The sequence below is a fragment of the Pedobacter gandavensis genome, from assembly GCF_032677645.1.
GTDB classification, from domain to species: Bacteria; Bacteroidota; Bacteroidia; order Sphingobacteriales; family Sphingobacteriaceae; genus Pedobacter; species Pedobacter gandavensis_A.
The window spans coordinates 1-57,671 of sequence record NZ_JAVTSB010000010.1; the positions used below are offsets into that span (position 1 = coordinate 1).

Genomic DNA, 57,671 nt, shown 5'->3' on the forward strand with positions numbered 1-57,671 from the left:
GGATCATTTCCGCTTTTCTTTTTATAGTTATTTCTTGTCTTTTACTTTTAGATCAGAAAAATCGAAAAGCTCCATCGGATTAATTTCGAGAAACTTCGCATAAGTGGCAGCATGGCTAACACTAGTATTCACTTGCCCTGGTTTGGTGGTGCCCCAACCAGGTGCCCTAAGAACAAAAAAGATATAAGAGTGCTTATAGTCAGTTTAGGATGGGGCATTTTATAAAAAAAAGGCACCATTGACAGACAAATGGCACCTTTTTCTATTACTGATGTTACTCTGATAATTACTTTAGCTGATTGAACATATAACGCGCTATTTTCCAAACACCATTATCTTTTCTCATCAAGAAAAACTCTCTGTTTAACTCTTCTGTTTTTTGACTATTAGCGTGAATGAATTGTGTTCCGCTTGATTGGGTGCGAACAAATGCTACGTTATCATCCAATGACACAATTTACTCAACCTTAAAGGTTACATTAAGCTGAATTGCCTTAAATACATTCTCATAAGCCATTGTAAGTTCCGCCATTCCCCTGGCTGTAGGGAAACCTGTAGGCATAAAAACACCATCTCCGGTATATTGACCAACGGCCTGTTGCACATTCGATTTATTGAGTGCATCAAAATAAATGCTTAGTGATTTCTCTATTGCTGTTTGTGTTATTTGATTTTCCATTGCTTTAGATTTTTTTGAATTAGAAACATTAAAATTGTCTTCTTGATTTTTGGTTCCGTTTTGACAGGCAGTTAAGGACAATAACAGTACTACCGATATCATAACTATTCTCATAATGCCTTGTTTTTTTTGTTAGTTTAATACGTTTTTTGCTTCTTCAAGCGTTACGGTCTTACCCAATGCCCCAAACTCATGTAGGTCACCAAACACTTCAATGCGGATAGACTGACTCATCCCGCCTATATGAAAAGGCTTAAAGCCGCTATCGGTAATCAATTCCTCTATTTGTTTATTGCTGTTCGTACTGTCCGATGCGTAGAAAAGCACCTTTCTTTCAGGCTCTGCAAATGCATCTCCTGACAAGGAGCCTGCACCTAATGTTCCGAATGCCTTTACAAGGCTTGCATCTTTTGGTATCAATGGTAAAAGGGTTTGACCGGCAGAGACATCTTTATCAATAATTTTTTTGAAACCTCCATTGCCATCCGGTGCAATAGGATTGGACACATCCACAATTATTTTGCCCTTCAGCTCGGTGGCATATTTCCCTAAAAATTCCTTGATTTTATCAAAATAGATGGCTGGAATAATGATATCAGCATCGTTGATAGCCTGACCTATTTCTTCGGCCGTAGCAAGAGTGCCTATCTCCGCAGAAAGGCTTTTTGCCTTTTCAATTTCTCTGGAAGAAAGAATAACCGGATGGTTACCTTTTACAAGATTGGCAACAATGGCTTTACCGATGTTTCCCAAGCCGATAACGGCTACTTTAGTTTTTTTATTTGTTGTGTTCATCGCCTTATATTAAAAATTTGTATGTCGATATTGACAATACAAAGTTGCAATGAACAATCAATCTGAACTTATAAGGTATAATAAGAAATACCCTTAATGTAGTTTAAGAGCTAAGCTATTTTTTAAATCGCTCATTCTTTATTTTACTTAGAAATTCGGGGGTAACACCCAAATAGGAAGCGATTTGAGTACTGGGTAGCCTATTGCTTAATTGGGGATATTGGTTAATAAAACTTTCATACCTGTTCAATGCAGTGGCACTAACCGTTTGCAATAACCTGTCTTGAAGTTCGATATACTTGTCTTCAATAATTACACGGAAGTTTCTGTCAAACTTAGGATAATTGATATACAAATACCACAAGTCTCCTTTAGACAGTTGTAATACTACAGATGGCTCAATGGCTTCTATGAACAGTTTGGAAGGTTGTTCCTTATGCAAACTGCCAATATCCGAAATCCAGTCGTCTTCAACAGCAAAGGCGAGATTGTGCTCAACGCCTTTATCATCTACACCATACATTTTGAAGCAGCCACTTTGTACATAGGTAAAGGACTTGCATACATCTCCCTCCTGTAAAAGGAACTGTCTTCGTTTGATCTTCCTTTCCGTCAGGCGACTTGTCAAAGCCAGTTTCTCCTCTTCATCCAGAGGGAGATATTTATTGAAATGGTTGATTATGTTTTCCAAAATGATAGTCGCTTTATTAATCTCCAATATAACCGCTTTCTGATCAATATCCAAAGTCTTAGACTCCCCAAATTAATGATAAAAGATGCCCTTGATTAAGTGGTACCTTTCCTTTTTTATGCCTTAAATTTTATGGCAGAAAGGTTTCATGTAAATCCAGCCATTGTAAATGGCCTTCTTCATTATAAACAAATAAAGCAGTCGAAATCCGCTTATTATCTGCCCCTCCCCCAATTTGGGTTTCTATATACTCCATCAATATTGCGCCTTCCTGTTCAAAACGCAGCTTGATATCCTTGACTTCCAATACAATTCCCGGTTTCGCACCATATACAGAGGGCAACCAACCCGCCAGATCAGCGCGGCTCTTACATGCTCCTGTCGGACTGATCATTCTAAAGTTTACATGAAAGCTCTTCAATGCCAACATTTCTTCTTTTTCGCCTGCGGTCATCTCTCCCCTAAACCATTTTCCAATCTGTTCATGGAAATGAACAATTTCATGTCTGGCCAATTCGTTTAAATTCATAATTATTAATACTTATTATTTTTCAATTTTATCCCATAATATAACGCAACTAATTCCAGGGATCCCAGTACCAGAAGCGCAATCATAAAGGCCTTGGTATAACTAGCGGCTAGCGGCAACACACTAAAGAATAAAGTTCCGATTACTGCAACCCCCAGAGCACTCCCTAGCTGGATCGCGGTGCTTACGATCCCCGCTGCCAAACCTGCCGTCGCAACAGGGGTATCCGCTAACACCAGGCGTACCACAACCGGCATCACAATACCATGCCCTACACCTGCACACAATAAAGCTCCATATAAAAGCGGGCCCGGCATGGGTTGATACCACAATATTCCAGCAGATAATATAAATCCCATACTCAATAAAGTTAATCCAATCGTCAGGATATGATCTTTATATTTTCTCGCCAGCACTGCAGTCAACAGTGGACCTATAAAAAATCCAGCAGCATAAGGCAATACGGCCAAACCTGCCGACAATACTGTCCAATGAAAGCCACTTTGCAAATAAACCGGATAAATCATAAAAAATGAAGCCGTATTGTTAAAAAGAAAAATAACGGCCAGGCCTGTGACAAATTTCTTATCCTTAAACAGCTTTAAATAAATCAGAGGATCTCTTCCTTCGGCCGTTACACGTTTTTCTGTGCATATAAACCAAAGCCCAAAAGGCAAGGACATGGCCATACAAACGAATACCCAGACTGGCCAACCGGCCTCTCTCCCTTTGATCAGCGGATAGATGAATAGGAATAAGGTAATCGAAATGAGGATCACACCGCATATATCTAACTTAGGTCTTTTTTCAGGTCGGTTTTCAGGGATAAAGAGGAACGAAAGAATAATTGCAAGGATCCCGACAGGAACATTAATCAGGAATACCGTTTCCCAGGTTAGTCCAAAGGGTCGCCATTCCAGTAACATTCCTCCACAAAGCTGCCCGGCAATAGAAGCCAGTCCGAAGGTAGCGCCAAACAAGCCCATCGCCTTTGGTTGTTCCAGATCCGGAAAAATTACCCTGATCGAAGAGATCACCTGTGGTGCCATCATGGCTGCTCCCAATCCCTGTAAAATTCGGGCCACAATCAATATCTCCGCATTTGGGGCCATTGCACAAGCCATGGAGGTCAGTGTAAACAGGCACATTCCGGTTATAAAGATCCGCTTTCTGCCATAAATATCACCTAAGCGACCTCCGGTTACGACAAATACCGCATAAGTGGCACCATAAGAGGTAACGATGAACTGAAGCTCAGTACTATTGGCGTGTAATCCCTGTTGCATCGCTGGCAATGCAACATTGACAATAAAGAAATCCAGAGGGGATAAAAAAGCTCCCATTAACAATACGCCTAATGCCTGCCACCTGGTGGGATAAGGTATTGAAGTGTTACTTTCTGACATACAAATTATTTTAGGCCACAAAGGAAGCGCTGATAGCCGGGAGAAAAATTGGACTTTAAAAGGATTATCCTGTACATTTGCCCAATGTATACCAAGGAAAAAAAGCAGCCCTTTGACCTGTTTCTATTAGAAACAGATACCTGGAGCCGCCTTGCTTTGCAACATGTGTTTGAGTTGGTATACTTGGTTTCCGGAACTGGAAAGGCATTAATCAATGGCAATATCCATGATTATTCTGAAGGTAAAATCTTCCTGTTCAGCCCGGAAGACAAATACTCATTTGACCTGAAATCCAGAACTCAATTTCTTTTTATCCGCTTCAATGACCTATCATTCTCTCAATTCAAAAATGAAATAGAAGAACTGGAATTTTGCGACTGGACAAAAAAAGCACAATACCTTTTTAATAACCTCCATGCTAAGGCGGGATGTGTCTATCGCAATGCTGATGATGAGCAATTCGGAAAAGTGCTGCTCTCAGCAGTCATCAGGGAATATCAGCAGAAAGAAGCTGGTTATCTGCTGGTCATTCGCCAGTCTGTTTCTACTTTGGTAAATATTCTTGCCCGTAATATCTCCTTAACCGAACCGTCAAAACTTCGAAAGAAAACCCCTAAAAACGACATTATTCAGATTGTTGCTTATTTACAGCAATACATTACTGAGCCCAAACGCCTTCGGATAAAAGCAATTGCAGATCATTTTCATTTTTCTCCAAACTACCTTGGTGAGCTCTTCCGTGAACGTACCGGAGAAAGCATTCAGGATTATGTGATCAACTACAGGTTAAAACTCGTAGAAACCAGGCTTGCCCATAGCAATATGCGCATTACTGAAATCGCAGAAGAACTCAACTTTACAGATGAGAGCTATTTATCCAGGTTATTTAAAAAACATCGGGGCATTACTCCGGGAGCTTACAGGAAACAGTTACTCGCTGACCTGGAAATTAAAACGGTTCATTCATTCCATTCCACTTAAAGAGCTACATTTCTTATCCTTATTAACTTACCATTCAGTTCATCCGTAAGAATGTATAATTTACCCATAGGACTTTGCGTCACTTTTCGTATTCTTACTTTATCATCTGTAAAAAGCTCTTCAGCGCTTTTTATATTCTCCCCCTCTATTACCATACGCCATAAGCTACCTTTTGATAATCCTGCAACAAGTAAGTTTCGTTTCCATGCTACAAACTCATTTCCCGAATAAAAATGTAATCCGGTAGGTGCTACAGTTTGTAACCAGGACCATACAGGGTCTGTATATTTATTATCAGGGATAAGTTTTGGTGCAAATTCTGCAAAACGATACTTTCCCGTGGTTTTCATAGGCCAACCATAATTCGCTTTTGCTTTCAGCACATTAATTTCGTCCCCTTGATGTGTACCATGTTCTGTAAACCAGATTTTATTGGTAGTTGTATCAAGCGTTATACCCTGTGCTGCCCTGATTCCTATAGCATATAATCCCGGACTTGCTTTGCTTCCAAAATCTGGATTGTCTTTTGGAATGGTTCCATCAGAGTTAATTCGATAAATTTTTCCTCTTCTATCTTCAATATTCTGGGCAATGGGAATTGCAGGCTCATCCTGCTCAGAAAATAATCTTTCGCCGATAGTAAAATATAATTTACCATCTTTACCAAACACCATTCCACCTCCATAGTGATACCGCTCTCTTGTATAAGGTTCTGCTACAAAAAGCACTTTAATTTGCTGTAAAGTTTCGTTTTCTAATAATGCTCTTATAATTTTAGTAGTTCTATTATTAGCCTTTAGAGCAACGTAGGATAAGTAAACATATTTATTTGTTTTAAAATCAGGGTCTAACAGCACTTCAAATTTACCTGTGTTGTCTCCAAAGCCAGTAATGCTATCATCCAGGTCGGCTGGATAACCTTGTATCTTAGTCTTTTCTTTAGTCAGGAGGTTAACTTTCACAAGATCGCCTTCTTTCTCAGAGATGAGCGCTTCCTCTTCTGAAATAAAAGCGACGCTCCAAGGGCGTTTTAAACCTTCTACAAGGATTTCTTTTTTTGGCAGGATAGCATTAACATTAAAGATTTTATGTGGTGTTCTCGTCGAAACTTTATCAGCAATAAACCAGCCTTCATTGGTTTTCATCAAATTGAAATAATCAGTAAACAGGTCTCTTTCCGTACTAATTTCTACTTTTGCACTACCCATATTGTTGGTAATATCGATAGCAACTATACTGGTTTTTAAATTCTTAGTACGCTCATGAAGTTTGAATAAGCTGAGATACTGATTTCTGGTAAATGTGATAAATTTACCATTGTTATAATTCTTTAGATGACAAGAAGGATGCATAGCCCCGCCCAATTTAGTAGTGTCTCCAGTTGCCCAGCCATCGAAATAGCGTTGTATTGTATTTTCTATTAATTGCCTTTCAGTCGGCTGATTTTGGGGAAATGCTGAGAAAAAAAAGGCGACCAGTACAATGATAGTCAGAATTACATTTTTCATAAAAGTGTTTTGATAATTAGTGAAATTTTTACTTGTTGCTCAAATTTGCACTGTACTTTTATGATCAGGGTCTTGTAATTTAAATCTAGTAGTACGGTTTTATAAATCTGGAGTGTTTAACTGCTGATAAACACCGGGCGTTGCGCCCTTCATTTTTTTGAACGCTGCAAAGAAAGTAGATTTTGCATTAAATCCCACTTCATCGGCTACTGCTTCAATAGTAAGGTTTGTATTACTTAATAATAGTTTACAAGCTTCATTTATTCGGTACTCGTTAATAAACAGTGTAAAATTCTTATCAATACTTTCATTTAGAATTTGCGAAAGTTGATGACCAGAAATGTTAATCGCTTTGGCCAGGTCTGATACTTTCAAGTTTGGATTTTTAAAAAGCTCTTTCTCAGTCATTACTTTGGTTAGCCTGGAGATGATTTGCTTCACTTCTTCATCATCCAGCTTTTTGTCGGCATATTTCTGAACAGAGAAAGCAGACAGATCGTTTGTTTTCTTTCGGTAAAGCAATGTAAATACCACTAAATAAAGAATCAAAGAAAAGAATACAGCCGCACCTATATAGCTACCCTTGGTAATATTCAGGATTGCCCAAACATAGGATGTGAAAAGTATCAGGACCCCACCGTAAATGGTTAATATCCACTTTTCAAACGTCTTTAGTTCTTCTTTATGGAATAATCTTTTTACTATTGGCACCAACAAAAACGCTGAAAAAACAATATAAATACCCCATTGAAAGTAAATGAGAGGAATGATATAGTTCCACCATAAGGAAGCAAAATATTCATAAGGATAAATAGTGCCGATGACTACAATCAGGACCAACCAACCTACAAGTTGCCATAACCACAAACCAGGTAATCTTTTAATTTTTTTAGCTTCCGCTTTGATAAAAAAATACAAAAACGGTCCGATAAAAAGACACGCTGTTAGTCCAAGTTGAAGGTAAATGCGAGGTAAACTACTGTCGAAAAAATAGACAACAGATTTTCCGATCCTGATACTCAATACAACTAACAATGCTCCTAAAAGATAATTAGACAAATGTTTCTTAGCCGTAAAGAAGATAAAATAAACACCTAATACGAGTGCGTTAAATGCCCCCAAAAAACTAAAAAAGAATAATATTTTCTCGCCAAAACTCATATAATATTTTAAAATTATTTTACTTTCAAAACTTTATCTACTTCATTTACAATAGGTCCGATTTTGAAATAGGACTAAAGATATGCCCCCAGCTCTTGCACTTTCCAGGCAGTTTTTGGCACAATTGCTACCGTATCCCTTTGGGCTATAGTGGAGATTTTGGATGATTGTGCTAAGCAGGTAGGTAAGCAACAGTTACCATAATAATGTCATGTACATAAACCTACATAAAAAAGATGATTTTGTAATATCCAACAATCAAACATCCCCGAAATAGAAAACTTAAGCCCCCTTACTGAGATGCAAAAACCAACACATCTTGATTGAGTTAATGCAACGATTTAAATTTATTCAATAAATCAGCAAAAAAATGAAAATTGATTATTCCTTTTTAAACACAGCTCATCTTAATTTGGCTTATCTTTATATAAACTCTATAGTTTTGATTCAGTAACCAACCTAATCAGGGACCTATGAATACACTTCGACTAATCGCAACTTCAGCACTATTGTCCTGCCTGCTCTACTCTTGTTCGACCTCCAGGAATTCAACTGCTGAGGGAAAAAGAAAGCGTACAAAAATAACCACAGTTTACCCTGGAATAAAAAACCCCAGCAGGTCTGTCATTAATGCAACCGGCGACGGATTAACACCAGGGATCCATCCCACAAATGGTGCTGGTTCAATGGTAAATGCAACTAACGCTGCCAGCAATGCCATTGGAAGAGCAAATGAGCTGGCTAAAGGGAAACAGCTGAGCTTAGAGACACTTACAGATGCAGAGTTGATCAACAGGATTTCTACAGCGCAACAAATGGAAATCAGTACAAGCAACAGCATGCATCGTACAACGAAAAATGATAAGATCAGGGACTATACCAACATGGTTTCTACCGATCATATGGAGATTCAGAAAGAATTAAAAAAGCTGGCTTCAGAGAAAAACATTAAAATAGATAAGGAAGTCTTTTTGGCCGGCAGTCCTAAAACTGATCTTGATTTTATTAAAATGATGATTGAAAGCAACCGGAACCTCATCACCCTGTATACCATAGTTAGCAATTCTGATGAACCCGGGTTACGGGCATTTGCATTGAAACAATTACCAATATTAAAAAAACACATGGACACCGCTTTAAAAACAAGAGGCGAACTGGATAAAAAAGCTAACTAATAAAAAAAAGCCAATCCACACCATTAAGCATTTTGGAGAAGAGGCATCACTTTATTGCCAATCAGTTCAATTGAGCTCATTAATTGCGCATGGGTCAGCCCGGCATTATCCATTTGAAAGGTAAACCGATCGACCCCGCCTAAGGCTTCGCTGTGTCGCAAAAGCTTCTCGGCTACCTGTTCAGGTCCGCCAACAACAAGTACACCTTTTGGAGCAATCAAAGTATCGAACTGCGATCTGGTTACCGCTGGCCAGCCTCGCTCCCTGCCGAGTTTTGTCCAGAGTTCTGCGTAACCCGGATAATAATCAGCGACAGCCTGTTCATTGGTTAAAGCCACATATCCTGGCGAATGTAATCCGACCTTGAGCTGATCCGGGGTAAATCCGGCCTTATAGCCTGCCTCGCGATAAAGATCGATCAATGGCCGGAAACGGTGCGTTTCGCCACCGATAACCGCAGCCATTAAAGGTAATCCTAATGTACCCGCCCTTGCAAAGGATTCCGGAGTACCACCTACACCAAGCCAAACTGGTAGTTTTTCCTGTAATGACCTTGGGTAGACTGGTAGATTATCCAGGGCTGCTCTGAATTTACCCGACCAGCTAACAAATTCCTGATCACGTATTTTAAGTAACAGCTCAAGTTTTTCTCTAAATAATGCGTCATAGTCGTTCAGACTAAAGCCAAACAATGGGTAAGCTTCTACCGATGAGCCACGACCAACCACCAACTCGGCACGTCCTTTCGAGATCAGATCAAGCGTCGCAAAGCTCTGGTAAATTCTTACCGGATCAGCTGCGCTCAATACCGTAACTGCGCTGGTTAACCGTATGCGCTTAGTGCGCGTGGCCGCAGCACCCAGGATCACAGCAGTAGCAGAATCCAAATATTCCTTCTTATGGTGCTCGCCAATGCCAAAAACATCCAGCCCTGCCTCATCAGCTAACGCGATCCTATCTAATAACTGCTCCATCGCATCCACGCTGCTTAGGCTTTTGCTCCCGTACATTGCGGAAGCGAAACTGTCTATTCCAATTTCCATTTTATTTTACTTATAGTCTAACTCATCAGGAGTGTAACAACAAATTAATGATATTGTTTATCTCGTATATAAGACCGGAAATTTGGGCTCTAATTTATTTTACCCCTAATTTTCATTGTCCTCATTTGTTTTTGATGAAGTACAGTTTAGCAGGATCGTTTGTAAACAACTGATATCGAAGATTGGGGTTACTATAAAAGAAATAACGTGAAAATTCGCCCTTGAGTTGTGCTTGCTTGATTTCCCAGTCCTTCCCCATTATTAGCGCTTCCTTAATTTTCAAAGTATCTCTGCCATCAATGACATTGGTAAATAAGTAGCCATCCCAATTTTCTGAACCGGAATCACTGCGCTTCAATTTTATTCTTTGAAAATATTGATATTGAATGCTTTCAATATCATTTGGAACCAATTTATAATCTTCCCTTGAATAATACCGGAATAAATCATTCCTGACATTACCTAAACTTTCAACAGTCCGACCGACTTTTGTATCATTATAAAATGCTTTCCATTTATCGTTTTCCCTAAATACTGTTTTTGTATATTTTTTGGATGTCCGACCAGTTGTCCAACACTGTTTTGAAAATAAAAAAGTAGCCTTTCCTTCAAAACTTGCAATAAAATCAGCTTGTTTATTCGCGTCGAAACTAAAATCTGCGTTCTGCGTTTCAATTTTCCTTTTCGAAGTATCGCCATCTAAAGGCCAGGTTCTGTAGTAGTTTTCATCTACATTGATCAGATAACCTTCAAAAAGAATTTCATAAGGATTAGCTGGTTTGTATTTAGCCATGAAATTGCCGAGGCTATCAAATTTAGAATATTCCTTTTGTCGAATAGCTTCAGTACCTGGTTTTACATCTTTAACTTCAGCTACTATTAATTGATTTTTTGTGGTTAAGTAATGTTCCAGATCAGTATTCCCATCAATTACCAATTTCATTTCCTTGTTTTCAAAGGGCACTACAGGCTGCTTGAGGTCTTGATATTCATTGTATTCCTTAGGCAAACGACTACTGCTAACCAGGTTTACAAAAAAAACATCAAGGTCAGAATTGCCAATAGCTATAACAGCACCATAAACAGCAAGACTGCCAAAAAGCCAACGTAATTTCTGTATGGATTTAAAATAAACAAAAATGAAATAAAAAATGAAGCTTCCAATAAAAAGACCAATAGCAACGAAGAAATGAAAAAGTTCAGCATACATTCCTGTGATTAAAACAGGTGCGATCAGGAGATAAACCGCAGTTAAGCTAAAAGCAATGAAAAATGCTTTTATAAGATGTTGTTTCTTACTCATTTCAATTTTTATGGTGGTCAATTTCGGGCGAATCCCAGTTTGCTGCTCTAAATTACAAGATTCCCTTTCTTATTAAGCATGCAATGCAACATTTATATAATTCGGGTGTCTTTTCGTCATTATGCTTTAGCCTTACCTAATTATAGCAACCTAATTGATCATAAAACCAAAGCTAATTCCGCTCCGATGACAAAAAACCTAATCGCCAACACCAAAATTTACACCATCCTACTGTTTACCTTGCTAACCGCAGCGAATCGTTGTTTCGCTCAAAATCAATACAAAACAAACAACCTGAAACAGCAGATTGCCTTAATAGATACTGCTTTCCAAAAAAACAATATAGGAGATTTCAATAACCTGGTGCCCATTCCAGATGTTCAGGAATTCTATGCCTCACTGATCAATGAAAAACTAACCAAGCAAGCAGGAAACTCCAGAATCATTCGCACTGATAAAAATACTGCCTATGTTTTTCTGAGCGGACTTGCTTTATATGGTAATTCGGGCGATGAAACCAATTACTCCAGTAACTATACCGGGATTTACAAATTTGAACGGACATCAGGTTTCTGGAAACTAAAAAACAGGGTTAATATTGACCAGGCAAATCGAATAAAAACACACCACATTAAACTAGACATCCTCCCTGGAAAAAGTATAAAAATTAAAGACACCCTTACACTTGATGTGAATGATTTCTTTGGCTTTGCCACAAAACTAAACCACAGGGCTAAATTAGAAAACCTATCCCTGAACGGTTCTAAAGTAGATTTCACATTCAGCGGAGGCTTACTATGGGTAAATGCTAAAGTGAAGAAAAACCAAAAGCTCCTGATTGAGTATTCAATTAATGTCGAAAAAGACGAGAAAGATCAGAATTCAGCTTATTTTTCTGAGGCCTTTGGACATGTGCGAAATCAATATTTCTGGCATCCATTCTTCAGTTTTTCCAGTCCGAATGACCGGGCTGATTTCATCTTGCAGGTAACCATTCCAAAGGCTTATCACCTGAGTACAAGTTTGCCCCAAAAAGAATCAGTTGCAGGTGATTTAAGGATTATTAAAGCTAAATCTGAGCAAGCCACCTTCGGTTTATCTGTTTATTATGATAAGGACTGGGAAGTCACTACATTTAAAAAGGATCAGATTGATCTGGTGGTCTATGCAACAAAAGATTTTCTCCCCGGAAAAGAAGCACTGTATGCCGCATTCGCTAAAGATTATGATACCCTTCAAAAGCATTTCGGAAAACCATTAAGTAATTACATTGGCATCGTTCAAGATAGAACTGGTGGAAATGGCTGGCAAAACAGAAGTAATAGTATCATTGTTGCCGGAGAAAAAGGGAGCAATTTGATTACGGACAAGCCTAATCCCAGAGCAATTTTCGGACACGAGATTGCCCACGGCTGGACAAGTCCAACAGGGCCTGCTACCAATTTCTTAACAGAAGGCTGGGCAACTTATGCTGAATCTTTGCTTTTATCATCAGTTTATGGCGACTCCATTATCAATAAGTTCTTTAAATCTCAGAAGCGGATCTATATCAACAATAAATTTGATGCCAACGGGTCATTATGGGACGATTACAGCAATAGCGGCGTTTCTTATAGCAAAGGAGCCTGGTTGTTTTATATGCTCGAACATCAACTTGGCAAGAAAAATCTATCCATTGCCATGCGGAACTTCATCAGCTCAGGAGATCAGTCTATTCAATCGTTTATCCATCAACTTAGCCGCGTTGCCGGCAGTGATATGGAACCTATGCTCCATTCCTGGTTAAAGAGCAAAGAAATTCCGTTATTAAACATTCAGCAATCCGGAAATCAGCTTAAAATTCGCCAGGAAAGAGATGTCTTCCTGTTTCCCCTTGAAATTAAGCTCAAACTAAAAGATGGCAGCTACCTAAACAAAGTGATCAGTATCAACAGTCAGGAACAGTTTTTAAATATAGCCGGGGCTGAAATTGACAGCTACACCGTAGATCCTGAACACAAACTTTTATTGACTATAAAATAACCCCTACCGGCGGTCCAGCCCAAGCCCTCTTCCCTAAATCAGGGCAAAAGAGGGCTTGCTTAAAATAAATACTACAAAATCCATAGATTTTATTGCATTAATAAAAAAGAACGCTATCTTCGTAACATCAAACGAATACTTAACAACCTGGACCCCAATGAAAACAGACTTACATTTCCTAAAAATGAAAAGAAAAACAACTAAAGAAAGCATGTCCTTTCTATTGGGTTGTTGCTGTTGTTGATCCTATTCAGTAATCACTGAACAAGAATAACCCGCTACAAATCTTGTAAATAATTTCGAAACCTGGCTGGATGCTGAAAACATACCTATGGCTTTGCTTTGCAATTTATCTTTTACAATCCCCCGAAAATCAACGCGTAAAACCAACAAACCATTTAATATTAATAAGATGAAAAAACATTTATTTATTATCCTTTCATTTATACTTACGACAAATTATGTTTTTGCCCAAACGGCAATAACAGGTGTGATAAAAACCAGTAACGGCGCTCCGGTGCCACGTGCAACAGTATTGATCAGAGGCACTAAAATTTCTGCAACAGCAGATGATCAAGGTAAGTTCAGTATCGATTCTAAACAAGACCTGCCATTTTACCTTCGGGTGAGTTCAGTGGGCTACAAATCTCAGGATTTCCAGATTTTAAAGCTTCAGGAAGCAGCTTTCGAGTTAATCCTGATTGAAAGTGAACTACTGGATGAAATTGTGGTCACCTCAAGAAGACGTTCAGAGGTGTTGCAGGATGTGCCTATCGCAATCACCGTGATCGGTGGACAAGCAGCAGAAAATGCGGGCGCTTTTAACGTTAACCGCTTAAAAGAGCTGGTTCCTTCTGTACAGCTATATGCTTCAAACGCCAGAAACACCACCCTTAACATCAGAGGCTTAGGCTCAACATTTGGCCTAACCAACGACGGTATTGATCCTGGTGTAGGTTTTTATGTAGATGGCGTTTACCAGGCGCGTCCGGCGGCAACTTCTACAGACTTTATTGACATTGAACAAATAGAAATACTCCGTGGCCCACAAGGAACTTTGTTTGGTAAAAACACGACTGCCGGTGCATTTAACATCACCACTGCTAAACCATCTCAAACACCAGGTGGAAAAGTGGAATTGAGTTTTGGAAACTATAATTTTATGCAAGCAAAAACCTCGGTTACAGGAGGTATTGCAAAAGACCTTGCCGCAAGATTATCCATTTCCGGAACACAACGTGATGGTACAATTTACAATACCAAAGAAGAACGTAGGTACAACGGACAAAACAACCTTGGTTTTAAAGGTCAGCTCTATTATACCCCCTCAGAAAAACTGCAGGTATTGCTAAGTGGCGATGTAAGTATTCAGCATCCAGCCGGTTACTCCCTGATCATTGCAGGTGTTACGCCAACTGAAAGAAGCCCTTACCGCCAGTATGCCCAGATTATTTCTGATTTAGGCTACCAACAACCCTTAATCGACCCTTCTTCCAGAAAAATCAATACCAATACGCCATGGAGACACGACCAATCTATTGGTGGTTTATCTGTAAATCTGGATTACAAAATCGGTAATGGAACACTAACTTCAACTACTGCCTGGAGATTCTGGAACTGGGATCCTACCAACGACAGGGATTTCTCTGAACTCGCTGCACTGACCAAATCTCAGGGAAACTCCCGCCATGATCAATATTCACAAGAGCTGAGATACGCTGGTAATCTAGCGGAAAAAGTAACTGGTGTAATTGGTGTATTTGCCCTTGCCCAGAACTTGAAAGGACTGGATCAAACGGAAGAAGTAGGTAAAGATCAATGGAGATTTGTGCAGACCAGTAATACCGGTGCCCAGGCCTTATACTCCACCCCTGGTTTATTAGACGGCTATGGTATCAGAACCAATTCAACAATTAAATCATTAAGTACGGCGGTATTTGCACAAGCCGACTGGGAGTTTCTAAAAAACCTGCATATTTTACCAGGTTTAAGATACACCTATGACAAGAAAGATGTGGATTATGACAGGGTCACTTATGGAGGCTTACAAACGTCAAATCCAGCATTAATTGCGCTTAAAACCGCGGTGTATAACAACCAGCAATTCAGCACCAGTGTAGACAATAATAATTTATCCGGTAACCTGACCTTATCTTACAGACCTACACCTAAACTAAACGCTTACGGGACTTTCTCAACTGCTTATAAGCCCGTTGGGGTTAATGTTGGTGGTTTGCCAACCACTCCTAACGGAGAACCAGACTTGTCTGTGGCCATTGTAAAACCGGAATATGTGCAACATTACGAATTAGGCGTTAAAACAAAACCTTTTAAAGGTGCAATTGTAAACCTTAGCGCTTTTAATACGGATATTAAAGATTATCAAACCAATGTGCAATCCCCACAACTGGGTGTAAACAGAGGTTATCTTGCCAACGCAGAAAAAGTTAATGTAAAAGGGCTGGAAATTGATGGAATTTATCAGGTAGGAAGGTTCCTGACCGTAAATGCCGCCCTGGCTTATCTGGATGGCAAATATGTGAAATTCACCAATGCACCGCTGCCATTAGAAGAAACCGGACATACGGAAATCATCAATGGTGTAGCCACACAAGTTGCCTTTAAAGATGCTTCAGGAGGTCGTTTACCAGGCATATCTAAATGGAATGTTTCTGGTGGTTCCGAGTTCAGCAATCCAGGTAGTCTGGCCAGCGTAACAGGTAGGTATTTTATTGCAGCTGATGCCAGTTACCGCTCAGATTATTCTTCCAACCCAACCCCTTCCCGTGTATTAGTGGTGGAAGGTTATGCTTTACTAAATGCCAGATTAGGATTCAGATCCGATAAGTTCTCTTTGTTTGTTTGGGCCAGAAATATCGCGAATAAAACCTATTACGAACAATTACAGGCAGCAGCGGGTAATGCTGGTTTATATGCCGGCGTACTTGGAGACCCAAGAACTTATGGAATTACACTCCGCTATTCCCTATAATACGAACTAACTTTTATACCAGCCGCCTCATCCTAAAAAATGAGGCGGCTATTTTTTTATTACACTTTTTTATAAGTGCCTCGCCTGATATCTTCTCGTCATCAAACTAACTATAGCCAAAACCACATTTACACCCAATATCAGAAACATAAACAGGTTGCTGTTCTCCTGAGGCAAGCTGCCCAGATAATCCGTTACCGGTAACTTATTGAAAACACAATAGGTTAGAAAAAAGAACAATACCTCAAACAACTTCTTTCCGCCGGTTAAAATCCCTAAGGCTACCGCCAGCAAAACGATGAATATGGATCCATTTATAATATGGATAATGGCAGAAATATCAGCAGCTAAAGCATAGCGGATGATCACTGGTAAACCCAATCCAAGAGCCAGAATTATACCAGCCAAAACCTGAGCAGGCAGCATCCGCTGTAAAGGTTTATAAGCCGCATAAGCAAAATAATGGACGCGATTAGTCTTCTCTTTAGTGGCCAGCTCCGACCAACGGCTTACCTGCAAAAACAACAATATAGGCAGCAGATAGCTATGGGCCATATTCAATGGTACAAAAAATAACGCTACCCATAAACCTCCATTCAAAAACCATAACCATTTTTTCCCCTGCCGGATCAACAATAAAAACTCGATCTTCACAAAGGGATAAATTCCATAATTAAAACTAAGGGCTGGCAAAGCTGCTTTGCTCAGACCAATAGGATTCAGCAAAGGTTTGTCCACAGTTAAGCTTAACACTTCTTTCTTCTTCTTTTTAGTGCTAAGCGCTTGTCTAAAATCAAAACGGTGAAAAAACAAAGAAGAGATATAAACCAACGAAAAACCAAGACCCATCCACAGTAAGCGACTCGCTATAAATATGCCCGACCAATTCAGGCCTTCCCAGACAAAAGGTTTATAGATTCGCTGGCCATTAAAGATAAATCCAAAGGATACGCTTTTAATATCTTCCCCAAAATTAGTATTGATCTGATGGGTGATACTCCTGGTGATCAGGCTCAGTCCGAATGGGTCAAAAACTCCATTCGTTTCCGCGTCGCTTTTGCTATTGATCAGGCCCATAAAGATCCCACACAGTGTGAAAAAGGCTATAAATTGCAGAACACTATGCTTCGGTAAAAGCACTTCGCCCAGTACAGCCAGCGATGCAACCACAAACAATGCCGGTACAGCAAAAAACAAATAAGGCAATATAAAATTGCTTAAAATAAAGGGATAACCCGTTCCACGGATAAAAAACATCACGATGCTGATGCTAAAGGTAATCCCGGCAATGGTAAGCAATACCAGATAATTACTCAACTGTTTACTCAGCAGGTATTTAAAATTGCTGATGGGTGTAGTCGCAATGATGAGGCCTACTTCGGTATCAATATCTTTTTTGATCCCACTGTTGACCAGCAGAAAACCACAATAAGACAACATGATGGTGGTCATAATGCCGGATACATAACCTATCCAGGCCGAATTATAGACTCCCTTGTACCCTGCCGCACTTAAAGTCGTATAACTGGCATCAGGAGCGGGTATAAAAGACCAGGCCATAAATACCGTAATGGCCAGCGTAATTAAAAAGGAATAACTGCGGGTACGTTGCAGATAATCAGCTTTGATGATCGGATAAATATAGGACATACGCTTAACTGTTATGCTGTGTTAAAAACATATAGGCATCCTCTAAAGTAGCGGTAACCTGGACTGATAATGGAGCAACTACCCCAGCTTTACTGATGTAACGCACACTGATCTTATCCCCCTGGCGTGCGGTACCAATTACTTTATGTTGATTTTTGAAGGAATTCAGGTCAGCATTATCCAACAGTACTTCAAAAATTCGCCCCTCCGCTTGTTTGATGATTTCGTATTGCGGGGCATGTGTGATCAGTTTCCCTTCCTGCATAATAGCCACCTCATCAGCGATGGTTTCAATATCGGATACAATGTGCGAAGAAAGAATGATAATGCTATCCTGGGCCAGATCGGCTATCAACTGACGAAACCGCATCCGTTCTTCAGGATCCAGACCCACCGTAGGTTCATCAAAAATCAATACTTTGGGATCGTTAAGTAACGCTTGCGCGATGCCGATACGCTGTTTCATCCCTCCGGAGTAAGTGCCAATAGGCCTTTTGGCATCTGCGGTCAGGTTAACACCTTCTAAAAGCAGGTCGATTCGCTGCCGGAGTCCTTTGCCTCCCAGGCCTTTCATAGCGGCTATATATTCCAGAAATTCGTAAGCGTTAAGGTTTGGATACACCCCAAAATCCTGTGGCAGGTAGCCCAGCACTTTGCGGATGTAATTGGGATTTTGTACAATGTCGATCCCATCCAAAAGAAGTGTTCCGCCAGAAGGTTTGCTAATGGTGGCAATAATCTTCATCAGGGTAGATTTGCCTGCACCATTTGGCCCCAACAAGCCCAACACTCCTTTATTAATCTGGATTGAAAAGTTGGAAACCGCGGTCTTTTGTACGTTGTATTGTTTGCTAAGGTTATTGATCAGGAGTGCCATACATAATTTATATAGTGGTATGACACGAGTTTAATAGTTTACGTTACAACAGGTAAAAAAAATAGTTTTAACAATAATTATTGACGCTCTCAACATATGTACATGTTTTAAAAAATGCGCGGCAATACCTTTGCCCACAACAATAAAACAAGCATTTCATGAAAATATTTTTAATCACCTTATCCATACTTTGTATCGGATTCCGGGGCTTTTCCCAACAAGTGGACACCTTAAATATCTACAGTTCTTCCATGAAAAAGGAAGTCAAAACCTTGGTGATTCGTCCTTCATCAAGCTCAGAAAAGAAACTGCCAACCGTTTACATTTTACATGGCTACAGCGGTTACCCTAAAAGAACATTAACACAAGACATCCCTTCTTTGTTAGCCCTAAGCGAAACACTGAAAATGATGTTTATTTTACCGGATGGAAATTACGACAGCTGGTATGTCGACAGTGAAAGTCAAAATTCAAAGTATGAAACATTTATTGCCAAAGAGTTGGTTGATTTTGTTCAAAATCAGTATAAATCTGATCCATCAAAAACAGCCATCATGGGCTGGAGTATGGGTGGCCACGGTGCTTTATATATTGGATCCAGACATCAGGATACGTTTAAAGCTATAGGAAGTTTATGTGGCGTGATGGACTTTAGTCCTTTCGGAAAAGAATATGGCGTACCAAAAACACTAGGCGACAACCCTAAAAACTGGTCTAAATACACAGTGATGTCCCAAATAGAAAAACTAAAGACATCCTCCCAAAAAATCTTTATCAGCTGTGGAACCGAAGATCCGTTAATTGCGCAAAACAGAAATTTACACCAGCAACTACTGTTGTTAAACATTCCACACATTTATGAAGAAAGACCGGGTGAGCATAATGCAGCCTACTGGTCTAAAGCAGCAATTACTCAACTAATGGAAATAAATCAATTCTTTAGTACTCCTGAATTATCCTTTACAACTCCCAATCTTATGAACAAGATCATCCATACCAATCCTGAAACACTTTTCGACCCTACACCATTTGCCTTTTCACATGCGACAAGCACTACAACTAAAGGAAATTACGTCTTTATCTCCGGTCAAAGTGGCGGACAGGATTTAAAGCATACGCTTTCCAAAGATTTTAGAACTCAGGTTAAATTCGCTTTGTCAAACTTAGAAACTGTGCTTAAAGCATATCACTTAAAACCTGAAAATGTCCTTAAAATTACCGTATTAATTGTAGATCATAATCCAGAAAAACTTGCCATCTGGACAGCAGAAATGCATAAAATATGGAAGCACAATAAATTTCCGGCCAGCACTTTAATTCCTGTTCCGAAATTAGCGCTGGATGATATGCTGGTAGAAGTGGATGCTATTGCTTTTGTACCGGAATAAGCAACAAATAAAAACAGGCATTCAACTGAGTACAAACTCAATTGAACGCCTGTTAATTTAAATACCAATCGTTTTAAATACTACTTCAACATCACATCTACCAACACTGGAAAATGGTCCGAAGGAAATTTCCCATGGTAAGTATCCGTTAAAATCCCCCACCTGCTGGCGGTAAAACCTTTCGTTACAAAAACATGGTCAATTACCCCAAAACCCTTCACATCAGCACCGAAAGAATTGAAAGAAGAATTATTTCTATAGGGATGTTCTACCTGACTAAAAGTATCCTTTAAGAAGTCTGATGACGCTAATATCTTGTAGCTATCACCATTATGATCTACATTTAAATCACCCGTAAATATTGCAGGAGTATTCCCTGCTATTTCCTTGATTTTAGCCAAAATCAACTTACTACTTTCGACTTTTGCCACCTTACCCTGATGATCAAAATGCGCATTAAAGTAATAGAATTTTTTGCCGGTTCTTAAATCCTGAAGATATAACCAGGTGCAAATCCTGTTGCAGCAAGTGGCATCCCAACCTTTCCCTGGCTGATCAGGATTCTCCGACAACCAGAAATCGCCCTTTTTCAGCAATTTAAACTTATCTTTTCTATAAAATATAGAAGAGTGTTCTCCCCCCTCTTTACCGTCATCACGACCTAAACCATAATGTTCATATTCTGGTAAAGCCTTAGACAGATCATCCAGTTGATTTTTTAACCCTTCCTGAATTCCGAAAACATCATATTGATGGAATCTCAATAAATTAGCGGCTACCGGTGCCCGTTGTTCCCATAAATTCCCAACATCGCCCTTGTTATCATATCGTAAATTAAAAGTCCCAACCACTAGTTTCTGAGCAAATAGCTGACTACAGGCAAGTAAAAGAAGTACTACAGTAATATTAATTTTTTTCATCGTGTTATATATTTTAAAAGATCATTTAATAATTTACCAACCTGGATTTTGTCCCAGTTTAGGGTTCACAATCCTATCGGATTCTGGAATAGGATATAGATAATTTTTAGCTTCAAAGGTTCTCATTACGGTGGTTAACCAGGTGAGTTCGCCGGAAGTATCATTACTTAAGCGCTGAGGATTTACCCCCCCGTTTATTGTTGGGGCTACATTGATATAATTTACACCGGCAACAGGATTAGCAGGCATCACTTTATAAAAACATACATCCAATTTACCATCACCATTTAAATCCATAGGTACATCTAATGCCGGAACATAAAAACCATTCCATACTTTGGTCATTAATTCACCATGTTTCCACCTCACGATATCATCAAACCTAAGGCCTTCCAATGCCAGCTCTATTCCTCTTTCCCTTCTGATTTCTAAGAGTGAAGCGTCAGTCACATCCGGAAAATAATTTTGCTTCATATAAGCATCTACAACGGTCGGTTTAGTGGTTAAACCGCCTTTAATTCCGGCACGCTGTCTTAAAACACCAATTGTTTTTGACCAGTCGGCATCCGTAAAAGTGCCCAATTCAGCTTTTGCCTCTGCATAATTCAGTAAAACTTCGGCATATCTTAAGATACTTATGGAGTTCACATTCAGAGAACCACCATCATATTTTGTATCATCCAGGGTCCATTTTATAGGTTGATAACCAGTATAGGTATAAGAAAAAATCGGCGGTGCAGCTTCTGGTGTACCGCCATTAATACGCTTGTAATCCCCCATTCTGATGGTCTGTTGCAAGCGTTTATCGCGACCTTTCACCTCTTCTACAAAAGGCATCGTCTGGTACCCCGGTTTACTGGTAAATGGCGTACCGTCAATATTCAGGTAAGTATTTACAAAAGTACGTGTAAAGCTTAACCTGCTGCCATAAGTAGCACTAGTCCAATACCAATTGGCGTCATTATAGATAGCCAGGTTGGCATCAGCAACAACAGAAAGCATGATTTCCGAACCTACAGGAGCCGTACTCGTAAACAGCTGGCGGTAAGAAGCATCTTCGCCAGCACTCGTATTCAGTGTAAAACCGGAAGTCTGCATGGTTGCCGCCGCCGCAGTAGCCGCTTCCGTTAGCCATTGATCAGCGGTAGCTGTCAAATTCTTTTCCGGATGATATTTTCTGAAAGTACCTTCGTACAAACAAACTCTTGATTTAAAAGCCAGAGCGACAGATTTTGTGATCAACGTCTTAGAATTATCGCTGGAGCGGCTGATATTGGCAATCGCAAAATCAAGATCTGCCAGCACTGAGTCCATCACTAAAGCTCTTGCAGCTCTGCCATTATACAATGCTGGATCATCTACTTTAAAAGTTTTGTTGATCCAGGGCACATCACCATATCTTTTCACCTTTTGAAAGTAAAAGAAAGCGCGGAAAAATCTGGCTAATCCCTGGTATTGCTTTCTCACCTCCGGACTCACCTTCGGATCCACATTATTCTCTATAAAAAAGTTAATGTTTCTCAGTTTCCTCCAGTCCCAGCCCTTTTCTCCCTGGGAAGTTCTGGAATTATAAGCACCGGCAACCAGAAAATCCGGCGACTGACTTCTTGCTCCATAATCAGACATTTCATCTCCGCGGTGCGTCTCATTTGCACTGGGTAATACGTCATAAAAGGAATTGGCATACAATTCAAGCCCCTTCTCATTGCTAAATACCGAGCTACGGATTGCACTATCTTCAGGTGTCTGATCCAGCTTTTTACATCCTGCCACAAACACAGCAGAAAAAGCGAACCATAAACAGAATCTTTTCATATTATTATCTTTATGTATTTACTAGTTTTTGATTAAAATGTGGCCGTAAAACCGATACTATAGCTCTTTAACTGCGGATAATTATTTCCATTTCCACCACCTTCTGAATTACCGATACTTTCTACATCAATATCTCTGGTGATTTTGTAAAGCGGTGAATAAGTCCACAGGTTTTCTCCGGAAAGCACCAGACGTGCAGCACTTAAACCTACTTTTTTCACCAGATTTACCGGAAGGTTATACCCAACCTGAAGATTTTTAAGACGGATATAAGCTACATTCTGAATATATTTGGATTGCGACTGTAATTCCCCTGAACCATTTTGTGCCACATATCCGCGGTATCTTGGGAAATAAGCATCAGGATTACTTTCCGACCATATTTTGTCCTGCATAGATTTAGGTATCTTATTGTAAGGACGGTTGTATTGTCCCCAGAAAAGACCATTTTCAGACCCGGGATACCAATCCATTTTAGCGACACCCTGGAAGAAACTGCTGAAGAAGAAACTTTTCCACTGCGCGCCTAATGAAATGCCATACGTATATCTTGGTGTCGTATTACCAATCACCTTTTTATCTCCCGGATTAGCTACCGTATTATCGCCGTCATTAATTACACCGTCACCATTTAAATCTTTGAACTTAATATCGCCAGGTAATAATTTACCACTGTTCGATGCTTTAGTTAAGATCTGTTTTGCTGAATTCGCAATGTCTTCCGCTGAAGTAAAGTATCGGTCAGTATCATAACCCCAGATCTCTCCGTAATCCTGTCCGGTATAATAATCTGTTAGTCTTTGCTGTGGATTATTGTACTTGGTGATTTTGGCTTTATAATCTGCCAGTGTTAAACGGATGTCGTAGGTTAAAGGACTTCCAGACACGGCGAACTGATCTCTCCAGGAAATCGTAGCTTCCCAACCTTTAGTTCTTAAATCCGCGTAGTTACCTTTTGGCACATCTGTTCCGAAAACTCCCGGCAACGTCATACCTACGGTAAACATATTTTTAGTATTTCTTACGTAGGCATCTCCACTGAAATTTAAGCGGTTGTTCAGGAATGCCAGGTCAAGGCCAATATTTGTGGTTTGAGAAGTTTCCCAGGTTAAACCATCAGGCAATACTCCCGGCTGACTGGTATACTGTGGTCTTACCCCGTTTAATATTCTACCGGATTGCTCAATTTTAAATTTCTCCTGAAAAGCATAAGAAGCTATACTTCCATTTCCTAAGGAGCCATAAGAAGCCCGGATTTTCACATCCGTGATGACATTCTTATTTACCTTCCAGAAAGGTTCCTGACTCAGTCTCCATCCTGCAGAAAAAGAAGGAAAAAAGTCATAACGCTGGTCGGAAGGGAATTTCGAAGAACCGTCATATCTACCATTTGCTTCAAATAAATAGCGGTCTTTATAGGCATAATTCAGGCGGTAAAACCCACCCAATACGGCCCATTGGTCATGACCACCCGCTGTAATAATAGATTGTCCGAGTGCAAGATTAATGTCTTGTGCATCATCAAAAATCAACCCGTTACGGGAAGCCAGCAAGCGCTTATAAGTGGATTGCTCATAGTTATATCCTGCCAGTACTTTCAGGAAATGGTCTTTGCCGACCTGAGGCTCATATTCCCCATAAATGTTAGTCGCCAGATATTGTGTAGTCCGGTCAATCTGCTGGAAATCGTTTGTATTACTACCCACATATTCTATTACACCTGGTTTTCTGCTGAAAGCCACAGGAACACGTACACGTGTGTCATCGTCTGTAGTTTGCTGAAAAGTTAAATCTCCTTTGATCCTGAACTTATCATTAAAAAATTTACTGCTAAAACCAGTTGTATTTCTGAAGACTTTTTTATTAGAAGTCGTGCCGTTTTTAGCCGTATAATAATCTCCAACAGTATAAGCTGCTGAATGGGTTAATGTACCATCAGGATTAAACATTGGTGCCACATTATGACCTTCATCAGAAAGGTTTCTGAAAATTCCGCCGCCCTCTCCAACGTTAAGTGGTGAATAATACTTAATCGCTGAGTAATCCATATTATTATAGACTTTCAACCAGGGGTATAGTTCGGTAGAACCCTTTGCTCTTACATTATACATCTGATAATCATCAGAATTGTACCTGAAAAGACCAGATTGTTTGAAGGACCTGCCTGAAATGTAGAAATCAGATTTACCGCTTCCGCCGGATATGGATACATTGTGCTCCATAGAGTTGTTATGGTCCTTAAATAACTCTTTATACCAATCTGTATTCCCGTAATAAACGTACTCGCCATTGGCATTAAGTTCTGTTTTCGGCAGGCTCGGATCAGCATCACGACGTTTCAATTCCGCGAGGTATTCAGGAGAGAATTTCACCGTTTTATTGATGTTCTGAGGCGTTTGAGAATAGTCATTCCAGGCAGACCATGCTTCATTAAAACCTTTCGCAAACTCATAACCGTTAGTCACTAAATCCGGGACCGTAGTCGGTGTTTTAACCGCACCTGAAAATGAATAACTAACAGAAGTTTTGTCTTTGTCCGGATTTTTGGTGGTGATTAAAACCACACCAAAAGCAGCCCTTGCACCATAGATCGCCGCGGATGAGGCATCTTTTAGTACGGTCACTGTAGCAACATCATTAGGATTGATCCTGGAAGGATCACCTTCCACACCATCAATTAAAACCAATGCACTACCACCTTGCCCGATAGAGGTTGTCCCTCTGAGGTTATAGGAAGGACTCTGGTTAGGCCGGCCATCACCAATGGATATATTTAAATTAGGAATCACGCCTTGTAAGCCCTGAGAGAGATTCGCTATCGGCCGGTTTTCGAATACTTTTGAAGTAACCTGATCTACAGCACCCGTCAGGTTTTCTCTTTTCTGGGTGCCATATCCTACAACTAACACCTCATTCAAGGTACCCGTTTCGGCTACCAGAGAGATATTGAGTTTAGTCATTTCCCCTGGTTTTACCACCACTTTACTATAGGTAGCACTGGTATAAGAGATAAAGCTGGCCACTAAGGTATAAGTGCCTGGTGCTGCAGTAATGGAATAAGAGCCGTCCGGATTACTCTGAACACCTTTATTCAATTCCATAAGTTTAATACTTGCACCGGGTAAAGGATCGCCTTTTTCATCTACAACTTTACCGCTGATTTTTCCTGGTTCCTGATTTTTCATCAGCGTAATTACACCTGGTACTTCTTCAGAGAAGATCAATGAAGTATTTGCCAGCAAAGAAGCCAGGATATCAGCAATCTTATCATTGGAATAATCGATTTCATCAATTCTGATATTCTTCAACTTTAAATAAGCAGGATCATAGGCGAAATCAACGCCACTTAAGCGCTCGATCTTCTGAACGGCACTGAGTAAGGTCTCGTTTTTAAAAGAAACTTTAATACGTCTGTTTAAAATCTGACCGCTGGTATTTCCTGCCAGCAACACCTGAGAACTGGTGAGGATGAGGATATAGACAATGAGGGTATAACGCATAATCTTCTGCAATAGCAGTAAATGTTTTTTCATTTGTATTTTAATTTTCAAAGCCCTGGAACCAGCATATAAAATGCCCCTTAGAGTTCCTATCTTTGATCATGAACAAAAAATAATTGTTTTGCAACAGGCGGAAGGGCTCAATCTAAAGCTGTTGCGTTGTACAGGCCGGTTCTGCTTCAGAGCCGGCTTTTTTTGTTGGTTTAGTAAATGATTATACCATTTCCGGTCCTCCTGTATTTCTTGTGGTGTATAGAACAGATGATTTTCAAGGTTTCTGAAAGCGTATGTGTCGAACGCATTTGAATATTATATTGATAACGGCCTACATTGGGATCTTCGATAGTTAGAGAAACGCCATAATAAAGTTTGACGATCCTGGCTACTTCTTCAAAACTTCCCTGATTAAGGTCTATGGATGTCACGTACCATTGGTTATTATCCGCCAGGCCAAAATCATCCTGCTTCCAGGTGTTGGTCCGCAGGTTATAGTTTATTTTTTTTCCAGGTACTAACTGAGTCAATACTTTTTGAGGAGTAGCAACTGCTACTTTACCTTCGACCAGGCTCACCTCAATGGCCAGGTCTCCTTTTTGATCTGTATAATGGCTTACTTTAAATTTAGTCCCCAATACTGTGGTGGTCAGCAAGCCGGAATGCACTAAGAAAGGATGCTCCGGATCTTTGGCTACTTCAAAAAAGGCATTTCCTTTTTCCAGAAATACGGTCCTCGAACCTTGCCTGCCAAAATCCCTGGCAATTTTAAACTCACTGGAGGGGTTAAGGTGTATTATTGAGTTGTCTGCTAAGGTGATTTTCTTACTTTCCGTTGCGTTTGTGCGATACACCATATAAACCGGTAAATCCACAATCTGCTCCCCGATCCCCATTGGTTTAAATAATAATCCTACAGCAATCAGCAACACCGCAGCGGCAGCATATGGAAGGGTTTTTCGCCAGTTTGGTAACCTAAGGCCTTTTTGCTCCTGTATTGGCCCGATTGCCACAAACATTTCTGCTTTGATCCGACTAGCATGAGCTTCATCCTGGAAACCTGTAAATTCTTCTGCATCATATGATGCATACCATTTCTCCAGATTCAGCTGTTCCGCTTCGGTTAGTTTATTTTCGCTGAACCGTTTTAGTATTTCCTTAAATTCTTGTGATTCCAATCTATTGCCCTTTTTAGATAAGTAGTTTGGAAAGGCCGGATTTACTTATAGAAATTGTTAAGCGTTTGTTAAGAAATCCTGCACTGGTTAAATTCAATCAGGAAAAAAGCAAGAACTACCCATTCCGGATATTTTGCGCCCAATTTAACACGGATTCGGCGCAGGGCTTCGGAAAGATGATTGGATACTGTCTGTTCTTTTAAATTCAACTTTTGTGCAATTTCTGCCGTGGATAGCTGTGAGGCTTTTAACAGGTAAGCTTCTTTCATTTTGTCGGGAAGCAAGGCGACCTCTCCGGCGATAAGCTTTTCAAGCTCAAAATAACCATCAAGATCATTGATGGAAGTCATTTCTTCAAAACGCTGAATGGTATTTTCCAGCACTTTATCTTTCACTTTTTCTGATCTGAAATAATTGAACACCTGAAATCTGACCGCTCCGTTTAGGTACTGAGCGATATCTTTATGGATCGCAATCGTTTCCCGCCGCTGCCAGATGTTGATGAAAACTGTCTGGACAATATCTTTTGCAGCCTCTTCATCCTTCACTCTTTTATAGGCATGAATGTACAGGCTCCGCCAGAACTTTTCATATAAAGTTGAATATGCAGCCTGATCACCGTTTTGGAGTGCGTTAATTAACGTTGATTCATTTATTACTGTCATTGGCATCCCCCAAAAATAGGGCACCCATATAAAGGAATGATTAAGTTAATGTGAACAACACTTTGCATCCTGACAAACAAAAGCAGATTCTATGAACTTGCTATAATGACACTAAATTTATCAGTCAGATAATCCCAATCTAAGACGGGGATTATTCCGCGTTTACAGGCAATTTAGCCCAACATGGCCCTAGAAGACACCCAGAAAAACCCAACATCAACTCACAAATAAAAAACCTCATCATCACTTATGTCGCCCAGCTACCCAGCCTGGCTTGCTCTAAATTTGTTACACAAATAGTACCCTTAAAATTCCTTCTCCTAAACCCTTTTCGTTATTTTTAGAAAGTAGTTAATTATTTCTATGAAATAAAATAATGACAATTCCCGACACAATTAATAAAAGCGGACAGCGTTTAAAGCTGAAAGAACCTATGGGAAGAATCCTATTCAATGACACATTAAATCATAATTCAATGAAAAAACTGAGGTCAAAAGTAGTAAAAGCACTAAAAAGAGAATTCACCTTCGAATGTACCATTTCAGCAAGAATGAACCAGGTGATCTTAAACGTTAAAAACATAGTTTTTGAAGAACATCTGGGACAGGTGATTCAGCAAACACAGCTGATCATCGATAAATATTTCCCAAAAAGAGAAGAACACCTTTGTTTGGTGGTCAGGGAAATCGGAGGGAACCATCAAAACACCTTTAAAATCTGGAAGTCTATTTAATTCATATTTCATAAAAGCCCTTCAAATCGACGAATCTGAAGGGCTTTTCTATGCCTAAATTTTATTTAGAAATCCATATTCATGGATATACTGCTGTCCTTCTCTGAGTACCCAATTTACAAATGCAGTCACCTCAGGCCGCGTATCCTTATAGATCAGCGTAAAATTCCCTTTTGGTGGCAAAGTGGTAGAAATCGACTCCAAAGAATGGATCAACTGATCCAGATTCGCATAAAAACTTTCTTCTTTCCCAATTACCCCATCCCCGTTTAAATCCGTCGGCACTACAGCAATTCCCGGTTTCGGTTTTCTGGTTTTCAGGTCATACACAATACCCAGGTCATTATAAGCCACGCCCAGGGGATCCTCAGCCACTGTTTTCAATAAAACCTGGTCGTCGGCAATTCGCTTCCCTCCTTCATTCGTTAAATTTTTCAGTTCCTCCCCCAGCACGCTCGAAAAAGTGGCAGAAGTACAGGCCGTCCGACTATACACCTTAAAAGAAACCGGTTGATCGCCAAAAGCCGCGAACTTATCCTTACCGGTACTATTGCTAAAATAAACAGATTCAAAATCTTTGGCCTTAAAACCACTTTTCTGTAGTTTCTCTAAACCCGGATTTTTCTCATTGACGATGGGGACAATGGCAAACCTGCTCACGATGGTATAATTCCCTTTCGCAGGATCTTTTTCTTTTAATGGCGCCGCCGAAGCATTGATATCCGGATTTGCCACACCTTGCTTAACCACAAATTTCACACCCGGGTTTGCTTTGGAAAACTCTGCAGCCCACTTTTCAATCAATGGAAAAAGGAAGCGTGTTCCGGTGATATTGATCGTTCCTTCCAGTTTCAATTGATCACCAGGCCCCTTAGCATACGTATTTAAAGCGCAGAACAAAGCAATCGCAAAAGTTGTTTTTCTTAAATTCAAAGTCATTAGTTTCATCATACAATTTTTAAAAGGTGAATAATTAATTATAGCCTGGATTTTGTTTAAGCGCAGGATCTACCAGTAACTCCTGTTTTGGAATGGGATACAATAATTTATTGACATCGCTGATGCCCAGCACCTTTAGCGCAAGCCCCCTGCGAATCAGGTCGAACCAACGCTGACTCTCATAAGCCAGTTCCAACCTTCTTTCCTGTAAAACTTTAGCAATAACCTCGTTTTTATCGCTCAGCCCATTCAGGTCATCGTCCTTCGCTTTGGCACGTAACCGAATGATCCGGATGTCTTCTACCGCTTCCGGAATCCTGTTCAACTCGGCTTTAGCTTCCGCCCGGATCAGGTATAACTCCGCAATCCGCAAGGCATAAACCTGATTTTCGCCGGTAGAGATTTTGAAATTCATGTTCCCATAAGTGATGATTCCTTTGGGTGGCGTATTGATATCCAGCAATAAAGATTTGCGGTCGCCACCATAAGGCCCCCTGACCAGGGCAATAAATTCATCCGTAGGTAAGAATTCACGGGTGCCTCCGGTTAGGTTACTGGCAAACCAATTCCCAGCCCAGGAGTTTTTATTATTGATCGTATAATCGATTTCGAAAATAGATTCCGTTGTATTTTTAGCATTGAAAAAAGCAGAATAGCTGGGCACTAAACTGAATTTAACGCTTTCTTTGATCACCAGATCCGCGTAATCTAAAGCTTGTTGCCATTGCCCTAAATACAGAAATAACCTTGATTTCAAAGCATAAACGGCATAAATGGAGGCCCGGTTACGGTTTAATACTGCCGGACTAGCGGGCAAAAGATTTTGAGCTGCCTCCAGGTCTTCCCCAACTTGTTTGTACAACTGAGCGGGCGTACTATTGCCGATTCCATCCGCAGAATTAGGATTCCGCGTGCTTGTGGTAATGATCGGGGCATTTCCCCAAAGGCGTACCAGATCGAAATAAGCGAGGGCGCGAATGAAATAGGCCTCCCCAATTGCCGCATTTCGATCTGCTTGCTGGAAAGTCTGGTCATTTACTTTTGGAACAGATTCAATGATGTTATTCGAGCTGTTAATGGTACTGTACAAAGCGCCCCATAAGGCAGAAATCGAAGTATTAGTGGCAAAAACATCATGCACATCGAACTCCCTGTTGGAAGGCGAATTTCCCACCCAACGCAGATTATCATCGGCAAGGTTAACGATATACCGGAAGGTATTTCCCTGGTAACTATTCTGCCCTAGCGCACTGTAAGTCCCGATTAAAGCGGCATCCGCACTCTTTTTATTGACAATACTGTTTTCTTCCGCTACATATAACAACGGCTTAGGATCCAGCAAATCTTTGCAGGAAGCAACCAGCAACAGTAAAGGAATCGCCCATAGCAGGCTATATTTTGAGGTGTATTTAAAGTTCATAATCAACATATTTTATCATTAAAAAGAAAGGTTAAAACCGGCCTGAAAGGTTCTCGGTTGTGAGGCAATGGCCTGATCATAGCCCATCACATTTTGATTGTCGCCCATGGTATTTACCTCAGGATCTACTCCTTTATATTTGGTGATGGTGATCAGATTGGTTGCAGCAACATACAAGCGCACATTGCTGATGTGGAATTTTGCCAGTAAAGCTTTAGGCAGTTTATAACCGATAGCTAGCGTTTTCAACCTTACATAAGAGCCATCTTCCAAAAAACGATCTGAAATGATACTGGCATTATTTCCTTTGGCCGTCATCCGGGGAACCTCCGTAATATCTCCCGGATTTTGCCAGCGTTCTAACTGTTCTTCCAGCTGTGCAAAAACACCATTTCTGGAACCACCATGCCCCATTCTATATCGGGTATTGTTCCAGATTTTGTTCCCGATTGAATAATTAAAGAAAACATTCAAATCGAAATTTCCATAGGTAAATTCATTACCAAATCCGCCAAAGAAATCCGGCCAGGCGTTGCCTATAACCTGAAGATCTGCATCAGAAAGGAGGCCATCGCCATTTACATCTTCAAAAACCACATCGCCATTGGCTGGATTTACACCCAGTTGTTTATGCGCATAAAAAGAATACAGCGGACTGCCCTGCTGCATAATCGTTCTGTTGTCCAGAATCGGGGTATTTAACTTCTCAATTCTGTTTTTATTGGTCGAGATATTGAAACGCGTATTCCAGGTAAATGCTTTATGCGTAATAACCTGTGCATTCAGAGACAGCTCAAATCCTTTATTACTGATTTCTCCGGAGTTGGAAAATATCGAGGCAAAACCCAGTTTCTGAGAAATCGGCTGCTGCAATAAAAGGTTGGTCGTATACTTATTATAGTAATTCAATTCCAGGTTCAGTCGGTTTTTGAGGAAGCCCATGTTCAGACCAACATTAAACTGCGTAGTGGTTTCCCATTTCAGATTTGGATTAGCCAGTTGGAAAGGCAAAATTCCGGAAGTGCTGAGGTAATTATTACCACCGTTCCATAAGCCCAATGCGGCAAAATCAGGGATGCCATTCTGATTTCCGGTAAGACCATAACTGGCATTGAATTTCAGCTCAGAAAACAGGTCCAACTGCTTGATAAAATCTTCCTCACTGGCGCGCCAGGCAACACCTGCTGACGGGAAATATCCCCAACGGTTGTCTTTTCCAAATCTGGAAGAAGCATCAGCGCGGATACTGGCATCAACCATATATTTGCGGTTGTAACCATAGCTCGCCCTGCCGAAAAAAGAAACCAATCCGGCCTGGGATTTACGGGAAGTCCCGGTCTGACTGGCAGAAGAGGCAACCAGTGTAAACTGATCTGTAGGATACCCTATACCGGTAACGCTGGTGGTTTCAAAGGTCTCTTTTTGCAAGGTATTGCCGACTGTCAGGTTAAACTGATGTACATTTTCCCAAACCTTATCATAACTAATCAGCTGCTCATTGATCAGGGTCGCATTCCGGTTTAAAGCAGAAGTACCAATTCCATTGATGGGTGCCTGGCCCAATTGCAACTTAGAATTGAAATAATTATCCGCCTTGCTTTCGTTAAAATCTACGCTCCAGCTGGTTCTGAATTTCAATCCTTCCAGGATTTTATACTCCCCGAAAACATTCGCAGTGATCCGCGTTCCTACATCTGTAAACACCGTTTCTTTGATCGCAGCAACCGGATTTTCGAATTAGGATGGCCGCGCATAACTACCGTCAGGATTGTATAATGGCAAATAAACCGGGGTGTACAAAGCCCCGTTTACCGTACCATTGGGTACATTATTATTGGGTGTCATATTCCGGTTGGTACTCACCAGGTTAACAGATACCCCGATTTTCGTTTTCTCATTAAACTGCTGCCCCAAATTAATTCTAAAACTGGCGCGTTGAAAACGATCTGGTTTTACAATAGCGTCCTGACTATAGTAATTTCCTCCCAGATAATAGGTTGTTTTTTCATTCCCACCGGCTACCGATAAATCCACATTGTCTGTAGGCGCATTTTGAAAAATCAACCCTACCCGATCAATGGTTTCCTGCTCCTCCGGCAAGCCTAATCCACCTGCTGCTTTAGGTCTGAAAGGGCGCTTTTCAAATGCCCCTCCGTCATTAAGCCAGGTTTCATTCTGCAAAATACCCTCCCCTTGTCCGGAGATGGTTGGCCAGAATTTAATGGCCTGCGATACGCCTTTATAATAACCGATATCCACTTTTGGCTTCCGGTTTAATTTTCCGCGTTTGGTACTGATTAACACCACGCCATTGGCCCCTCTGGAACCATATATTGCGGTCGCATTCGCATCTTTAAGGATTTCGATGGATTCAATATCACCGGGATTCAGGTCGGCAATTGGCGAGGTCTGTTGTCCGCCGGTAGAAATACTTTGCAGGGTTCTGTTGTTGAGAAACACGCCATCCACCACGTATAAAGGGTCATTACTGGCGTTAATAGAGGATGAACCCCTTACCCTGATAAATATCCCTGATCCGGGAACCGAGGTATTTGAAGAGACCAATACCCCCGAAGCCTGTCCCTGGAGCATCTGATCTACCCCGGCAACAGGAATATCTTCAATCTGTTTTCCGGAAATCGTGGCCACGGAGCTGGTCAGCGTTTTCCGGTCCTGGGCACCATAACCGACCACCACTAAATCCTGAAGCTGATTGGTTTCCGGTTCCAGTTTTACATTGACCGGGCTACCATCCACCACCAGTGTTTTGGTTTTGTAGCCTATATATTTAATGATTAAGGTATAAGGGAATTTTTGACCCGTCACAAAATTGAAAGCACCAACTCTGTCCGATGTTGCCGTATGTGTGGTTCCTTGAATGAGAATGGAGGCTCCGATTAATTTCTCGCCCGTCAGGGCATCAGAGATCGTACCTTTTAAAGTAGAGTTGATCAGTGGTTTTGTTTCCTGCGCAGTGGCGTTCAGAAAAAAGAATGCGCTTAAAAACAGGTAAAAGGCAAATCCTGGCCATAGTCCATGGCGAGGTAAGGCAGCTTGTGCCCTATCAAAAATTTTCATATTTTTACAATGGGTTTATGACGTAAAAAATCAGGTGCAACGTCCAAATTGAAACCTGGTTTATTTATTAATCCGGAAGGGTGTGCCGAAAGGCCACCCTTTATTTATATCGTATCTTTAACATTTCATAAGCTTTCTTTTTGTTGGTTTGGTTGGTTGATTATTAATTGATGAAGCAAATATATAAATATAGTCTACCTTTTTAGTATACTTTATTTAAAAAATAACAATTCCACAAAAAAGCCGTTAAGAATCTGATCCTAACGGCTTTTCTACCTAAAATTAGCCAGGCATAAAATTAGCCTGATCTGTTAAAACTCTTTATTTTTCTGTTACACGAATATCTATACGTCGGTTTTGTGCCCTACCCTCAGGACTAGCATTGCTGGCAATTGGATGTTCAGAACCATAACCTTCTGCTTCCAGGCGTTTTTTATCGATACCTAGTTTCACCAACTGATCTTTGGCCGTATTGGCACGTTCATTAGATATTTTCTTATTCACTTCTGCATTGCCGGTACTATCGGTATAGCCACCCAATTTCAGGGTCACTACCGGATAAGCCACTAAAATCGCGGCAATATTATTCAATTGCTCTTGCGATTCCGGTTTTAACGTGCTTTTTCCGGGCTCAAAATACAACCTGTCGAAGGTAAACCAGGTAGTTTTATCTACAGGTTTACTTTTATCTTCAATGAATCCGATCAGTTTACTTTCTACGGAATTTTCCGCAATGCTGATTTCTTTTCCATCAGGAAGCTTTTTACTCATCTTCTCGCCAAGATCTTTCACAAAATCTCCGGCCTCATTTAATTTACCCTGGACCACCACTACAGTAGCATCTACTACACCACCCATTTTACCACCTACAGTATCAATACTAGCCGTTACTGAATCTACGGTACTCGTTACAGCCGTTTCATTACAGCCTTTTTTCCCTAACATCCACCACAATGCCACTATAACTACAATCAGGGGAAGCAGCCATTTGATAAATCCACCACCTGTATCTCTATTGGGAACACTCACCGGAGGTATTGGACTTGCCCTATGCGCGGCAACTTTAGGAACATCAGGAATATCTACCTTAGGAAGGTTAATATTACCAATCCCCAATGAGCTGCTTAAACCGGCAGGAAGTGCGGCAGCGATTTCGTTTTTACTTTCAAAAAGTTTTCCTAATAAATCAGAGACACTCCAGCCTTTGGAGGCCATCAGTTTCGAGATCATGCCGGTTACCAGTGGCACAATCATCGCCAGCAAACCAGCAGATTTACCCTCCGGAAGTCCGGTTGCCGAAGCAACGGCATTGGTAACCGAGCCACTGTCATTTCCAAATAAACTGCCCAACATAGATTTCCCCTTATTCAGCAGGCTATCATCGGAACCGTTTAACAAATCTTCGGGAGCAGCTGCAGAACCACTTGCACCAGGTAGGATACTATCCAGGAAGCCTCCTCCGGCTCCGTTTTTGAGGATACCCGCCAGAACTGCAGGGATACCAGCAGAGAAGCCTGTTTTCACCTGATCCTCTGTTACGCCAGCTTTCTGGCTTAAAGAAGAGATTACGTTTCCGCTTACCTCATTCTTTAACATTTCAATTAAATTCATGCTTATAGTTTTATAGGTTAGAAATATTATATCATAAAGCACCTTAAAGAACCAGATACTTTAAATTTTAAAATTCAAACAAATACTATTCACCCTCAATTAATTATCAACCCGGCACCTGAAACTATGCCTGCACTATATAAAAATAAGCACTAATCCCCTAATAACCATACAATACCGTATTTAAATCAAAAAAAACACGATAGAGAATTTAGGCTTACTCCTTCTTTGTGAACATTACAGGAGGCCAAAAAGTTTCCGTATTTTAGTATATAAGCTCCGGGAACACCGAATCATAATCCAGAATCAGTTTCATCATTAAAAATTCCTCCAATGAAAGCAAAAATTAATTCTTTTGAAGAGCTCGTTGCAGCTCTTGATCAGGATAATCCTTTAAATTTAGAGATCCAAACTTCCATCCTATGTCCATATGCAATTGTACTGCCCATTGGGTTTAGCCTGACCGGATTAGACAGCGCAAGATCTATACTCAGTTTCAGTAACAGTGACGGTATCTGTTTAACAGCCAATAATGAAGTCAGTAACCTAAATATTCAAACCACTCCGGGCAACAGGGCTATTTATCTGTTAAGTCACCATGCCGATCTGGGTACTTTTACCCTCAGAAACTTAACCATCACCGGTCAGGTTCAAATATTAACCCGGGCAGGGAGTCTTAAAACCAAACTAATTGCCGACAACATTGACATTGTCAGTTGCGATTCGCGCCGATACTCTGAGCAGCCACAGAAATACGGGGTAAATGTTTACCAGGGAGCCTTTACCGTTTACAATTACAACAGTAATCCGGATAGCGTGATCCAGGCCAGATTAACCAATATTTCTTTAGGCAGAAAGGGTGCCCCCGTCATTGGAACCGGCCTGTTTATTGGTGGTTTTGGCGATAATGGTGGCTGGGTTCTGGCAGATGAATTGAGCACCGGCGACATCTATACCAACGGAATGATTCCATACGGACAGCCAAATCTCATTACCGCAGCAGTGTTTATCTTAAATGGTGCTAAGGTTAAAAAGCTAAATAATAAAGGCAGCGTAACGACCTATGGGGTCAATGATATGGTACTCGATGCCTGGGGACAAGTGGACCGCTGGATCGCAGAAAAACCAATTACTTCTTATGGCCCCAGTGGCATTGGCTTTGTCAACTTCGGAGTGGTCGATTATTTCGAATCAAAAGATAAAATAGAGACTTTTGGTCTGGGTGCCAGAGGATTTAACCAATACGACGGCACGATAAACCAGGCGGTTTTTGAATCGATTGAAACCCATGGCAACGGTTCTATTGGCATCCAGGTGAGTAAACCTGTAGGTAGCATCAGCATCAAAAAAGACCTCATTACCCATGGTGCAATTGGCCAGACCCTGGTGAAAGGGGTATTGGTCTCCCTACCCGCAGACGGGTTTAGCATCAAGCCTGGTGGAGAAGTTAAGCAATTAAGCATTGCCGGAAACATCATTACGCATGGTAGCGGCGTCCATTCTTTTAATGTAGAAGGTGGCACAGTTAAAGCATTGTCGGTAAAAGGAGAAATCATCGCTGAAGGCAGGAATTCTGTGGCCGTCTCTGTCACGCAAAACGGAACCAGTTCCTTGCATAAGGTCAGCGCCATCTCTAAACTAGGAATCGCTGTTTTGATCAAAAAAGGGATCGTTACAGATCGTACAGACCTCAAAGCCAGGGGAGATAAAGGCGATATCGTGGAAGGATAAACTAAAACAGCCGGCAATGCCGGCTGTTTTAACGTATTCATAATCAAGCTACAAATAGCCTTCATTTAGTAATCGTATTTTGTTGGATTATGTCTGTCTCCGTTCGGTTTTTTTCCTTCACGCAGGTAATCTCCGGTCATGTCGATATAGGTATTGTACGTATTCAACATTCTATAATCCCAATAAGGATACTCGCGATCTGTCAGCATTTTATTAACCAAAGGTCTCATGGCCAGGTGGAAAGCTTTATTATTGGAAGCATAGGTCATATTACTGCTATGGCTGAAACCAAGCGCATGTCCTAGCTCATGAATCAACACTTCTTCAGAACCTTTATTGTAATGACGCATCATCACATATTCGGCAACAGCCACCAGATTGCCACCACCTAAACCACTCACATTACTCACCAAACCGGTTTCGATATTTGCTCTGGTCAGGATATCACGATAAACGGCTTCTTTCCGCTCTTTAGTCAGCGGCGTTCCATCATTAGCTGTTAGCCCTTCATAAGCCATAAAACCGATCTGAGTAGATTCTTGTGAAAACAAATAAGCTAAATTGGTAAACATCACCAGACTTTCTCTGGCATGCAAAGGGTTCATGCGGTACCAGTTACCAGCATCTACCTGCGATTTCCTGAAATTCAGCTTCCATGGAATTTTCATCGCATTTAGCCTTTTGTAGAAAGGATCATCTACCACTACAGAAAATCCGGCTTTGGAAAGGTCAGGCTGTTTAGCAAGGGTAATGAGTTTACCACTTTCGGTGTACAGCTGCTCTTCCTGAGTTACAATCGTTAAAGGCAGCTTGAAGGTAACCAATGGGGTAATCGAGTCGATTTTTAACAGGGCAACTCTTTCTTCGGCGCCAGCAAGTTTCACAAAAATATGGACATTTTTGATGGTTTTCAGCGTAAAATTAATCAGCTTTACCTCCTGAGTACCGCTCAGTTCAATTTTAAGTGGATCGCGCAAAACGATGCTTCGAGTCACCATTACAGCTGTTGGCTCCGTATCGGCCAGTAATTTTTCTACTCCGTTAAGGTCTTTAAAGTTTACAGTTTTTGTGGAAACGACCGTTTCAATGGGTTCTTTATCAGCCTTTTTACAAGAGAAAAACAGCAAAATAAAAGAACAGATCAGTAATGAATTTTTCATAATAGGGATTAAATATTATTTGCCCCAATGATAGCCAATAAATTCATTTTATGTCATACTTATTATCAATAAACCCCGTTTAAACGGTTATATACTAGGCTTCCAGTACAATATAGGCTTTATCGATCTTTAAAGTCTGTAGTAAAGTTAACATGGTTAAGGTAAAAGATTCCGGCCCGCAGACATAGTAATAAGCGCCTGGATTGTTCGCATAGTTGCTTAACAATTTAAGGCCGATTTCCCGCCCTACAGCACCCGGTTTTACCGGTGATTTCAAAACGTCAACATATTGTCCGGCCAGCATATATTTTAACTCCGCAGGGAGGATGACATCTTCTTCACTATGGTTCGCGAATAACAAGGTATTCCCTGTGAGGGCGTGGTCTAGTTTCAGCTGACGAAGGATCGCGATAAATGGAGTAATCCCTGCTCCGCCTGCCAGAAATACACCCGGTCCTTTATATTGAATCGTTCCGAAAACATCATGAATGATCAATTCATCGCCTGTGGTTAAGGTCGATAATTTTTCAGTGACGCCTCCATGATCTTTATAAATTTTAATGATGAACTCCAGATATCCATTATCATTGGTCCCCGTAAAAGTAAAAGGTCTCAGTTCTTCGGTTAAACCAGGCTGATTAATGGACACATCTGTAGCCTGACCGGGAACAAAAGTGTAGCCGGCAGGTTTTTCGAGTATAAAGCGTTTTACATTTCGCGCTACCTGCTCAACATTTAATATTTTAACAATATGTCCCACGAACTTAGCCATTAGCAATTTTTGATCCACAAAACCAAACCCATACCCATGCAACAGGCTCCATAGCCACTGTCCTTATAACTACATTAAGATACTTAAGGGCAACAACAAGCAATAAAACAATCATTACCAAATAGATACAAACCACACACCCACCATTTGACAGGGAAGCAGAGGAGTTATGACTGAAGTGTTCATCTACCTCAGTCAACAATAACTCGTAAAAAAAGAGTTACACTGGTTTTTCACCTGATTTTCTATGCTTTTGCCTTCTCGCGGGCTACGCTATATAAGACACCAGACCATCGGTTCTACGTAAATAGGACATGCTCTTGGGCAGGAAGTGAGTCTTATGATGAAACAACCCTAAAATATTGTTAATTTCAGCCTTTATTGGTCGTACCCACAAGGATATGGCCAATATTTATTTCAAACCAAGGCGATATCAGCATATGAAGGAAGAACTTCAACAGAAAATAGATTTAAAGACTAAACCTCAGGGCGCATTAGGCAAATTAGAACAGCTTGCCCGACAAATCGGAACCGTACAAAATACGCTGAGTCCGGAATTAACCAAACCTGCAATTGTGGTTTTCGCGGGGGATCATGGCATTGCCAAATCTGGTGTGAGTGCCTACCCACAAGAGGTTACCTACCAAATGGTGCTGAATTTCCTGAATGAAGGTGCGGCAATCAATGTATTTTGCAGGCAACACCAGATCAATCTGCTGATCGCAGATACCGGCGTAAACTTCAATTTTAAAGCACACGAAAAACTGATCCGCGCAAAAGTGGAAAAAGGTACCAGAAATTTCCTGGAAGAACCAGCGATGAACATTCATGAGCTGGAAAACTGTCTGACCCAATCGGAGAAGATTGTGAACGATCTGCATGCAGGCGGTTGTAACATCATCGGTTTTGGAGAAATGGGTATTGGCAATACTTCCGCAGCAACCATGATCATGAGTAACCTTTGCGGATTACCGATTGAAAGCTGCGTAGGCAGAGGCACCGCCTTAAACGACGAACAATTTGCCCATAAAATCAGCATCCTGAAACAATGTGAATTGCGTCATGGCCGCTCCAAAGACCCTGTAGCTGTATTACAGACTTATGGCGGATTCGAAATTGCCCACATCAGCGGTGCAATGCTGGCTGCTTATGAAAACAACATGCTGATTATGGTGGATGGATTTATTGCCACGGCAGCCTATCTTGCGGCCCTGATGATCAACCCATTGTTACAAAACAACGCGATATTCTGCCATTTATCCGACGAAACCGGTCACCGTCAATTGTTGAAATACTTAGGAGCAGAGCCGATATTAAACTTAAACATGCGACTTGGTGAAGGAACGGGATGTGCGGTAGCCTACCCCATCATCCAAAGTGCTGTAGCCTTTTTAAATGAAATGGCCAGTTTCGAAAACGCCGGTGTTTCCACAAAAGAGGTTTAAATGAAAAACGAGATACGTATATTTTTTACGGCAATGATGTTTTATACGCAATTGCCTTGTCCGAAATGGGTAGATCATAATCCGGAACACCTCAATAAATCTACCCGGTATTTTCCTTTGATCGGCTGGTTGGTTGGCGGACTTTCCTTTCTGGCATACTGGATCAGCAACTTCCTGTTTGGCGCAGATATCGCGGTAATTTTATCGCTTGCAGCAGGTGTTTACATCACGGGATCCTTCCATGAAGATGGATTTGCGGACGTATTTGATGGCTTTGGAGGTGGCTGGACGAAGTCCAGAATCCTGGATATCATGAAAGACAGTCGCCTGGGAACCTATGGCGTAGTGGCGCTAATCTTTTTGTTTGGGCTCAAATACCTGGCTCTACATCAACTAGTGTTGTTAAACTTACCAACCGCCCCTCCTTATATTTTGCTGTTATTTTTCGTTACTTACCATGCACTGGCACGGCTAACCGCCATACAGATCACTTTTACGTCGAAATATTCCCGGGAGGATGAAAGCAGTAAATCCAAACCTATTGCCAAAGCTTACTCCTATAAAGAAGTCATTGGGGCCTATGTTTTTGGCCTGGCTCCGCTTTTAGTATTGGTGACTCTTTATTGGCAAGCCATCTTTGTTTTACTGCCTTTGTTCTTGCTTTATGTGATCAGTCAGCGGTATTTTAACAAATGGTTGGATGGCTATACCGGCGATTGCCTGGGTGCCGTAGAGCAATTTGCAGAAGTCATTACCCTGTTAACATTTCTCGTGATATGGAAGTTTTTGTAATCCGACATACCGCTGTAGCGGTCGAAAAAGGAATCTGTTACGGACAGTTTGATGTGCCCTTAGCAGCAAGCGCAATAGCAGACATTCAGAAAGTCATCGCTAAATTACCAACGGATTTTGACCAGGTTTACAGCAGTCCTTCCAGTCGTTGTACCCTCCTTGCCGAAGAAATTCATCAGAAGGCCGCATTAGAAATCCAGCCGGATCTCATGGAAATGAACTTTGGCGACTGGGAGTATCAGCAATGGAACAACATAGATCAGGAAAAGCTGGGCATCTGGATGAACGACTTCGTGAGCATAAAAACCCCTTCCGGAGAAAGTCTGGAAATGCTTCATGAAAGAGTAAAAGCCTTTATTACCCTGCTCAGAACCAAAGATCTGAACAGGGTGGCCATAGTAGCCCATGCCGGTGTAATCCGCTGCATCTGGGCAATCATTTTAGAGATTCCATTACACCAAATCTTCAAAATCTCTGTGGATTATGGCTCCGGAATCATTATTAACCTACAAAAAGACAAAGCATTTGATCAGATAAAACACTTTTCCTCCGATTCGGCTTCCTGATCATCTATCATTTCGACGTTGACTTAAAGATTCCTTTGCACACCTTAAAAATAAAATTAATCATTTTATAATCAGCAGTATAAATAAAAAAAGCAGCAGTAATTAAACTGCTGCTTTAGATTTCATAAAAAACGTTACCGATTAAGAGTTACTTTCAAAACCGTATTGTTTCCAGATCTCAGTGGGTACACCTTCCCATTTATTAGGAACGTTACCTACGTAACCGATATCTTTTACGCCCATTTCTGTAGTATAGAATCCGGAAGCCGTTAAACTTCTCATCAGGTTAAAAAAGGCAACGCCTTGTTCCATACCTGGTTTTGCTTTTTTAGGATAGGCAATCTGGTCTACCATTTCAATTTTCTGCTCCTGAGGAAGGTCTTTAAATGGCTTCTCCCAACGATTCAGGCATTGCATATCCAACCATCTTAATCCGCCCCTCATTGGCGTTTTATGGGCTGGCATATCTTTCACGATAAACTCAATAAACTCCGGCACTTTGGCCTCGGTTGCACTTCCTGATTTATCATCTTTAGGGATGATGATGTCAGAAAGAACGGCAATAGTTGCCATTTCATGCGGAGAAAAGAACGTTTCCTCCATCAGCGTTTTATCTCTTAATACTTCCCATTCTTCTCTTCCCGGATGCTCCCCAGCCTCAGCAGTTGCGGCAACTTTAGGTTCACCTTGTTTACAGGCATCAAATAATATGGCGGAACTTACAGCGGTTAGTCCTAAAACCTTTAACGAATCACGTCTGTTCATAATTTCTCTTTGCTTTAAACAGATTAAATATTTTGTTTTTTCTTTTGATCCAGGATGTATTCCGCAGTTCTCATAGAAAGCGCAAGAATGGTCCAGGTTGCATTTTTATCTCCTTGCTGAACGAAAGGCGCTGCATCTACCACAAATAAGTTTTTACACTCATGTGCCTGACACCATTTATTCAAGGCTGATTTCTTAGGATCATCGCCCATTCTGATCGTACCCACTTCATGGATGATCTTTCCCGGAGCCTCTAAACCGTAATTCGTTTCCGGACCAGGGATATCAGAAGTAATGATGGCCCCCATCGCATGCATCATCGACTGGAAAGTCTCCTGCATGTGTTTCGCCTGTTTCACTTCTTCATCTGCCCATTGGTAATTGAACTTCAATACCGGGATACCGTATTTATCGACCACTTTAGGATCTATCTCGCAATAATTTGTTTCTCTGGCGATGGCAGTTCCTCTACCGGCCATACCTACCGAAGCACCGTAGAAACGTCTGTAATCGTCTTTCAACGATGCACCGTAACCACCTGCTTCTTTCATTTTACCGTCTCTACCCGGGACCATACCGTTTAATTTGGCAGTACCACCACCAAATCCATAAGCTGGCATACCCATACCACCCCAATATTCAATATGGTAACCACGAGGGAAATCCAGTTTTTTATTATCTAACCACCAAGGTGAATAAATGTGCACACTACCTACACCGTCTTCATTGTAACGCTTACGGTCCATCAGTTGAGGCAAAAATCCACTTAAGCTGGCACCGGTAGAATCATGCAGATATTTACCTACAATACCGCTTCCATTAGCCAATCCACCAGGGTGAGCCGCAGATTTAGAGTTTAGCAAAATACGCGCAGACTCACAGGCACTGGCACCAAGGATCACTGTTTTAGCCGATACCTGATATTCAAAACCGTCTTTCTTATTCACATAAGAAACGCCGGTAGCCAATCCGTTTTTATCTACCAAAACTTCTCTAACCATCGCATCAGTGATCACCGTTAAGTTTCCGGTTTTCACCGCTGGGATCACTAAACAAGAAGAAGAAGAGAAATCGCCATACACTTTACAGCTACGTCCGCATTGTCCGCAGTAGAAACAAGGTGCACGGTCTTTGTTATCCTTTAAAGGTTCTGTTAACACGGAGCCCCTACCAGGAATCACCGTTACGCCGGTTTTTTCTCCTGCTTTCTTAATGAACAACTCATTTAGCCTTGGTTTTGGTGGCGCCATGAAGATTCCATCAGGCTCATTTTCGATTCCTTCTACAGATCCATAGATCCCCAAAAGGCGGTCAATTCTATCATAAAAAGGTTTTAGCTCTTCATACGTAATAGGCCAGTCATCCGTTAGTCCATCCTTACATTTAAAATCTAATGGACCCATTCTTAAGGAAATTCTTCCCCAGTGGTTGGTTCTTCCACCTAACATTCTTGACCTGAACCAGGCAAATTCACTTCCTGATGCTTGTGTATAAGGCTCGCCATCTAATTCCCAACCGCCATAAGAGGCGTCAAAATCGCCAAAAGGTCTCGTGGTTCCTGCGCCGCGTCTTGGGGATTCCCAAGGCCATTTTAACTGTTGTGCGTCGATTCTTGGGTCGAAATAAGCACCAGCTTCTAGCATCAGTACTTTTTGACCGGCATGAGCCAACACGTAGCCGGCCATACCTCCGCCTGCACCAGACCCTACGATAACAACATCGTAGACGGTAGACGATTTTTTGATTTGAAATTCACTCATATATTTGGTTGAATGGTTGATGATCTAATATTATAAAAATATCCTAAATATGCAAATAGCTGAATCAAGAATGAATCTTAATAAGCAGGATCATCAATATGTAAACAAAAAAATACAAGCCAAATCAGGAGGTGGTATCCGACTTCTTTAATTTTTTCTTCGGAACCTGAGGTTCTTCCGGCTCTTTTTCCCCCGCTGCGATATGACTCTTTTTCAGTTTATGATTTCGTACTGCCGCATCAATAGAGTGTGATTTATGGATATCCAGTTCGGCTTCGGCCTCATCTGCTAACTTTTGATAGTATTTATGCAGCAAATCCAGCTCAGTTTCTGTCAGGTCTTCAATAGCAACCATCCGGTTACTGGCATGTCTGCTGGCTGCAATCAGCTCATTTAATTTCAGTTGAATGGCCTTGGAGTCTTTGTTCTGGCTTTTCTGAATCAGGAAGACCATTAAAAAGGTAATGATGGTAGTTCCGGTATTGATCACCAGTTGCCAGGTGTCTGAGTAGTCAAATATAGGTCCGGAAAGCACCCATACGATCACCACAAGAAATGCAGTACAAAATGCCACCGGACTCCCGGTCCAGTTGGTGATCTTAGTCGACGCTTTCTCAAAAAAGTTTCCTTTGTTATTTTTCATGTGATATTGTTATATGGTCTGGTATAAAAAAACAACATCCCTGCCCTTAAAAAGTTTCAGCTGCCCGGCCAGAGAAAATCAGTTCCCTCATCCACCGTTTAATTTCTCAATTCCTCAAAACATTTCAGTTGCTGAGTTGTAATTACACTAACGCTAAACTATAAATCAAGCACTATGAAAAACAAACATTTACTAGCTATTTTCACCCTGGTGGCAGTCTCCTTTTCCGCTTGCCGGAATACAGATAAGATCAATGCTGCCACTACTGATTCTACCATTGCAGAGGTTATTCCTGATACCGCAGCGATAGACAGAGGGGAAGGTATCGGCACTTTCCTTGTTGAAGCAGCAAAGGATGTGAATATGGAACTCGCTTTAGGAAAGCTTGCCGCAACAAAATCTACCAATAAACTGATCAAAAGATATGCGGAAGTAATGGTGAAAGACTATACTAAAACAGCCGCTAATTTAAAGGCATTGGCGGAAAGCAAAAAGGTTGCTTTACCCACTGCACTTCCTGAAGCAGCTCAGAAACACATTGATGAACTTAAAGTAATGGAAGTTGCTGCCTTTGAAAAACACTATATCGGCATGATGATTAAAGACAATGCCAAAGCAATTGACCTTTACAAATCAGCGAGTGTAACCGGTGATTATAAAATCAGGGATTTTGCCGTTAAATCCTTACGCATGTCTGAACGTCATTTCAAACGTGCCAATGAAATCAATGCTGATGCAGGATATTAGCGCTTAAATTGATCCGGGTTTATGAACCCTTGATACCTCAATCCGTCATCTGTTAGATGACGGATTTTTTTATTCCGCAATCATTTCACGGGCTTTCATCTCTTTATACAGCAGCAGATCCAGTCCGTAGATGTCGTTTCTGATTTGCAACACCCCTTTATCATCCATCCAGGCGGTAATATAAGTCAGGTAAACCGGAATTTTTACCGGTAAACCGATGTATTTGGCTCTTGGATAAGAACGATCCATGGCGGTTTTAATCAGGTCGAAGGTTTTCCCGGGACCAAATAAAGCAAGCGCAAGATCCTTCGGTTTTTCTACCCGCACACAACCATGGCTAATGGCCCTGAGCTTTTTCTTAAATGCAGACCTTGCCGGGGTATCATGCAGGTAAACACTGCTGTTATTGTTAAAGATAAATTTGATTTTGCCCAGCGAGTTCTGTTCGCCCGGACGTTGCTTAAAGGTATATTGTGAAATGTCAGCAGTAGCCCAGTCTATCTTTTGCGGAGAAGAAACCCGCTTACCAGCTTTGTAAACGTCGATATCATTGTTGCTAAGGTAATAAGGATCATTCTCTGCATACCTGGAAATCTCTTTCCGGGCGATACTGGCCGGAATATTCCATATTGGATTCACCTGAACACTATAAATCGTACTGTTCAGCTGAGGGGTCTCTTTGGTCCCTTCCGGATCAGCATCCGTCCGGCCCTCTCCCACACAGACTTTCATTTGCAAAACAGCTGCTCCCTTTTCTATGACATCTAAGGTATAATCCGGAATATTAACGTTGATATACTTCGGGGCATCAGGCTTATTCTTCCAGCGCAAACGCTCCATATTTAACTTAATCGCTTGTGCCGCATCGGCTTTATTCCTGTTGATAGCGCCAATACCTGCTGTAAGCGCCTTTTGTAAGGAGAGATAGGCTGCAGATGAGGGTTGTATGCTGTCGAGAAAAACAAACAGATCAGAGGCGCTAAAAACCTGCATTATTTTTGAGCTGTCGGGCGCCTCCGTTTTGAGGAAATAATTCTTATCGAGACTATCAGGTCTGATGACGCCATACTGCATGGCCTGACTATACTTTAGCAAGGCAGCAGCCAGCAATAGCTCCAGTTTTACTTTTTCCCGATATTTTAAGCTGGAATTTTTCTCCTGCTGCTCTTCCATATCTCTGATCCGCGATCCGATTTCCCTCAGGTAGAAATAATTGGTATCCAGACCATGAAGCTCAGTATTCCTCAGATACTCCGCAATTAATGCTGGTTTGAAGCCTTTTCTTTCCAGCAAAAAGGGTTTATAATGCTGCTTTTGATACAAGCTATCCAGCCATTGGGGATATGCCGTACGGCTACGGTCTTCCGATAAATAGCTTTTAAAAACCTCAGCAGAATCATTCTGGCGTCGACTCACTTCCTTCTCTTTCGCAACTTCCCTGGCCAGCGCAGCAGCTTTCTTAACCTGAGCAGCATTTTCATTAACATCAGCGGCTGTTCTCCAGCTTTCATCCGGACGATAAGTTTCGGACATAACCGATTCTTTAGGGCGTTTTACAGCACAAGAACACAAAAATGCCGCAGCTACCAGTAAAAAAACAAAACCTTTTTTTACCTCTACTCCAAAAACAACCCCCTTTAACATAGACAGATAGATGTAAATCTTTAACACCGGATCAATTCTATTGTTTCCAATCTCTCGTAAAAAACTAATAAAAAATTTAAGATATGTTATTTTGCTGCCGGATTTATAAAATTTCTGGCAATCTCTGTGAGGTACAAATCGGTTCTTTTTTCATCCAGCAGGCATTCTTCGAGGAGTATCTTCACTTTATGGTGCTGTAATTCAGTCGCTAAAGACATCAGATTTCCGTAGCAGGCAATTTTATAATGCTGAATAATCTGTATCAGACAAATCAAAGCAACATCTCTTAATGGCGATCCCGTTTCCAGGTCCCTGATCATTTCCGCAGCTTTCTCTGTTAAACAGCCAACAATTTCGCATTTACCATGGCTACCATCTCTGTCGAACCGCTCCATAATCGCGGATAAATGTCCAAGGTGCTTCTCTGTAGTCTGCATGTTAACCATCAACACTTCCATCAGCGCTTCATGCGCGGCAGCAATACCCAATGCAGCAAAACATTTCATAAAGTTTCGTTCTGCATGGTAAATATCTTCCAGTCCATTGAGGAAGAAATCCTCTAACCCTGGTCTTTTCCTTATCTCTTTCATCATAAAGGATTTTATTCCATAATTCAGAAATTCCCCAACCTAAATTTCGTCAAATAAACAACAAAACGCAAGTAATTAGTTGTAATTACAGCCTGTAATGACAAACCACGCATTTAAAAAACCGAATTTATTCTAAAGCAGCAGGAGTAGATTTTTATTATATTGAGGGCTATTTAGATTGTTCACCTGAAAACTAATCTGCGAGCTTATGTTCAGCGAAACCCTCCTCCTGGTATTGGTGCTTCTTTTCGCCGTATTCCTATTGACTATGCTGGCCCAAAAGCTAAAAATCTCTTACCCTATCTTTTTGGTAATCGCCGGACTAGGCATCAGTTTTATTCCGGGAATCCCCAAAATTGAGATTGAACCGGAAATGGTCTTCCTGATCTTTCTTCCCCCTTTACTGTATGAATCTGCCTGGTATACTTCCTGGAATGACTTCTGGAAATGGCGCCGCCCCATAGCAATGCTGGCCTTTGGCCTCGTATTTTTCACTTCAATTATCGTCGCTTTTGTGTCTACCGCCATGATTCCCGGCTTCACTTTAGCCATGGGCTTTCTTTTAGGTGGGATCATCTCTCCACCGGATGCCGTTGCCGCGAACTCCGTGCTGAAGCACATCAAAATCCCAAAAAGGTTAACCACTGTGCTCGAAGGCGAAAGCCTGATCAATGACGCTTCCAGTTTAATTGTATTCCGATTTGCCCTGGCCGCCATATTATCCGGACAGTTTTCTATGGAACAGGCCATCGGACAATTTTTCCTATCCGCTGGAATGGGCGTGCTGATTGGCCTGGTCATTGCCCATATCGTCTATGTTGTGCACCGTTTCCTGCCTACCACTCCCAGCATTGATGCCGCCCTCACTTTAATGACCCCATATTTTATGTACATCGCCGCAGAGCATTTCCACTTTTCCGGTGTCATGGCCGTCGTTTCCGGCGGTTTATTTCTCTCTTACCGCTCGCATGAAATCCTTTCCCATAGCGCCTCCAGAATTCAGGCCATCAGCGTCTGGGCTACTCTGGCCTTCGTTTTAAATGGCCTGGTGTTTATTCTGATCGGTTTAGAGCTTCCCGTAATCATGGAAAGTCTGGGTAATTACGCCATCACAGAAGCCATCAATTATGGCCTGATCATCAGTATGACCATCATTATCATCCGCCTGCTGTATACCCTGCTGCTGGCCTATATCCCCGTCTGGCTTGGCAATACGAAACGTGCTGATCCTGTAAATCCATTGTGGAAAGGATCCGTCATCGTAGGCTGGGCAGGAATGAGAGGAGTCGTATCTTTAGCTTCCGCACTCTCTATACCCCTATTATTGCGCAGTGGCGAAGCTTTCCCCCACCGCAGCCTGATCCTTTTTATCACCTTCATCGTGATCCTGGTGACCCTCGTTTTTCAGGGACTCACCTTACCTATGGTCATTAAGTGGACGGGGATCAAAGACATTGAAGATTTTGCACCTGAGGGAGAACAGGAAGCTGGTATTCGTTTGAGACTGATGCAGGCTGCACTGCGGAGATTGAATGAGAAATTTGCCACTGATGCCACAGAAAATGAACTGATCGGATTTTTAAAGAAACAACTGGAAAGCGATATTTCCATTACCAACCAGCAATTGGAATCATTGGAATGTGATACTACTGAAAAGGTAGAAATCGCCCGGTACAATACCGTCTTGATGGACATTTACAGCATCCAGCGTAAAGAACTATACCAATTGCGTAAAGAAAAAATGTTCAGTGATGAACAGATTCGTAAACAGGAAAATCAATTAGATTTAGATGAAGCACGATTAACATAGCAGGGCAAACATTTGTAATTATTATAAGTTATCTTCCCATAGACCAAACAAAACCTACCTATTTCGGTATATAATGTAAATTGCCCCTTTTATGAAATGGATTCTTGTTTTTGAAATTGCTTACGTACTCTTCATTATTGCGGTTTGTCTCCGCATCATCTATGATACCAGATCCGTCAGCAAAACCCTGGCCTACCTGTTGCTTGCTGTTTTTTTACCCATCGTAGGCGTTGTCATCTACTTTTCATTTGGCATCAATTACAGGGTCAGGAAGATCTACAATAAAAAGATCATCTCCGATGAAAAACAACTTCAAAGGGTCACTTCCAGGATCATGAAGAATTCGGAAAAAACCATTGAAGAAATGAAGCCAGCTCTTCAGAAGTTTAAAAAGCTTGCTCAATTACTATTAAACAGCAATACCAGCGGACTAACCGGAAACAATGAGGTGACCTTGCTGATCAACGGAGAACAGAAATTCCCGAAAGTATTACAGGCCTTACGTGATGCAAAACACCATATCCATTTAGAATATTACATTTTTGAGGATGAAAAGATTGGCAATGAAATCAAAGACATCTTAATTGAAAAAGCTTTAGCAGGCGTACAGGTCCGGTTTATCTACGATGATTTTGGGAGTCGCTCGATTAGAAAGAAACTGGTTCCTGAACTTAGAAAAGCCGGGGTTCAGGCTTTCCCTTTTTACAAGGTGATCTTTATTGCCCTGGCCAACCGTCTCAATTATAGAAACCACAGAAAAATCATCATCATTGACGGCAATATCGCCTTTACAGGTGGCATCAACATCAGCGACAGGTATATCAACGACCCTAAATACAACGACCGCCTGTTCTGGAGAGATACCCACTTAAAAATCAAAGGAACCGGCACACACTACCTACAGCACCTTTTTATATCCGACTGGAACTTTTGTGCCGAAGAAGATTTAGCTATACAACCGGAGTTTTTCAATTTTGAGGAGAACCTTCAGGGGAAAGTCGACTTACAAATCGCAGCCAGTGGTCCCGATTCAGACCATCCCACCATCCTGCTCAATCTGATCCAGGCCATCGGTATGGCAGATCAGGAGATCCTGATCACCAGCCCCTATTTCATCCCCGGAATCAGCTTATTAGATGCACTTTATGTAGCTGCACTCAGTGGAGTAACCATCAAACTGCTGGTTCCTTTTGAATCAGATTCCGTTTGGGTTGCTGCCGCAGCCCGCTCCTATTATCAGGAACTACTGGATGTGGGGGTAGAAATCTATCAGTATCAAAAAGGTTTCATCCATGCCAAAACCATGGTGATTGACGAACAACTTTCCTTTGTCGGAACCGCAAATATGGATGAACGTAGTTTTGAACTTAATTTTGAAGTAAATACCGTGGTTTATGATGGGGAAATCGCGAAGCAACTCAAAGCCGCATTTGAAGATGACCTCCAGGTTTCCAGACTCATCGATGCCGCCGCCTGGACCGCAAGGTCTGCCTGGGTGCAGCTACCGGAAAAAGTAGCGCGTTTGCTATCTCCACTTTTATAAAGCGGTTTATTACCCTTTCAGATCTGATTACAGCACCCTGGTTACATAAAGCAATCCAGATAATCAAGGATCATGTGGATCACCAGACCTACCCCAACAATCCTTGTTTTTGGAAAGAAAAGCAGAATCACATATACCCCAATGGCGTAGTAGGAGTGCAAAGGGTGGTACCCGATACTACAACGGTTAGGATCATAAATCGGCACTGCCAATAAATGATCCAGATCCACCGCCATGGTAGCCATCATGATCAGCCAGGATTTAACCAGGCTCTTCCTGTAAAAAAGAAAAGCCACTATTGCAGGTACCAGGAAGTGTAGGAAAATATGGAACATGGTTTCAAAGATACTGCTATCCAATTAAAAACATAAAGATTTCAAAACTTAAACAAATGCCAGGAGAGCAGGGCAAAACCCAGTCCCTGGCATTTATAGAAAAAACTATGGTCTGATCTCAGGAGATTTTCAACACCTAAATCGCTAAAACCCATGTTTACAAGGACTAAACAACGAAATATCTACTTTTTTATTTAAAACATAATCAGACACTTACAGCCACTGATTAAACTTTTTAATGAATAAAACTTTCACATACTGCGTCAACAGACAATAGGCAATCAGGATGGAAATCAACCATGGAAAATAGGCAAGTGGCAAGGGCGTTAACTTCAATACCGGGGCAAATGGCGTAAAAGGAATTGCGATTCCAACCAGCATCACCAAGGTAGTTAAAGCCATTACCGGCGCAGTTGCCCAGCTCTGAATAAAGGGAATTTTACGGGTACGAATCATGTGAACAATCAGCGTTTGAGACAATAATCCTTCTACAAACCAGCCGGTTTGAAACAGGCTTTGGTGTGCCGGACTATTCGCCTTAAACACATAAAACATAACTGCAAAAGTGGCGTAATCAAAGATAGAACTGATGGGCCCGATAAAGACCATAAACCTGCGGATACCTCCGGCATCCCATTTCTGGGGCTTCTTCAAAAAGTCCTCATCCATGCGGTCCCAGGGAATAGAAATCTGAGAAACATCGTATAGCAGATTTTGAATCAGCAGATGGATGGGTAACATGGGTAAGAAAGGCAAAAACGCACTTGCGCCCAACATGCTAAACATATTGCCAAAATTACTGCTGGCGGTCATTTTGATGTACTTAATGATATTTCCAAAGGTACGGCGCCCATAAATCACCCCTTTCCGTAATACCATCAGGTCTTTTTCCAGGAGAATGATATCGGCACTCTCTTTGGCAATATCAACAGCAGTATCTACAGAGATCCCTACATCAGCAGCTCTTAAGGCCGCAGCATCGTTGATACCGTCGCCCATAAAACCTACCGTATGCCCCTGTGCCTGCAACATTTTCACAATCCTGGATTTCTGAACAGGGCTCAGTTTAGCAAAAATACTGGCAGACTGCAATTTACCCGCAAGCTCCTCCTCTTCCATCTGATCCATTTCCTGGCCAAGTAGCACTTCCTGCCATGGAATTCCAACTTCTCTACAGATCTTTCTGGTCACCACATCATTGTCCCCAGTCAGTACTTTTACCGTAATCCCAAGTTCCTGTAAGCCCTCAATAGCGGGTCTGGCAGAAGGTTTTGCAGGATCTAAAAAACCAATAAAGCCGGTTAAAATCAGTTTACTTTCATCTGCAACGGTGTAATTGGAGGGTCTGGTTTCATATTCTTTGATCGCCACCAGCAATACTCTCAATCCATCTTCATTTAGTTTTCTGGAAGTTCGCAACACCGTATCCCGCATCCTGGCATCCATCGGCACTACCGCATCATTCTCCAGGTGTAACCGGTGGTTTTCTCCCGGCTCAAAAGCATGGGTACAGAGGTCTAGCATCTCTTCCAGGGCCCCTTTACAGATCAGGAGCTGCTTTCCGTTCTGCTGTTCCAGAATTACACTCATCCTCCTGCGCTGAAAATCAAAAGGAATCTCATCCACTTTGTTGTAATGCTCGTTTACCTTCAGGTAATCGTGCAATTCCACATGTTCCAACACTGCCAGATCAAGTAGATTTTTCAATCCGGTTTGGTGGAAACTATTCAGGTAGGCCCATTTCAAAACCTCATCATCATCTTCTCCAAAAACATTCAAATGGCGCTCTAAAATGATCTTATCCAAGGTCAGTGTACCAGTTTTATCAGTGCAAAGGATATCCATGGCACCAATGTTCTGGATGGCATTCAGCCTTTTCACGATCACTTTATGCTTACTCATATTCTTCGCGCCTTTGGCCAGATTGGCGGTCACAATCATCGGCAGCATTTCCGGGGTTAAACCCACCGCCATCGCAATACCAAACAGCAAAGCTTCAAACCAATCGCCTTTGGTAAGACCGTTGACCACAAAAATCAAAGGCACCATCACCAGCATAAATCGAATGAGTAACCAGCTCACTTTATTGACCCCTTTATCGAAACTGGTTGCTGTGCGTTTACCACTGATTGCAGTCCCCACAGCCCCAAAATAAGTCAGGTTTCCGGTGTTGACTACCATTGCGGTAGCGGTTCCACTCAACACATTGGTGCCCATAAAACAGATATTATCCAGCTCCAAAGGAGATTTATGATCGGCATCAGGGATAGGATCAGCCCTTTTTTCCAAAGGATGAGATTCCCCGGTCAGCATTGCCTGACTCACAAAAAGGTCTTTAGACTGGATCAGACGAAGGTCTGCAGGCACCATATCCCCTGCACTCAGGAATACCAGATCTCCGGGTACCAGTGCTTTCAAATCCAGTTCTTCTTTTCCGGGGCCTTTTCGCAATACCGTAGCCGTCGTTTTCACCATGCTTTTTAAGGCTTCCGCAGCGCGGTTACTACTGAATTCCTGCCAGAAACGCAGCAAAGAACTCAACACCACCATCAGCCCAACTACAATGACCGTTTTATAATCCCGCTCTGCGGCTTCTGCAAGTCCTACATCAATAATAAAGGAAAGAACAGCTAATGACACCAACACGGCAATAAAAGGGTTTAAAAAGGCGCTAAATAGCTGAACGTACCAGGAGGCTGTTTGTTCATGGGCAATTTCGTTCCAACCGAATAGTTTTCTTTTCTCTGCAACTGCTGCCGGCCCTAAGCCTTCTTTTCCGCTATTTAACATGGCATAGAAGAAAACAGGTTCCGTTCTGGCCACATTTCTCAGTTTCGTTGCACCTGCCTCCTCAAAGTCGGTCGCTGCATTTGGATGTTTCAATTTTAATCTTTTCATAACTCTGATTGTTGTCCTGTTAATTCCCAGCTTACCCGCATTACTTCCGCTTCAATGGTGAGCCTGCTCACCATTTTCTCCATTAATTCGTCCTGATTTCCTACGGCCAGGAGCTCCGCAGTGATGATGGCATTGGCCGGATCACCATTATCGCTACTGGTCAGCGCCCTCAACATTAGTTTTTCGTGATTCCCTAAATGCTGCAACAGCAATACGCGAATGTGATTCTCCACAAGCTCCTTACATTTGATCGAAATCAGATACTCGGTTTGTGCAGATTCACTTTTAGGAAAAAAGGAGTAATTTCCTAGTTTAAGACCTACAGGACGCAAGACCAGATGTGCCAGGATGATGAACGTGGCAGCGATGATGGCCTCCGCAAAGAAGCCCATCCCGGAAAGTGCACCAATGGCTGCGGAACACCATAAAGTGGCGGCGGTGTTGAGACCGCGCACACTCGTTCCGTCTTTCATGATCACACCGGCACCGAGGAAACCAATGCCGCTTACGATATAAGAAGCGACCCTGCCACTGGCGTCACCACCGATTTTTACGGCGAGGGTAATGAAAATTGCGGCACCTAGAGAGACCAGGGTATTCGTCCGTAAACCCGCCACGCGTTGGTGCCATTGGCGCTCTATGCCAATACCTGCGCCTAAAGTAAGCGCCAGTAATAAACGGCTGCTGAAGTCTAATGTACTTAACATTGCTTTTCAATATTTTTCCTTTTCAGGAAAGTATCAAAAACACTAGGCTGAGGAAGGAGGGTGAATAATTAATGGCTTATAACACGGAGGCTTGTCCATATGATTTGTTGATTTATCAGGCCACAAAAGTACCCTAAGCCCCTCAGAAAGGCAGTTAGGGCAACATTAGAAAATGATTAGAAAGTGATTAGAGCGAGGTGTTTTGAGGAAGGAATCCCTGCGCTAAACGTGTGTTAAAGTAACGATGAAGGTTGTGCCGGCTCCTTTTTCAGAAATCACGGAAATATCACCCTGGTGTAGGCCGATAATCTTTTTGGTTAAGGCAAGACCGATACCATTTCCTTCAGCATAATAGTGGTTCTCGCCTCTGTAAAAGGGATCAAACAAGCGTAGCCGGTCTTGTTCGGAAATCCCGATTCCCTGATCGGAAAACCGGAGGATGGTTTTATCCTGGTAATAAGAAATCGCAACGTTCGCCTCCTTATACTCAGAAAACTTACAATTGTTCTCCATCAGGTTGATAAAGGCGATTTTCAATAAATGTTCATTTCCCTGGATAGAAATGAAATCATCATCTTCGGCCTCCTGGTCAAAAATAAGGTTCACTTTATAGTCGGACTCATGCTGCAAAACTTCGTTCCGTGCATCTAGTAAGACCTCATCCAGGCGCAATTCCTGGAAGCGAATTTCCGTTTGATCGTAATTGGCATTGGCCAGATCTAGTAAACTGGTCGACAACCGTGCTAGTTTTCTCGCATCTTTTAAGGCCAGTTCAATGGCTTTCTGATACTCTGGCGCAGTTCTCTCTTTATTTTGTGAGATTTCCAGTTCCGCAATGACAGTAGCCAGAGGTGTTCTCAGTTCATGGGAAATATGGGAGACAAACTCTTTTTGTGCATCAAAAGAATGTTCCAGCCGGTCTAGTAAACGGTTAAAAGTGACGGCCAGTTCCCCGATTTCATCCTTACTATTTTCCACTTTTAGCCGCTGATCCAGGTTATTGGCGGTCAGTTCTTCAATTTCATCCACCATTTCTGCTACCGGTTTCAAAGCCTTTTTAGCAAAAATATAACCCGCGAAAACGGTCAGCACGATACTGCCCAATACAGAGAGCAACAATATAAAGCGGAGCTGATTCAGTTTTGCCAGTCCATATTCGTCTTTTGCAGCCGCAGTAACCACATAATCCTTTCCTTTGTAGGGATATAAGAAACCTACGGCCTGCAAGGGGCCCTGATTGAATTGAATCTCCCCTTTGCTTACAATTTCGGCGATCATCATTTTGGTCTCTTTGATCTTATCAATATTGACCGCATCATGGTACAATAAATGAAATGAGGTATCATAAACTGCTACTTCCTCCTGAAACAAAGAGTTTGGGGCATTTTTATAGATTAACTGTAAAACGGCTGGTGCTACTTTAGCATCCAGCAAAAGATTGGTTTTGGTGATGGCCAGTTGCTTTAACCGCTTGTAATACTCGTCTTCCCTGTTCTCTGCCGAAGAATAATAGATAAAAGCAGCAAAAGCGCAGATGATCAGCGTAAAAAGCAGGGTAAAAAGAAGGGTCAGTTTATAGCGGATTTTCATAGTAGTTCTTTAAAAATAAATCCCATTCCTGTCCGGGTATGAATCAATTTGTTCTCAAAGTTCTTATCAATTTTTTTCCTGAGGTAGTTCATGTATACATCAATAAAATTGGTACCCGTA

At 41.5% G+C, this 57,671-nt stretch carries 45 protein-coding genes and 1 pseudogene (1 of these 46 running past the window's edge); 13 read left to right on the forward strand and 33 right to left on the reverse strand.

Translation table 11 applies throughout. The features are described from left to right. Positions 1 to 457: 457 nt before the first annotated feature. The 5 genes from R2Q66_RS16770 to R2Q66_RS16790 form a co-directional block, all read right to left on the reverse strand. Positions 458 to 679: a hypothetical protein gene (locus tag R2Q66_RS16770; RefSeq protein WP_316751084.1), complete on the reverse strand. Its 222-nt coding sequence runs from the start codon at positions 677 to 679 to the stop codon at positions 458 to 460. A gap of 132 nt (positions 680 to 811) precedes the next feature. Beyond that, on the reverse strand, positions 812 to 1,474 hold the full coding sequence (locus R2Q66_RS16775) for an NADPH-dependent F420 reductase (protein WP_316751087.1): 663 nt from the start codon (positions 1,472 to 1,474) through the stop codon (positions 812 to 814). Between the two features lie 115 nt (positions 1,475 to 1,589). Further along, the gene (locus tag R2Q66_RS16780; protein WP_316751089.1) at positions 1,590 to 2,165 is read right to left on the reverse strand and encodes a Crp/Fnr family transcriptional regulator; all 576 of its coding nucleotides are present in this window, start codon (positions 2,163 to 2,165) and stop codon (positions 1,590 to 1,592) included. A 130-nt stretch (positions 2,166 to 2,295) separates the two neighbouring features. Further along, positions 2,296 to 2,694 (reverse strand): hypothetical protein, encoded by a 399-nt coding sequence (locus R2Q66_RS16785; RefSeq protein WP_316751091.1) that lies wholly within the window; start codon positions 2,692 to 2,694, stop codon positions 2,296 to 2,298. Positions 2,695 to 2,699: 5 nt separating this feature from the next. Then, the gene (locus R2Q66_RS16790) at positions 2,700 to 4,100 is read right to left on the reverse strand and encodes an MFS transporter (RefSeq protein WP_316751093.1); all 1,401 of its coding nucleotides are present in this window, start codon (positions 4,098 to 4,100) and stop codon (positions 2,700 to 2,702) included. An 84-nt stretch (positions 4,101 to 4,184) separates the two neighbouring features. Here R2Q66_RS16790 and R2Q66_RS16795 point away from each other — a divergent pair, with 84 nt between their 5' ends. Continuing rightward, positions 4,185 to 5,081, forward strand: a complete 897-nt coding sequence (locus tag R2Q66_RS16795; protein ID WP_316751095.1) for an AraC family transcriptional regulator — start codon at positions 4,185 to 4,187, stop codon at positions 5,079 to 5,081. Here the strand turns inward: R2Q66_RS16795 and R2Q66_RS16800 are convergent. Continuing rightward, positions 5,078 to 6,589 (reverse strand): PQQ-dependent sugar dehydrogenase, encoded by a 1,512-nt coding sequence (locus R2Q66_RS16800; protein WP_316751097.1) that lies wholly within the window; start codon positions 6,587 to 6,589, stop codon positions 5,078 to 5,080. The two genes, R2Q66_RS16795 and R2Q66_RS16800, sit on opposite strands and share 4 nt — an antisense overlap. Positions 6,590 to 6,688: 99 nt before the next feature. Continuing rightward, the gene (locus R2Q66_RS16805) at positions 6,689 to 7,750 is read right to left on the reverse strand and encodes a helix-turn-helix domain-containing protein (protein ID WP_316751099.1); all 1,062 of its coding nucleotides are present in this window, start codon (positions 7,748 to 7,750) and stop codon (positions 6,689 to 6,691) included. 473 nt (positions 7,751 to 8,223) lie between these two features. Between R2Q66_RS16805 and R2Q66_RS16810 the strand changes: the two genes are divergently transcribed. Further along, on the forward strand, positions 8,224 to 8,925 hold the full coding sequence (locus R2Q66_RS16810; protein ID WP_316751101.1) for a DUF4142 domain-containing protein: 702 nt from the start codon (positions 8,224 to 8,226) through the stop codon (positions 8,923 to 8,925). A 23-nt stretch (positions 8,926 to 8,948) separates the two neighbouring features. On the opposite strand, the gene R2Q66_RS16815 is transcribed toward R2Q66_RS16810, so the two are convergent. Next, a complete protein-coding gene (locus R2Q66_RS16815; RefSeq protein WP_316751103.1) occupies positions 8,949 to 9,968 on the reverse strand; it encodes an LLM class flavin-dependent oxidoreductase in 1,020 nt (339 codons plus the stop codon). 121 nt (positions 9,969 to 10,089) lie between these two features. Continuing rightward, positions 10,090 to 11,178 (reverse strand): hypothetical protein, encoded by a 1,089-nt coding sequence (locus tag R2Q66_RS16820; RefSeq protein ID WP_316751106.1) that lies wholly within the window; start codon positions 11,176 to 11,178, stop codon positions 10,090 to 10,092. Between the two features lie 279 nt (positions 11,179 to 11,457). On the opposite strand from R2Q66_RS16820, the gene R2Q66_RS16825 reads away from it, so the two are divergent. Together R2Q66_RS16825 and R2Q66_RS16830 are read left to right on the forward strand one after the other, a co-directional pair. Continuing rightward, entirely contained in the window at positions 11,458 to 13,293 is a 1,836-nt protein-coding gene (locus R2Q66_RS16825; protein ID WP_316751109.1) for a hypothetical protein, read from the forward strand. A 412-nt stretch (positions 13,294 to 13,705) separates the two neighbouring features. Beyond that, on the forward strand, positions 13,706 to 16,285 hold the full coding sequence (locus R2Q66_RS16830) for a TonB-dependent receptor (RefSeq protein ID WP_316751111.1): 2,580 nt from the start codon (positions 13,706 to 13,708) through the stop codon (positions 16,283 to 16,285). A gap of 69 nt (positions 16,286 to 16,354) precedes the next feature. On the opposite strand, the gene R2Q66_RS16835 is transcribed toward R2Q66_RS16830, so the two are convergent. After that, complete coding sequence (locus tag R2Q66_RS16835; protein WP_316751112.1) at positions 16,355 to 17,935, reverse strand: hypothetical protein; 1,581 nt, start codon at positions 17,933 to 17,935, stop codon at positions 16,355 to 16,357. A gap of 4 nt (positions 17,936 to 17,939) precedes the next feature. Next, entirely contained in the window at positions 17,940 to 18,812 is an 873-nt protein-coding gene (locus R2Q66_RS16840; protein ID WP_316751113.1) for an ABC transporter ATP-binding protein, read from the reverse strand. Positions 18,813 to 18,970: 158 nt separating this feature from the next. Between R2Q66_RS16840 and R2Q66_RS16845 the strand changes: the two genes are divergently transcribed. Next, on the forward strand, positions 18,971 to 20,200 hold the full coding sequence (locus R2Q66_RS16845; protein ID WP_316751114.1) for an alpha/beta hydrolase-fold protein: 1,230 nt from the start codon (positions 18,971 to 18,973) through the stop codon (positions 20,198 to 20,200). Between the two features lie 80 nt (positions 20,201 to 20,280). Here R2Q66_RS16845 and R2Q66_RS16850 read toward each other — a convergent pair whose 3' ends face one another. From R2Q66_RS16850 to R2Q66_RS16870, 5 genes are all read right to left on the reverse strand, one after another. Further along, positions 20,281 to 21,120, reverse strand: a complete 840-nt coding sequence (locus R2Q66_RS16850) for an endonuclease/exonuclease/phosphatase family protein (protein WP_316751117.1) — start codon at positions 21,118 to 21,120, stop codon at positions 20,281 to 20,283. A gap of 33 nt (positions 21,121 to 21,153) precedes the next feature. Then, a complete protein-coding gene (locus tag R2Q66_RS16855; protein ID WP_316751119.1) occupies positions 21,154 to 22,935 on the reverse strand; it encodes a RagB/SusD family nutrient uptake outer membrane protein in 1,782 nt (593 codons plus the stop codon). Between the two features lie 32 nt (positions 22,936 to 22,967). After that, entirely contained in the window at positions 22,968 to 26,468 is a 3,501-nt protein-coding gene (locus R2Q66_RS16860) for a TonB-dependent receptor (RefSeq protein WP_316751121.1), read from the reverse strand. Between the two features lie 170 nt (positions 26,469 to 26,638). Continuing rightward, positions 26,639 to 27,607 carry a FecR family protein gene (locus R2Q66_RS16865; protein ID WP_316751122.1) on the reverse strand — a complete coding sequence of 323 codons (969 nt, stop codon included), beginning with the start codon at positions 27,605 to 27,607 and terminating at the stop codon, positions 26,639 to 26,641. 68 nt (positions 27,608 to 27,675) lie between these two features. Continuing rightward, entirely contained in the window at positions 27,676 to 28,272 is a 597-nt protein-coding gene (locus R2Q66_RS16870; RefSeq protein ID WP_316751124.1) for an RNA polymerase sigma factor, read from the reverse strand. 475 nt (positions 28,273 to 28,747) lie between these two features. On the opposite strand from R2Q66_RS16870, the gene R2Q66_RS16875 reads away from it, so the two are divergent. After that, positions 28,748 to 29,005 carry a hypothetical protein gene (locus R2Q66_RS16875; protein ID WP_316751126.1) on the forward strand — a complete coding sequence of 86 codons (258 nt, stop codon included), beginning with the start codon at positions 28,748 to 28,750 and terminating at the stop codon, positions 29,003 to 29,005. Between the two features lie 54 nt (positions 29,006 to 29,059). Here R2Q66_RS16875 and R2Q66_RS16880 read toward each other — a convergent pair whose 3' ends face one another. The 5 genes and pseudogenes from R2Q66_RS16880 to R2Q66_RS16900 form a co-directional block, all read right to left on the reverse strand. Further along, entirely contained in the window at positions 29,060 to 29,956 is an 897-nt protein-coding gene (locus R2Q66_RS16880; RefSeq protein ID WP_316751128.1) for a hypothetical protein, read from the reverse strand. A 22-nt stretch (positions 29,957 to 29,978) separates the two neighbouring features. Next, the gene (locus R2Q66_RS16885) at positions 29,979 to 31,364 is read right to left on the reverse strand and encodes a RagB/SusD family nutrient uptake outer membrane protein (protein ID WP_316751130.1); all 1,386 of its coding nucleotides are present in this window, start codon (positions 31,362 to 31,364) and stop codon (positions 29,979 to 29,981) included. A gap of 18 nt (positions 31,365 to 31,382) precedes the next feature. Further along, positions 31,383 to 33,083, reverse strand: a pseudogene (locus R2Q66_RS16890) (SusC/RagA family TonB-linked outer membrane protein); the annotation flags it as partial. An 18-nt stretch (positions 33,084 to 33,101) separates the two neighbouring features. Next, positions 33,102 to 34,442 (reverse strand): TonB-dependent receptor plug domain-containing protein, encoded by a 1,341-nt coding sequence (locus tag R2Q66_RS16895; protein ID WP_316751131.1) that lies wholly within the window; start codon positions 34,440 to 34,442, stop codon positions 33,102 to 33,104. Positions 34,443 to 34,763: 321 nt separating this feature from the next. Beyond that, positions 34,764 to 36,053 carry an OmpA family protein gene (locus tag R2Q66_RS16900; RefSeq protein WP_316751133.1) on the reverse strand — a complete coding sequence of 430 codons (1,290 nt, stop codon included), beginning with the start codon at positions 36,051 to 36,053 and terminating at the stop codon, positions 34,764 to 34,766. Between the two features lie 333 nt (positions 36,054 to 36,386). On the opposite strand from R2Q66_RS16900, the gene R2Q66_RS16905 reads away from it, so the two are divergent. After that, the gene (locus R2Q66_RS16905) at positions 36,387 to 37,784 is read left to right on the forward strand and encodes a hypothetical protein (RefSeq protein ID WP_316751135.1); all 1,398 of its coding nucleotides are present in this window, start codon (positions 36,387 to 36,389) and stop codon (positions 37,782 to 37,784) included. A 65-nt stretch (positions 37,785 to 37,849) separates the two neighbouring features. Here R2Q66_RS16905 and R2Q66_RS16910 read toward each other — a convergent pair whose 3' ends face one another. Together R2Q66_RS16910 and R2Q66_RS16915 are read right to left on the reverse strand one after the other, a co-directional pair. Beyond that, complete coding sequence (locus tag R2Q66_RS16910) at positions 37,850 to 38,944, reverse strand: hypothetical protein (protein WP_316751137.1); 1,095 nt, start codon at positions 38,942 to 38,944, stop codon at positions 37,850 to 37,852. A 94-nt stretch (positions 38,945 to 39,038) separates the two neighbouring features. Next, entirely contained in the window at positions 39,039 to 39,716 is a 678-nt protein-coding gene (locus R2Q66_RS16915; protein WP_316751139.1) for an FAD-binding oxidoreductase, read from the reverse strand. A 440-nt stretch (positions 39,717 to 40,156) separates the two neighbouring features. Between R2Q66_RS16915 and cobT the strand changes: the two genes are divergently transcribed. Genes cobT through cobC form a run of 3 tightly spaced genes read left to right on the forward strand, consistent with a single transcriptional unit; the run spans position 40,157 to position 42,519 of the window. Then, complete coding sequence (cobT, locus tag R2Q66_RS16920) at positions 40,157 to 41,161, forward strand: nicotinate-nucleotide--dimethylbenzimidazole phosphoribosyltransferase (protein WP_316751141.1); 1,005 nt, start codon at positions 40,157 to 40,159, stop codon at positions 41,159 to 41,161. Then, positions 41,162 to 41,953, forward strand: coding sequence for an adenosylcobinamide-GDP ribazoletransferase (locus R2Q66_RS16925; protein WP_316751143.1), 792 nt, complete (start codon positions 41,162 to 41,164; stop codon positions 41,951 to 41,953). Next, the gene (gene cobC / locus R2Q66_RS16930) at positions 41,938 to 42,519 is read left to right on the forward strand and encodes an alpha-ribazole phosphatase (RefSeq protein ID WP_316751146.1); all 582 of its coding nucleotides are present in this window, start codon (positions 41,938 to 41,940) and stop codon (positions 42,517 to 42,519) included. Before R2Q66_RS16925 ends, cobC begins: the two co-directional genes overlap by 16 nt. Before the next feature lie 141 nt (positions 42,520 to 42,660). Here the strand turns inward: cobC and R2Q66_RS16935 are convergent, their stop codons facing one another. From R2Q66_RS16935 to R2Q66_RS16945, 3 genes are all read right to left on the reverse strand, one after another. Then, positions 42,661 to 43,284, reverse strand: coding sequence for a gluconate 2-dehydrogenase subunit 3 family protein (locus tag R2Q66_RS16935; RefSeq protein ID WP_316751149.1), 624 nt, complete (start codon positions 43,282 to 43,284; stop codon positions 42,661 to 42,663). Positions 43,285 to 43,307: 23 nt separating this feature from the next. Further along, complete coding sequence (locus R2Q66_RS16940) at positions 43,308 to 45,044, reverse strand: GMC family oxidoreductase (protein WP_316751151.1); 1,737 nt, start codon at positions 45,042 to 45,044, stop codon at positions 43,308 to 43,310. Positions 45,045 to 45,168: 124 nt separating this feature from the next. Next, positions 45,169 to 45,687, reverse strand: coding sequence for a low affinity iron permease family protein (locus R2Q66_RS16945; RefSeq protein ID WP_316751154.1), 519 nt, complete (start codon positions 45,685 to 45,687; stop codon positions 45,169 to 45,171). Between the two features lie 174 nt (positions 45,688 to 45,861). Between R2Q66_RS16945 and R2Q66_RS16950 the strand changes: the two genes are divergently transcribed. Beyond that, on the forward strand, positions 45,862 to 46,434 hold the full coding sequence (locus R2Q66_RS16950; protein ID WP_316751156.1) for a DUF4142 domain-containing protein: 573 nt from the start codon (positions 45,862 to 45,864) through the stop codon (positions 46,432 to 46,434). Between the two features lie 69 nt (positions 46,435 to 46,503). Here R2Q66_RS16950 and R2Q66_RS16955 read toward each other — a convergent pair whose 3' ends face one another. Further along, a complete protein-coding gene (locus R2Q66_RS16955; RefSeq protein WP_316751157.1) occupies positions 46,504 to 47,967 on the reverse strand; it encodes a L,D-transpeptidase family protein in 1,464 nt (487 codons plus the stop codon). A gap of 197 nt (positions 47,968 to 48,164) precedes the next feature. Further along, positions 48,165 to 48,671: a DUF892 family protein gene (locus R2Q66_RS16960; RefSeq protein ID WP_316751159.1), complete on the reverse strand. Its 507-nt coding sequence runs from the start codon at positions 48,669 to 48,671 to the stop codon at positions 48,165 to 48,167. A 205-nt stretch (positions 48,672 to 48,876) separates the two neighbouring features. Between R2Q66_RS16960 and R2Q66_RS16965 the strand changes: the two genes are divergently transcribed. Both R2Q66_RS16965 and cls read left to right on the forward strand, forming a co-directional pair. Then, the gene (locus R2Q66_RS16965; protein WP_316751161.1) at positions 48,877 to 50,478 is read left to right on the forward strand and encodes a Na+/H+ antiporter; all 1,602 of its coding nucleotides are present in this window, start codon (positions 48,877 to 48,879) and stop codon (positions 50,476 to 50,478) included. Positions 50,479 to 50,569: 91 nt separating this feature from the next. Next, entirely contained in the window at positions 50,570 to 52,021 is a 1,452-nt protein-coding gene (gene cls, locus R2Q66_RS16970) for a cardiolipin synthase (protein ID WP_316751163.1), read from the forward strand. 41 nt (positions 52,022 to 52,062) lie between these two features. Here the strand turns inward: cls and R2Q66_RS16975 are convergent, their stop codons facing one another. The 5 genes from R2Q66_RS16975 to R2Q66_RS16995 all read right to left on the reverse strand — a co-directional run. Then, entirely contained in the window at positions 52,063 to 52,356 is a 294-nt protein-coding gene (locus R2Q66_RS16975) for a DUF6122 family protein (protein ID WP_316751164.1), read from the reverse strand. Positions 52,357 to 52,569: 213 nt separating this feature from the next. Beyond that, positions 52,570 to 55,254: a magnesium-translocating P-type ATPase gene (mgtA, locus tag R2Q66_RS16980; RefSeq protein WP_316751166.1), complete on the reverse strand. Its 2,685-nt coding sequence runs from the start codon at positions 55,252 to 55,254 to the stop codon at positions 52,570 to 52,572. Next, entirely contained in the window at positions 55,251 to 55,961 is a 711-nt protein-coding gene (locus R2Q66_RS16985; RefSeq protein WP_316751168.1) for an MgtC/SapB family protein, read from the reverse strand. The genes mgtA and R2Q66_RS16985 overlap by 4 nt, the downstream gene beginning before the upstream one ends. A gap of 222 nt (positions 55,962 to 56,183) precedes the next feature. Next, positions 56,184 to 57,551, reverse strand: a complete 1,368-nt coding sequence (locus R2Q66_RS16990) for an ATP-binding protein (RefSeq protein WP_316751170.1) — start codon at positions 57,549 to 57,551, stop codon at positions 56,184 to 56,186. Then, positions 57,548 to 57,671 carry the 3' portion of a response regulator transcription factor gene (locus R2Q66_RS16995; RefSeq protein WP_316751172.1) on the reverse strand. It continues 563 nt past the right edge of the window, so 124 of the gene's 687 nt are visible here — the last part of the coding sequence; its start codon lies off the right edge, out of view — the gene reads right to left on this strand; its stop codon occupies positions 57,548 to 57,550. Before R2Q66_RS16995 ends, R2Q66_RS16990 begins: the two co-directional genes overlap by 4 nt.

Excerpts from the sequence above, each read along its gene's own strand:
- R2Q66_RS16900 (WP_316751133.1), bottom strand. The coding sequence starts at position 36,053 with ATGAATTTAATTGAAATGTTAAAGAATGAGGTAAGCGGAAACGTAATC.
- cobC (WP_316751146.1), top strand. The coding sequence starts at position 41,938 with ATGGAAGTTTTTGTAATCCGACATACCGCTGTAGCGGTCGAAAAAGGA.
- R2Q66_RS16910 (WP_316751137.1), bottom strand. The coding sequence starts at position 38,944 with ATGAAAAATTCATTACTGATCTGTTCTTTTATTTTGCTGTTTTTCTCT.
- R2Q66_RS16935 (WP_316751149.1), bottom strand. The coding sequence starts at position 43,284 with ATGAACAGACGTGATTCGTTAAAGGTTTTAGGACTAACCGCTGTAAGT.
- R2Q66_RS16915 (WP_316751139.1), bottom strand. The coding sequence starts at position 39,716 with ATGGCTAAGTTCGTGGGACATATTGTTAAAATATTAAATGTTGAGCAG.
- R2Q66_RS16940 (WP_316751151.1), bottom strand. The coding sequence starts at position 45,044 with ATGAGTGAATTTCAAATCAAAAAATCGTCTACCGTCTACGATGTTGTT.
- R2Q66_RS16955 (WP_316751157.1), bottom strand. The coding sequence starts at position 47,967 with ATGTCCGAAACTTATCGTCCGGATGAAAGCTGGAGAACAGCCGCTGAT.
- R2Q66_RS16985 (WP_316751168.1), bottom strand. The coding sequence starts at position 55,961 with ATGTTAAGTACATTAGACTTCAGCAGCCGTTTATTACTGGCGCTTACT.
- R2Q66_RS16875 (WP_316751126.1), top strand. The coding sequence starts at position 28,748 with ATGAAAAAACTGAGGTCAAAAGTAGTAAAAGCACTAAAAAGAGAATTC.
- R2Q66_RS16835 (WP_316751112.1), bottom strand. The coding sequence starts at position 17,935 with ATGTCCTATATTTATCCGATCATCAAAGCTGATTATCTGCAACGTACC.
- R2Q66_RS16845 (WP_316751114.1), top strand. The coding sequence starts at position 18,971 with ATGAAAATATTTTTAATCACCTTATCCATACTTTGTATCGGATTCCGG.
- R2Q66_RS16820 (WP_316751106.1), bottom strand. The coding sequence starts at position 11,178 with ATGTATGCTGAACTTTTTCATTTCTTCGTTGCTATTGGTCTTTTTATT.
- R2Q66_RS16785 (WP_316751091.1), bottom strand. The coding sequence starts at position 2,694 with ATGAATTTAAACGAATTGGCCAGACATGAAATTGTTCATTTCCATGAA.
- R2Q66_RS16895 (WP_316751131.1), bottom strand. The coding sequence starts at position 34,442 with ATGAAAATTTTTGATAGGGCACAAGCTGCCTTACCTCGCCATGGACTA.
- R2Q66_RS16770 (WP_316751084.1), bottom strand. The coding sequence starts at position 679 with ATGGAAAATCAAATAACACAAACAGCAATAGAGAAATCACTAAGCATT.
- R2Q66_RS16800 (WP_316751097.1), bottom strand. The coding sequence starts at position 6,589 with ATGAAAAATGTAATTCTGACTATCATTGTACTGGTCGCCTTTTTTTTC.
- R2Q66_RS16925 (WP_316751143.1), top strand. The coding sequence starts at position 41,162 with ATGAAAAACGAGATACGTATATTTTTTACGGCAATGATGTTTTATACG.
- R2Q66_RS16960 (WP_316751159.1), bottom strand. The coding sequence starts at position 48,671 with ATGATGAAAGAGATAAGGAAAAGACCAGGGTTAGAGGATTTCTTCCTC.
- R2Q66_RS16795 (WP_316751095.1), top strand. The coding sequence starts at position 4,185 with ATGTATACCAAGGAAAAAAAGCAGCCCTTTGACCTGTTTCTATTAGAA.
- R2Q66_RS16885 (WP_316751130.1), bottom strand. The coding sequence starts at position 31,364 with ATGAACTTTAAATACACCTCAAAATATAGCCTGCTATGGGCGATTCCT.
- R2Q66_RS16870 (WP_316751124.1), bottom strand. The coding sequence starts at position 28,272 with ATGACAGTAATAAATGAATCAACGTTAATTAACGCACTCCAAAACGGT.
- R2Q66_RS16825 (WP_316751109.1), top strand. The coding sequence starts at position 11,458 with ATGACAAAAAACCTAATCGCCAACACCAAAATTTACACCATCCTACTG.
- R2Q66_RS16830 (WP_316751111.1), top strand. The coding sequence starts at position 13,706 with ATGAAAAAACATTTATTTATTATCCTTTCATTTATACTTACGACAAAT.
- R2Q66_RS16850 (WP_316751117.1), bottom strand. The coding sequence starts at position 21,120 with ATGAAAAAAATTAATATTACTGTAGTACTTCTTTTACTTGCCTGTAGT.
- R2Q66_RS16860 (WP_316751121.1), bottom strand. The coding sequence starts at position 26,468 with ATGAAAAAACATTTACTGCTATTGCAGAAGATTATGCGTTATACCCTC.
- cobT (WP_316751141.1), top strand. The coding sequence starts at position 40,157 with ATGAAGGAAGAACTTCAACAGAAAATAGATTTAAAGACTAAACCTCAG.
- R2Q66_RS16815 (WP_316751103.1), bottom strand. The coding sequence starts at position 9,968 with ATGGAAATTGGAATAGACAGTTTCGCTTCCGCAATGTACGGGAGCAAA.
- R2Q66_RS16945 (WP_316751154.1), bottom strand. The coding sequence starts at position 45,687 with ATGAAAAATAACAAAGGAAACTTTTTTGAGAAAGCGTCGACTAAGATC.
- R2Q66_RS16790 (WP_316751093.1), bottom strand. The coding sequence starts at position 4,100 with ATGTCAGAAAGTAACACTTCAATACCTTATCCCACCAGGTGGCAGGCA.
- R2Q66_RS16965 (WP_316751161.1), top strand. The coding sequence starts at position 48,877 with ATGTTCAGCGAAACCCTCCTCCTGGTATTGGTGCTTCTTTTCGCCGTA.
- R2Q66_RS16905 (WP_316751135.1), top strand. The coding sequence starts at position 36,387 with ATGAAAGCAAAAATTAATTCTTTTGAAGAGCTCGTTGCAGCTCTTGAT.
- R2Q66_RS16975 (WP_316751164.1), bottom strand. The coding sequence starts at position 52,356 with ATGTTCCATATTTTCCTACACTTCCTGGTACCTGCAATAGTGGCTTTT.
- R2Q66_RS16840 (WP_316751113.1), bottom strand. The coding sequence starts at position 18,812 with ATGGCACTCCTGATCAATAACCTTAGCAAACAATACAACGTACAAAAG.
- R2Q66_RS16950 (WP_316751156.1), top strand. The coding sequence starts at position 45,862 with ATGAAAAACAAACATTTACTAGCTATTTTCACCCTGGTGGCAGTCTCC.
- mgtA (WP_316751166.1), bottom strand. The coding sequence starts at position 55,254 with ATGAAAAGATTAAAATTGAAACATCCAAATGCAGCGACCGACTTTGAG.
- R2Q66_RS16880 (WP_316751128.1), bottom strand. The coding sequence starts at position 29,956 with ATGATGAAACTAATGACTTTGAATTTAAGAAAAACAACTTTTGCGATT.
- cls (WP_316751163.1), top strand. The coding sequence starts at position 50,570 with ATGAAATGGATTCTTGTTTTTGAAATTGCTTACGTACTCTTCATTATT.
- R2Q66_RS16855 (WP_316751119.1), bottom strand. The coding sequence starts at position 22,935 with ATGAAAAGATTCTGTTTATGGTTCGCTTTTTCTGCTGTGTTTGTGGCA.
- R2Q66_RS16990 (WP_316751170.1), bottom strand. The coding sequence starts at position 57,551 with ATGAAAATCCGCTATAAACTGACCCTTCTTTTTACCCTGCTTTTTACG.
- R2Q66_RS16810 (WP_316751101.1), top strand. The coding sequence starts at position 8,224 with ATGAATACACTTCGACTAATCGCAACTTCAGCACTATTGTCCTGCCTG.
- R2Q66_RS16805 (WP_316751099.1), bottom strand. The coding sequence starts at position 7,750 with ATGAGTTTTGGCGAGAAAATATTATTCTTTTTTAGTTTTTTGGGGGCA.
- R2Q66_RS16775 (WP_316751087.1), bottom strand. The coding sequence starts at position 1,474 with ATGAACACAACAAATAAAAAAACTAAAGTAGCCGTTATCGGCTTGGGA.